Source organism: Aquimarina sp. MMG015 (assembly GCF_018100855.1).
GTDB lineage: Bacteria > Bacteroidota > Bacteroidia > Flavobacteriales > Flavobacteriaceae > Aquimarina > Aquimarina latercula.
This window is the reverse complement of the sequence record NZ_JAGJEB010000013.1, coordinates 1-57,671: the sequence shown is the minus strand read 5'-3', so window position 1 is coordinate 57,671 and position 57,671 is coordinate 1. Positions and strand designations below refer to the sequence as shown.

Here is a 57,671-nt window from a genome sequence, read left to right as displayed (position 1 = left end):
TTGTGGGATCAACTATTGATTTAGAGTATAACCAGTTTGCAGGGACAGATGATGATAGAAGGCAGGATTTTCAAAGAATGTTAGATAATAATGAAATAAAAGCTATATGGTGTGCTCGAGGCGGTTACGGTACAATAAGAATTATAGACCTATTAGATTTTTCTATATTTATGAAACATCCAAAATGGATTGTTGGCTACTCTGATATTACAGTATTACACGCACATATTCACAATTTAGGAATTTCTACAATTCATGCCGCAATGCCGATAGATATTCATAAAGGTAGCGAAGAATCAAGACAATCACTATATGATTCTTTATTTGGAAAAAAGATTAAGTATAATATTCCTTCTTTTGAAAAGAATAAAACAGGAAATTGTAAAGGAAAGATTATTGGAGGTAATTTATCTATCTTATATTCTATTTGTGGTTCTAAATCATCTATTGATTGTAAAGGAAAAATACTTTGTATTGAGGATTTAGACGAATATTTATATCATGTTGATAGAATGCTCCAGAATTTAAAACGTAATGGATATTTTGATGGATTGTCCGGTTTAATTGTTGGGGGGATGACTAAGATGCACGATAATAATATTTCTTTTGGAAAAAATGCTAAAGAAATTATTTTAGAAATTGTACGAGATTATAGTTTTCCTGTGGTATTTGATTTTCCGATGGGGCATATTGAAGATAATAGAGCATTAATTATGGGGGCAGAAATTTCTTTGGAAGTACAAAAGGAATCTGTAACCTTAAAGTATATGTAGGGGTGGCAGAGCATAATTTACTTGGTAAGGAAGGAGAAACATTAGCTGTTAAGTTTTTAGAAAAAAAGGGATATGAAATTTTAGAACAAAATTATAGATATCTAAAGGCTGAAATTGATATTATAGCCAAGAAAAGTGATACAATAGTGGTTGTCGAAGTAAAAACCAGAAGCACACCAGAGTTTGGTGATCCACAGGATTTTGTAAAACAGAAACAAATACAATTATTGATCAAAGCGATAAATCACTACGTAGAGGAAAATGATTTCGATGAAGAGATACGTTTTGATATTATAGCAATAATTAAAAATAAGTTGCGAACGGAAATTGAGCATCTTGAAGATGCTTTTTATCATTTTTAATAATTAGTCTTAATACAAAAGAATAAATGAAATATCGCAGACTTGGTAATTCGGATGTGGAGATTAGTGAAATATCTTTTGGTTGTATGTCTCTTGAAGAAGATTTTGAAAAAACAAAAGAACTAATCCATTTGGCTTTCGATAAAGGGATTAATTATTTTGATACAGCTGATTTATATCAAAATGGTAACAACGAAGAAATGCTAGGTAAGGCCGTTAAAAGTTTTAGAAACAAGATTATTATAGGCACAAAAGTTGGGAATCAACCTAGAGAAAATGGAGAAGGCTGGGATTGGAATCCAAGTAAAAAATATATTATAAATTCTGTAGAAAAGAGTTTAACTCGCTTAAAGACTGATTATATAGATCTTTATCAATTACATGGAGGAACTATTGATGATCCTATTGAAGAAACTATAGATGCTTTCGAAACATTAAAAGCAGAAGGTAAAATAAGATACTATGGTATTTCGTCTATTCGACCTAATGTAATAAGAGAATATATAAAACACTCTAGAATTTCTAGTGTAATGATGCAATATAGTCTTTTGGATAGGAGACCAGAAGAATCCTGTTTAGAATTATTACAGAAAAATAACATAGCTGTTTTATCGAGAGGATCGATAGCAAAGGGATTGTTAGCAGGGAAAAAGGCAAAAGAGTACTTAGAATATATTTCTTCTGATGTTGATATTGTTATTAAAAAGTTAAAACAATTATCTAATGAGGATAGGACTATCGGACAAATAGCAATTCAGTTTGTTTTAAATCATAAATCTATTACTTCTTCTGTTGTTGGTTTTAGAACTGAACATCAGTTACAAGAATGTATAAAAGCTTTAGAAATACAGCAGTTGTCCGATGAAGAACTTAACTATCTTCAAAACATTATTCAGCCATTATTATATAAAAATCACAGATAGATTGATATAAAAAGTACGAGTGTACCCAAACGGTCTTTCTAATTTTTAAATTTGATTAGATTTGAAAAAGAGAATATTTAAACTTCTATATGGATTCATTCGGAATTGTTGATTTATTATTATTCTTAGGAATTAGTCAAGGAGTTTTTCTTGCGATTACTCTTTCATTGCTTCATAATAAAAATAAACCAGCTAATAGGATCTTATCCTTTATACTATTAATAGCCTGTTTGATGCTTGTAGGCAGGGTGTTTTATCCGAGATTTTCTGGAGTTTTATTTTTCCGAATAGCAGGATTTGTGGATACATTGATTTTTATTTTTGGACCTTTGCTATATACGTACATAAGAAGATTGACTTTTAATGAATCTCCGGGTTATAAAACTCCTTGGTATCATTTTATTCCTGCTTTTCTTCATGTAGTATTTTTTAGTTGGACGTTATTTTATACTAGAGAAGAATTACAAATTATAATCAGTGAAGGTGGCTTTAATTTTGTTTATTTTATTGTAGAGACTGTAGGTTTAATAAGTAATGTAGTATATGTTGCTAAATCATATCATTTGCTCAGTATCTATAAAACTGCAGAAAAAACAAACCTTTCTTATTCGCAGAAAGTACAAATCTTCCTAAGGTTTTTTTTATTTGGAATTTCAGTTTTTATGATTTTATGGATCATAAGTTATGCTAATTATTTTATGAGATTTAAGGAGTTGTATTTTATAAGTTATCATCTAATTTGGATGTCAATTCCCGTATTTATTTATATTGTTGGATTTTTTAGTTTAAAGCAACCCGAAATATTTAGGGTTCCACTTAGTAAGAAAAAAACTGTTTCAAAAGAAAGGTTGAATGGAGAAGAATTGGAAATATTAAAAAAGAATTTAGAGGATCTTATGGTTAATAAAAAGATATATTTAAATAATGAACTTACTTTAAAGGATCTTTCTAAAGAACTCAATACTTCTACTAACAATATATCTTGGTTACTCAATAATATACATCAATGTAATTTTTATGATTATGTAAATACATATAGAGTTCAAGAATTTATCTCCAAAATCCAAAAAGGAGAGCATTTTAATCATACTATTTTAGCATTGTCGTTAGATTCAGGTTTTAATTCGAAATCAACTTTTAATAAGGCTTTTAAAATGATTAAGAATGACACTCCAAGTAATTATATAAAAACATTACAAACCTCTTAAAGAAGTTTCAGCGTATACATTAGGTCGATTTTTAAAGTTTTTTGACTCAGTTTTGAGTATAACTTTAAAATTATATCAAATGAAACGAACAGTTAATTTTTTTTCAGCAATAAAGAAAGCGATATGCTCATATGTTACCCCTTCTATTTTTGTTTTATCGCTATTGGTTACTTCTTGTAGACCGGGCGAAGTTCCCAATATAGTAACCACGGTAGATACAGTGACAGATGGTTCATTTCACGATGGACTGGCAATAGATCGTAAAGGGAATTTATATGGATCTGATTTTGTCGGAAATACGGTTTATAAAATGACTCCTTCCAGAGAAGTAACAGTTTTTGTAGATAGTCTGGTTTCTCCAAATGGGATTGGTATTAATAAAAATGATGAAATTTATGTTTGCGATCATTTTGGCAATACTATTTATAAGTACTCAGAAGAAGGTGCACAATTGGATAGTATTCCGGCAATTTCTCCAGCAGGTATAAAAAGAATACCAGGGACCAATGATATGTTGTTCGTCGAATATAATACGAATACGATTAATTTATTATCAGAAAATAATACAATCACTAAGTTATATGAAGGATCACCAATTAATGGACCAGCTGGAATTGCATTCGATAGGAGAGGTGATTCATATATAGGTAACTTTAATGATAGAAAAATTTATAAATTTAAAGACGGTGAACTTACTTTTATTGCTGAGTTACCCGCAGAAGCACCTAATGCTAATTTTTTAGGGTTTTTGACGTATGCTAGAGGTTTTCTTTTTGCTACTCAAATAGGGGAACATAAGATATATAAGATCAATCCAAACAAAGAAAATGATTTTGAAGTATTTGCAGGAAGTGTATTGGGTAACGAAGATGGAGATGTTTCTGAAGCGACATTTAATTTTCCAAATGGAATATTAGCTAGTAAGAATCAGAAAATCCTATATATTTCTGATGCTGGGACCAAAAATTTGAGAATCATAGAAAGTGGTATTGAACATTAATTTATAATTATTAAATAGAAACAGGGAAATTTTCTCTTTTTTATTTTGTAACTTATACCCACAATACAAATTAATCTTAAAATAAATTCATCATGTTAAAATCGATTTTGACTCAGCAAGGAGTAAAACAATTAAACAAAGAACAACAACAAACAATCAATGGAGGAGGAGGATTAAACTCCGAATGTCATTCTGATAGCGAGTGTGATTATCCGTTAATCTGTGCTGGATGCTTATGTAGACCTGTTGGAGGACCATTTTAGTCCGCAGTAGGTATTTAATTAAGGCTAATTCAAATATAAAAAAGGTCAGAATTCTAAATTCTGACCTTTTTTATATTTTTCATCTTGTTAGATTTTTTTGATTAATAAAAATTTTTGCAATTGCATATACATTTTCGAATAAATCCGATGATGAGCCATTTTTATTAGCTAGCATTGATATTGATAAGTTATACTCAGGAAATAGTGCTAATAAGGAGATGGATCCATTAGCAATACCTCCATGATGCCAAACCCGGATTGTAGTACCGTTGTTAAATATATCTTTGGCATCATTCCTCCAACCAATAGCATAATTCTGTTCGTTAACTTTAGAATTATTGAGCATTACTGGTGCAGTTAGTAGATCAGTAGTGTTTTTATCGAATAATTCATTATTTAAAAAAGCATTTCCTAGTTTGATGAGGTCGGTTGGAGATGCTAAAAAACCTCCTCCAGCCCATTTATTACTGTTGTTAACGGGGTATACCTTTTTATATTTTTGATTAGTTACATCATAAAACTCTGCGGCATCCTTTATAGTTTCCGAAGTTTCCTCAACAATGAATGTAGCACGTAATGGTTCGAATACAGATTCTTTCATGAATTCAGGAAATGGTTTTCCTGAAGCTTCTTCAATCATTGCACTAAGAAGTGTATAATTATAACTGCTATAACTAAAATTATTCCCAGGGGTAAATAATAATTCATCATTATTAAATAATGAAACGCTTTCTTCTACACTAGAATAAGAATCGTTATTGTAATATTCCCAAATAGGAAAACAAAGACAAGTTCCATAATTTCTTATCCCAGAAGTATGCGATCCTAATTGTTTTAAAGTCAAATCTTTAAGAGGTTCGTCTACATATGAGACGAACTGTTTTACCTGATGGTCTAAATTAAGCTTATTGTTTTGAAGTAAAACACCTATTCCTAAAGAAGTGACTGCTTTTGAGGTGCTTCCTATTCTAAATTTAGTGGTAAGATCTGCTAAGGTTTTATCCTCAATATCTTGATATCCGATAACATTAGACCATATGACTTTATTGTTTTGACCAACTGCAATTGATACAGCTGGTGCATCTAATTTTGTGTAGATTGCCTTAAGAATACTATCTGCCTTCTTTAATATGAGGTCATTGTGTATTTGAACCGGTTGGATATTGGAAGTGTTAGGCTTGTTTTTCCAACCGATGGTATAGACAAATATCGGTTCAAAAAGATAATATGCTAAGACTAAAGCTAGAATAGAAATAGAACAAATTTTAATGTATTTTTTCATGTTTTTTAATTGAGATTAGACATAGAATTCCTTGTCATAGAAAGTTAATTCAATGATTTTGATGAGTATTTTTAAAATGAAGAAGGGATTACGCTAAGTCTGTTTCTTGTTGCTTAGCTTTTATCATTTCAGAGATCCTATACAAAAGGATTATTTCAAGAATAATGGTAGGAGTAAGTAAGAAATACCCAAGAAACCCTAATATAACTGTGGCCATACATCCATAAGCAATAATTTCGAAGATACCCGTAGTTTTTGCTAACATTCCTAATGCATTTTGAAGCCTAATCACAGAGATTCCTAAAAGAATACCAATAACTCCAAAAGTGACAGCTTGAGCGCCAATTATGTAGGTAAAATCTAACTCACCTATGTGTAAGGATATTAAATCATAGGTATAGAAAATAATTGTCATAGATGTAAATATAAAAGCAGTTATTCTCAATAAGTAGTTTTTAAAAATTTTGCCAGAAAGTATGAAACCTCTCATAAAAAGTATAATTGCTACAAGAATTACCAATTTTAATACGCTATAAAGTGCAGTGGAGACTAACATTTCGTTACTAAAATATCTTGAATAGTCCAACGCAAATTCTCCAAATCCAAGAATAAAATATATAATACCACTAATCCAAGATATGGTTAGTTGTCTAGTTAAAAAACTAGCTTCTTTACTGTCATCAATATCAAGAAGAAAAAGTTTTTTAAATTCTTTAGCTACTTTAGAATTTTCGGTTTGTATTTTTTCTAAGTCATAATCCAGTGCCGATAAGATTGTTTTTATTGTGTAGCTTCTTGGAGTTACTTCTCCCGCCTCAATGCGTTGTATAGTTCGTACACTAATATTGCATTGTTCTACGAGCTCTTCCTGTGTAAGTCCTTTAGATTTTCTTAATTCGGATATTTTAATACCTAATGCTGGTTGTTCCATGATTTTTAAGTTTTTCGTTTCTTGTGAAGTAGTATTCCCTGCAGTAGAATTACTAGAACTTGTTTTCATTTGATACAGCAATATTAGTTGTAAGAGATAAAATCTCAAATTTTTTGACTTGACTTTGACCCGTCATTAACCTGACATTTCAAGTATAATACCGTTTTGAAGGGTTTTTAATAAATTCCTTTGGAGATGAAATATAGGAATTATTCTAATGTAAAAACCTATGTTTTTGGAATAAGATGTATTCTTTATATAAGATAATTAATTAGGATAGTAGAGATTTTATTGTTGCAACTGTAGTTTTTAGTTTTAAGCGCACATTCTTAGATTTTGCAGATAACTCTTAACCTCTATAAACATAGCTTCTTTACTATGAAGGTCATCAATATCATTACTGTAATGGTAACCAAACGAATAGTTCATAGAAAATTCTTCTATATCGATAAGTTCAGGGTGATTTTTGTAGTTTTCTAATTCTTCAGCAAACCTTCTTTCTACATTTGAATAATTGATAGCATAAAGTTTATTGTTATTCTTAGTATCCATATTTACCTTTCTCGATAAAGATCCTTTTAAAAAACTAAATTCTTCTTTTCGTCTCATAATTTAAGTTGGTTTGGTACTTATAATCTGAAATGAAATTAGAAATTTAAAATAGTATAAATCGTTTTTTGTAGTTAAATATAGTTAAAATGACGTTGAAATGCATTTTTATATCGATGAACGGTTATTTTTCGTTTTATAGTATTTAAAGTTAATTTTAACGCTTATATTTTAATGAGTATTTAAGAATCTTAAGATTTATTAACTGCAAATTTTAATGGTTGCAATACTTTAAGACCAGTATTAACAGAGTCAATATTTTCGAAAGTCAGTAATAGTCTTAATCCATTCCTTGTATTTTTTTCTTTCATTTTGCAGACATTTGGGTTCTTTTGTACAAATTGAAGTACTTTTGAAAATGCAGGACTTTGGTAAAAACTAGATTGTTGATCACTAATAAAATATCCAATAAGTTTATTTTGTTTCATGATTATTTTCTCAATACCTATTGATGTAGCAATCCATTTGATGCGTACAGAGTTTAAAAGATCAATTGCTTGATCGGGTAATTCTCCAAATCGGTCGATTAATCGCTTTTCATATTCCTGTAATCCGGTTTCATCTTTAATACCATTAAGTTCTGTGTATAAGTTAAGTCGCTCAGTAATATTGTTGATGTAACCATCAGGGAATAATAATTCAAAATCGGTATCAATTTGTGTATCTTTTAAATATGCTTTTTCTTTTTTATCATCTTCATATAATTCTGCAAACTCATTTTCTTTTAATTCTTCTATAGCTTCATTTAATATTTTTTGATAAGTATCGAAACCAATCTCGTTAATAAATCCACTTTGTTCTCCTCCTAATAAATCACCTGCTCCACGAATTTCTAGATCTTTCATAGCTATATTAAATCCGCTACCTAAATCAGAATGCATTTCTAAAGCGGTAATACGTTTTCTTGCATCTTCTGTCATTGCAGAATAGGGTGGTGTAATAAAATAACAGAATGCTTTTTTATTACTTCTACCAACACGACCTCTCATTTGATGTAAGTCTGATAGCCCAAAGTTATTAGCATTATTGATAAAAATAGTATTTGCATTGGGTACATCCAATCCACTTTCTACTATAGTAGTAGACACAAGTACATCAAACTCTCCATTCATAAAAGAGAGCATCAAGCTTTCTAATTTTTTACCATCCATTTGACCATGCCCAATACCTACTTTAGCATCAGGAACTAGACGTTGTATCATCCCAGCTACTTCTTTAATGTTTTCTATTCTGTTGTGAATAAAATATACCTGTCCACCACGTTGAATTTCATAACTCACCGCATCTCTAATCGTTTCTTCAGTAAATCTAATAACATTGGTTTCAATCGGATATCGATTTGGTGGAGGTGTAGTTATTGTAGATAAATCCCTTGCCGCCATTAAGCTAAATTGTAATGTTCTTGGGATAGGTGTAGCTGTTAATGTAAGCGTATCAACATTTTCCTTGATTGTTTTTAATTTGTCTTTTACGGAGACACCAAATTTTTGTTCTTCATCGATTACTAATAATCCAAGATCCTTAAATTTGACATTCTTATTTACCAATTGATGGGTTCCTATGATGATATCAACTTTTCCAGAAGCTAAATCTTCCAGTGTTTCTCTTTTTTGTTTGGCAGTACGGAAACGATTTACATAATCTACTACTACCGGAAAATCTTTTAGTCTTTCTCTAAATGTTTTAGCATGCTGAAAAGCAAGAATAGTGGTTGGGACTAATATGGCTACTTGTTTTCCGTTATCTACAGCTTTAAATGCAGCTCTTATGGCAACTTCAGTTTTACCAAAACCAACATCACCACAAATTAATCGATCCATCGGCCTTTCACTTTCCATATCGGCTTTTACAGCTTCTGTTGCAGTACTTTGGTCAGGTGTATCCTCATATATAAAAGATGCTTCTAATTCATGTTGTAAATAACTGTCAGGGTTATACTGAAATCCCTTTTGAAGTTTTCTTTTTGCGTATAACTGAATTAAGTTAAAAGCAATATGTTTTACTCTTGCTTTTGTTTTTTGTTTTAACGTTTTCCAAGCCTTAGAACCTAGCTTATATATTTGTGGTGGTTTACCATCTTTACCATTAAACTTAGAGATTTTATGAAGAGAATGAATACTTAGGTATAATACATCACGTTCTCCATAAATCAATTTGATAGCTTCCTGCTTTTTACCTTCTACATCTATTTTTTGGAGTCCGCCGAATTTTCCGATTCCATGATCAATATGAGTTACATAATCACCAACTTCTAAATTAGTAAGCTCTTTTAATGTAATAGCTTGTTTTTTAGCATATCCACTTTTTAGACTAAACTTATGGTAGCGCTCAAAAATTTGATGATCTGTATAACAAGCAATTTTACGATTATGATCTATAAACCCTTGAAATGCAGAAAATACAATTGTTTCGTATTGTTTTACATCAAGATCAGCATCATCAAAAATATCATGGAAACGTTTAGCTTGTTGTTCACTTACACAGAAAATATAATTCTTATATTCTTTTTCGTGGTTTTCATTAAGGTTCTTAATCAATAAATCAAACTGCTTGTTAAAGGAAGGCTGAGGTTTTGTATCAAACTTTATGGCATAATCAGCTTTAGTTAGAGGTCTGTTTCCTATTTCTACTAATGTAAAATTTAGTAGTTGTTTTTTGATTAATTCTGAAGAAGCAAATAGTTCTTCAGGTGTACCATGCTTGATATCTTCAGAAAGTGTTTTGAAGGCTTCTTTGGCTTTTTCAAAATTTTTATCAATTCTTGAAGAAAGAAGATCAATGTCTTTTGCAAAAATGATGGTTTTGGAAGCAATGTATTTTAAGAAACTCTCACGAGTTTCTTGCATGGCTTTATTCTCGACATTGGGAATGATAGTGATCTTTTTAATTTGTTCTGTCGATAATTGAGTTTCTACATCAAAGGTTCTGATGCTATCTACTTCATCACCAAAAAATTCTATGCGATAAGGCTCGTCATTACTAAAAGAGAATACATCTACTATACCACCACGTACAGAAAATTCACCAGGTTCAGTGACAAAATCTACTCTTTGAAACTGATACTCGAATAATACTTCATTTACAAAATCTAATGATAAAGTATCCCCAATAGATATTTTTAAGGTGTTTTTTTCTAATTCTTTCCGAGTAACTACCTTTTCGAATAACGCATCAGGATAGGTAACGATCAGAGCAGGTTTTTTACGCGAGTTAATTCTATTTAATACTTCTGCTCTTAATAAAACATTGGCATTGTCAGTTTCTTCAATTTGATAAGGTCTTCGGTAACTACCAGGGTAAAAAAGCACATTTTTATCACCCAATAATTGTTCTAAATCATTTAGGTAATAGGCTGCTTCTTCTTTATCACTAAAAATACATAAAAAAGGTTTTTCTGCTTGTAGAAAAGCATTTTCAATTGCAAAGGATAATGAAGATCCAATGAGACCTTGTAAATGAATTTTACTTTCGGATTGGGCAATAGCATTTCCCAGTTTCTGCAATTGCTGAGACTGTGCAAAAGTTTGCGTGATTAAGATTTGACTCACGTAGCGAAGATTTTGTAGCAAATATAACAGCTATATAAACGTATCCAAAAAAGAACGTCTGATTTATTAAGAGAATTGAAGTAGTAGTCTTTCAAAATCTTTTTCAGAGTTATATACATTGCAAGAAACTCGTATGGCATTCCCTCTAAATGAAACAAATATTTGCTCTCTTTTTAATCGAACCTTTAGTTCGTCTAAATTGATTTGATTAGGAAGGTAGATGCCAAAAAGATGATGTGCTCTGAAAGAGTCATTCTCAATAAAGCAACCTAATTCTCTAAGCTTTTGTATGGTATCTTTAGAGATATTTTTTGCATACTCCTGAATGTTTTTTGGTTGCCAAGCAATCAATTGCTCTATAGCATTTATCAACATGGGCGTTAATATAAAATTGCTAGATTCTCCTACAGAATATCTAGCTGCTTTTTCTTTGTAACGATCTTCATAATTAGTAAGTCCAGAAAAATCCTCACTATTGTGTCTATTCATCCAATTATGTTCAATAGGTGTTCCATCGTTAAAAGCATCACTGTAATAAGCCATTCCGATAGAGTAGGGACCTAATAACCATTTATAACCTCCACAAACTAAAGCATCAGGTTCAATATCTTGAACAGAAAATGGCAATGCGCCAACACTTTGTGTACCATCTATGACTAACATAGCTTTTACCATGTTAGTTTTTTCACGGATAGCTTTTAGATCGAATAAAGTTCCATCTGCCCAATGTATATGAGGCAAAGCAATAACCGCAGTATTTGGAGATATAGCATCTAAAATATGTTGATTCCATAACATACCACGATCTTTAAAATCTTTTGGAGGATATACAACTTTGATAATGGCATTGTTTTTTTTGGCTACCTCTTGCCAGATATATACGTTACTAGGAAATTGTTCATCAACTAAGATGATTTCATCACCACTTTGTAAAGGAATATTATTTGCAGCATTGGCAATACCATATGAAACGGAAGGAATAATAGCTGTATTTCTATAATCTGGAGCATCAATTAATGTTGCGAAACGCTGTTTTAAAATTTCTTTATCATTAAAAAAATCTTCAGGTAAGATTTCATTAGGATGTGATTTCTTTTGTAAAGATTGCATACCAATTTCGGTAACTGATTTTAATTGTGGAGCCATATAGGCTCCATTTAAATAGGTAATTTCTTGGGATAGATCAAAAAGGTGTTTTTGGTTTTGCATTAGTAAGTGATTTATACTTTTGGTTTGTATTAGGTTTAAGCAAATTAGAATATTAAATTGATTCATACTCAGCTACTAAGAATTCTTTAACTTTTATAAGAAATAAATGTTTGTAACAAAATTTAATACGTAGAGTCAAATACTAAAAACATAATATATGTACAGAATAGTAATTTGGTGCTTTTTATTAGTTGGGAGTTCTATTTTTTCTCAAAAATCTTTAAAAGGAAAAGTGCTTGATTTTAATACAAAAGAGCCACTAGCGTTTTCTACTATCGTTTTTAATAACAACAAAACATTAGGTACTATTACCGATATTGACGGAAATTTTGTTTTTAATTCTGAGATAGATGTTAATAGTTTGGTATGTAGTTATTTGGGGTACGATAAAAAAAATATAGATGTAATAGATACTACTTATATAGTTATTGAATTAATACCGAAAGAAAATCAACTAGATCAAGTTGTTATTTCATCAGCCGAGAATCCAGCAAATAGAATTATAAGAAACGCGATTAAAAATAGGGAAATAAATGATCCAGAGAAGTTGCAGTCTTTTACATATAACTCTTATAATAAAATCATTTTTGATGTCCGTTCAAAAAAAAATAAAGATTCGGTGTCGTTGGTAAAAAGACTTAAAGGTGGGCATATGATGATCATGGAGAGTATTACTAAAAGAAAATTTTTAGAACCGGATTTAAGTAATGAAATAGTTGTCGGAACTAAAGTTTCAGGTTTTAGAAATCCTCAATTTGCATCACTAGCTACAGATATTCAACCTTTTTCTTTTTATACTGATATGATAAATTTGTTCGAGGTTAATTACTTAAACCCGATATCTAAAGGAAGCTTAAAAAAGTATAAATTTTTTCTTGAAGAGAGTATACCAGTAAAAAAGGATACAATACATGTGATTTCTTTTCAGCCAAAGGCAAATAAAAACTTTGAAGGGTTAAAGGGAATAATCCATATAAACACTAATAAATTTGCAATACAGAATGTTACAGCTTCTCCATATCAAAAAGGAAAAATTGATTTAAAAATTCAACAAAAGTACACGTTGTTAAGAGATTCTATATGGTTTCCTGAACAATTGAATTATAAATTGTCTATGCCAGAGTATCCAAGTAAAGAAAATAATTTAGTGATGAATGGTAAAAGTTATATTACCAATATTTCTTTAGATACCTTGTTACAAAAAAGAGATTTTCCAATAGAGGTTGTTAGTATTGCAGAAGGTGCTACTAAAAAGGATAGTGTATTCTGGAACCTAAATCGAAATACAGTTTTAAATCCAAAAGAAAAGATTACGTATAGAGTTTTAGATAGTATTGGAGAAAAGGTGGATTTAGATAAATTTTTAACCTTATCAGAGAGTCTTTTTAGAGGTAAAATTCCAGTTGGTATTGTAGATATTGATATAAATAAAACAATAATCATGAATCAATTTGAAGGTTTTCGATTAGGAACAGGCTTGTATACAAATGATAAGTTTGATGATCGATTAAGTTTAGGTGGTTTTGTGGGATATGGATTTGATGATAAAGATTGGAAATATGGTGGAGAAGTAAATTACTCAGTGTCAAAAAAGAACGAAGTATCCATAGGATATCAGTATCAGGTAAACTTAAGAGAAGTTGGTAATTACAATAGGCAACAACAAGATTTAGAGTTTTTAAATTTCAGAAGTTATTTAGGATTTAACTTTGATAAGATAAGAGAGCATTCGGTAAATGTTCATTTCAGAAGTTTAAAATATTTAACAGCTGATTTATCCTTTAATCATACTTCAGTTAATCCTAAGTACGAATATGAATTCATTAGTGAAACAACAAACTTGAGAGAATATACCAATAGCAGCTTATCTCTTAATCTTAGATACGCATATAAGGAAAAAATGATTAATTCGTTTAACCAAAGATTCACATCGGGAACAGATTACCCGGTTATTGGTTTTTCGTTTTCCAAAGGATTTGATGATATTCTTGATGGAGATATGGATTATAATAAAATCGAAGTATCTCTAGATCATTCTTTTTACACTAAAAGCTTTGGAAAGACTAGTTATAGGATGGAGGGTGGCTATATAGATAATGCAGTTCCTTATGGATTGTCGTTTACAGGAAAAGGTAATTACGATACTGACTACCCTTTTTTTAGTAAAAATCTTTTTCAGACAATGACTCCATACGAATTCGTGTCTGATAGATACGCTAACCTTTTTATTGCTCACAATTTCGAGGGATTGTTGTTTAAAATTGGAAAATTTCAACCTGATATCGTAATGCATCAAAATATAGGTTGGGGTAATCTTATTAATAACAATAACGCTCTTGTTCCTTTTAACACAATGGACGAGGTGTTTTTAGAAAGTGGTTTAGAGTTAAAGAGTTTATTTAAAGTGAATTACCTCAATTTAGGTTATTTAGGATTTGGTTTAGGCGGGTTTTATAGATATGGTTTTTATTCCAATGAAGATTTTGAAGATAATTTAGCAATTAAATTTAATATAAGTTTTAAGATCAAATAACTAATGAGGCCCAATTTTTTAGAGAAAAGATTTAGGATCGATGGGCTTTGATTCTTGTTATTTAAGTAATCAATTTATTAAAATAACTTCCTTTTTTGTGATAGCATATATTTTAACTTTTTTTGTAGATTCCAGTATATGATTACCAGTAAACTCTCCAAAAGCAGGGAGGATAAGTTGATTTTCTTTTTGGTAAAAACAAGGCAAGCGTAAACGTTGTTTGCCTAAGCCTTCTAAAAGTACGCCAGGATGAATATGTCCACAAAAATTAAATAGACCTTCTCTTTCTTCAGGATGATGACTAAGTAAAAAATTATCTAAAATTAATTCTAAACCTAGTTTTATTCCTATTTCTTCATATTTAATAGGAGAGATGATATCATGATTTCCTACGATTAAAAGAAGCTCTACTTTAGTTTTAGATACCCATTCTGAAAACAATATCCATTCATTATTAATGAAACTATGAAAAAGATCTCCCAAAAAACAAACTTTAGATGGGGTAAAGGTTTCGAGAACTGCGTCTAATTGTTCAAAATTTTTGAGAATTGCTTCTTGAGGTACCGCGCTACCGTGTTTTCTAAAATGGGATATTTTTCCTAGATGTAAATCCGCTATCAAAAGGATGTTTTTTTCTTTCCAAAACATTGCGCCTGTAGGATGCAGAAGAAAAGTTTGATTTTGTATTTGTACGGTTTGGAATTTCAAGGATTCATTATTTAGACAACAAAGCTACCATCTTTTTAATACGATCTTCAAGTTTTTCGCTGGATAATTTTTCTCGTAATCGATCTGTTATAATAGGGAATGAAAAAGGAGTCGCTTTTTTACAGGATTTCCAAACAATAGATTGATTTTCTATTCTTTCCAAGGCCTTTTGTAATCTTCCTTCTTCTAATTGATGTTCAAATGTTTCAATAAAAGATTGTTGGTATAAGAGGTTTTTAGACTCAAAATCTCTAAAAACATTGAATAATAATTGCGAACTAGATTGCAAATGTTTGCTTTTTAATATTTTATCGGGATATCCCGTAAACACCATTCCTGATATTACGGCTATATCTCTAAATTTGCGCCTTGCCATTTCTGTAGCATTTAGGCTTTTTTGAAGATCATTGTGCATATGATCTGTAGCAAAAAGATTGTTGTCAATTACCTGTTGCATATCAATTTCTTGGTCTGATAACAGTTCAAAACCGTAATCATTAAATGCTAAGGAAAAAGAGATAGGAAATAAAAGACTAATTCTATAGGCCAACAAGCTTCCTAAAGCTTCGTGGACAAATCTACCTTCAAAAGGATAAAAAATCGCGTGATATCCTTCTCTAGTTTTAAAGGTTTCTATTAAGAATTCATCGGACCCTGGAACGATACTTTCCTCTTGTTGTTTCTGAAATATGTGTGATAGTGCTTTTAATTCCAAAGATTTTTTTTCGTCAGTTTTGGATGAAGCTTTATATAATTCCTTCCGAAGTAATTCAGACATTTGGGATGTTAGTGTCAATCGACCACCCATCCAACTAGGAACTTTGGAGGTTTTTTTTGAAGATTTTCTTACCAAAACTTTCATTTCTTTTATCCTAACAAGTTCCAGGTTTCGTCCTGCAAAAGTAAAAACATCTCCAGGTTTCAATTTTGAAATAAACCATTCTTCAATGCTTCCAATATATCCACCTTTAAGGTATTTGACCGTTAACACAGCATCACTAACAATGGTACCTATCTGTAAGCGGTGACGCATTGCAATACCACGATTATTTACTTTGAATAATCCATCTTCTAGAATTTCTACTTTTTTATATTCATCATAACTTTGTAAACTTTGACTACCAATAGTTATAAAATTTAGGATCCATCTCCAATCATCTTCAGAAATAGCTTGGTAACAAAAAGTGCTTTTAATTTCGTGATAAATCTCTTTTGGATAGAATCCATCAGAAACCGCTAGTGTGGTAAGATACTGAATCAGTACATCATAACTATTTAGGTACGGAATTCGATCTTCTACGGTATTATGTTTTACAGCTTGCTGTAAAGCAGATGCTTCAATTAATTCTATAGCATGTGTTGGCAAAAAATAGATTACACTGGTTTTACCAGGTTGATGTCCGCTACGACCTGCTCGCTGTAAGAATCGTGCCACTCCTTTTGGCCCTCCAATCTGAATAATAGTTTCTACTGGAGCAAAATCAACACCTAGATCAAGACTAGAAGTGCAGACTACTGCTTTTAAAGATTCATTACGTATTGCTTGTTCTACCCAAAGCCTTGTTTCTTTGTTAATACTACCGTGATGCATAGCCATTTCTCCTGCGAATTCAGGATATTTTTGTAGTATTTTCTGAAACCAGATTTCGCATTGGCTACGAGTATTAGTGAAAAGTAATGTTGTTTTACTTCTTTTGATAATAGGTACAACCTCGTCTAATAAATGAATTCCCAAGTGACCCCGCCAAGGAAAGGTTTCCATTTCTTTGGGAATAATACTTTTTACCTTAATTTTCTTTTTGATGTTAGCTTTGATTAATACCGAGTTTTGTAAAGCATCTGATTGATATCCTAATAAAACTTCACGTGCCTGCTCTAAGTTTCCGATGGTAGCTGATATTCCCCAAATTCTAAGTTTAGAAGAAACTGTTTTTAATCGAGATAGTGCTAATTCAATTTGAACTCCTCTCTTGGTTCCTAATAGTTCGTGCCATTCATCAATTATAATGGCAGTGCAATCTTTAAAAGTTTTATCATATCCTTTTGAAGCAAGTAGTAATTGTAAACTTTCTGGAGTGGTAATGAGCAAATCTGGCATAGAACGTTTTTGTGCTGCTCTTTCTTTTTGAGAAGTATCTCCTGTTCTTATTCCTATTGTAAATTGTGTATCTAGATCTTTAGAAAATCTTTCTGTAGCTTGTTTAATCTCTTGTGAAAGTGCTCGTAGAGGTGTGATCCATATTGCTTTCAATCCTTTTTTATGTTTGGTTTGATAGTCAGGATTATCTTTTATATAGTTCAGAACAATTGGAACCCATAAAGAATACGTTTTTCCACTTCCTGTTGGTGCATTTAGTAATCCATGTTTACCCTGTAAGAATGCTTTCCAACTTTGTTTTTGAAAAGGGAAAGATTTCCATTGTTGTTGTTGAAACCAAGATTCTGCTATGGTAAAAAGTTCTTTCTGGGTCATGATTCCTTCGTTAGGCTGGGGATCAATGTTTTTAAATCCTCTAATGTATTTGCTTCTTGAATTTTTTTATCCTGTCGCCATCTTAAGATGCGAGGGAATCGAGTTGCTACACCACTTTTGTGTCTTTTGGATAAAGCAATTCCCTCAAAAGCTATTTCAAAAACAAGTTGAGGAGTTACACTTCTCACTGGGCCAAAACGTTCTAAGGTATTTCCCTTTATAAATTTATCAACCTCCTTAAACTCTGCGTCGGTAAGACCAGAATATGCCTTTGCAAAAGTGACTAATTCAGTTTTATCATGGTTCCAAAGTCCAAAAGTATAATCTGTAAATAAATTAGACCTACGCCCATGTCCTCGCATAGCATATGTTAAAACTGCATCGATAGTTAGTGGGTCTACTTTCCATTTCCACCAATCTCCTTTTTTGCGACCGACTAAATAAGGTGAATCTTTCTTTTTTAACATTAAACCTTCTGATCTAACGTCTCGCGATCGTTCGCGCTCATCAGCAACTGCTGACCAGGAATTGAAAGTCATTTTTTCAGATAGATGTAATGGTGTTTCTTGTTTTATATAAAGTTCAGAATCACAGACGTTCAGAAATAGTTTTTCTAATAATTCACGACGTTCAGAAAACGGATAGTTTCTGATGTCATTTCCTTTCCATTCTAGCATATCGTATGCTTTTAGAATAACAGGAGTTTTTTGTAATAAGTTTTTAGAAACTGTTTTTCTCCCTATTCTGGTTTGTAGATCATTAAAAGTTCCTATTGTTCCATTTGGGAATGGTAGAATTTCACCGTCTAAAACGGTTCCGTTGGGTATGATTTTTAAGAGTTCTTGAAATTCTGGATATTTATCTGTTACCAATTCTTCTCCACGACTCCAGACAAAAATTTCGTTGTTTCTAATAATAACTTGAGCTCTGATTCCGTCCCATTTATGCTCGGCATACCAATTTGTTATATTTCCTAGATTCGAAACTTCATTTTCTACTGCATATGCTAGGTAGAAAGGATAGGGTTTTGAAAGAAAATCAGATTCTTTTTCCTCTAGTACTAAATCTTGGAATGAAATAGTATTGGGATCCCAGTTCCCCATCAATTTATATGCTAATATATCTTCATCTATTTCAGTAGCTTTGGATAAAGAGCGTGTCATTAATTTTTGACTTACTCCAATTCGGAAACCTCCAGTGATCAGTTTTGTAAACACAAAACGTTCGTAGTAGTTTAATACTCCCCAATTTTTTTGAAGATATGCACGTTTATGTTCTTCGGATTGCTTTTTAAGAGCGATCATTTCTTGTAGATATTCCGTTAGGGTTTTTGTGGAACTTTCTTTTGAAGTAGGGACTACAAGCGCTATGGTTTCTGCTAAATCTCCAACAATATGATATGATTCTTCAAATAACCAAAGCGGAATGTTCGCTAATTCTGAAGCCCAGGTTCTAAGTAATGTGGTATTTACAGGTCTTGGTGGTCTTCGATGAGAGAGTATAGCAATAGTCCATACTTTATCATTTTCTGGGGCATTTTTAAAATAAGAAGCCAATGCGCTTACTTTTACATTGGTTTTATTGGTGCTATCTAAAGTTTTGATGAGGTTTGCAAACTGTTTCATTCTATAACCTCACTTTCTTTTTTAGTTTCTATTTCTGCAAGTTCACCTTCATATTGTGTTTTTTCTGTACGAGCATCATACCCAAGTTCCCTAAGATATCGCGAGAATATTTCAGTATATCCGTGGGTACTTATAACTTTAGTAGCTCCAGTTTCTTTAACGGCCGTTAATAAACCATCCCAGTCACAATGATCAGAGAGTACAAACCCTTTGTCAATTGCTCTTCGTCTTCGAGCTCCTCTAAATGTCATCCATCCACTAGCCGAGGCTGTTACATACGGCACCATTTTCCGTATCCAAGTACTACCATGAGCACTAGGCGGTGCTATTACAATATTCCCGATAAAATCTTCTTTTTTAGTTTCTCTCCTTACCAAAGTAGTTTTAGGGAAGTCGATCATTGGTCTAATAACATTGGTCATGTTTTCTATGGCTCCATGTGTATAAATCCTTCCAATTTCAGGATTTAAATATTTCAAAAGACGTTGTGCTTTTCCAAGAGAATATCCGAAGAGTATAGAAGTTTTTCCTTCTGATTTATTTTCTGCCCACCATTGGTTAATATCTCTAAAAACTTCGTTTTGAGGTGTCCATTTAAATGCGGGTAACCCAAAAGTGCATTCCGTAATAAATGTATGACATTTTACAGGCTCATAAGGAGTAGAAATACCATCATTTTCTATTTTATAATCTCCTGTGAAAACCCAAACTTCTCCATTATGTTCTACTCTGATTTGAGAACTTCCAATGATATGACCTGCGGGATGTAGACTAAATTTTACATTGTTTATTATAAAAGTTTCTCCGTATTCTTTCCCGTTAACGTTAATATTTCCTAATCTATGTTTGATAATTGGGATATTCGTGTGATGCGTAATATATTGTTTATGTCCCCATCGACTATGATCAGCGTGTCCGTGTGTAATAATTGCTTTATCTACCGGTTTCCAAGGATCAAGATATACTTTGGCAACATCACAATAGATTCCCTTTTCTGTGAATTCTAAAAGCGGTCGATATGACATAAATGGTAATTATAACTTAATTTATTGAAATTACGGAATACTATGTGGACGAGAAAGTGTTTATAGAAATATTAGGAGTTGTTGATGGTCGTTTTTAGAATTGAATTAGTGTATTTTTATTCTGAATTGGATCGATAAAAAAATCTCGCTTATTAAATTTTAAAAGGAGTATAGTTTGGTTATATTTGCGGAAAATAAATAAAAATACATGATGTCAATATCTGATTTATTTGATAGTGGATTTCAGAAGAGAAATCAAGATCATTTTGCTGCAATTGTTAGAGTAGCAATGAGTGATGGAGTGATAACTGATGAAGAGAGCGCTTTCTTAGATCGATTAGCTAGAAATCTCAGTATCTCTGAAAATGATTATAAAGAAATATTAAAAGATTATGCTTCTCGTCCTATTAATCCTCCTACAAGTTATGACGCTAGATTAGAAAGATTGTTTGATTTAGCAAGAATGGTATATGCTGATAATATAAAAGGAGATGATCAGGTTGTGTTATTAGAGAAGTTATGTATCGGATTAGGTTTTAGATCAGACAATGCTAAATATGTAGTTGATAAAGCACTTTTTTTAGTTGATCAAAATGTGGATGGAGATACATTTGCAGATGAAATTAAAAATATGAATCGATAATCAAATTTTGATAATCAATATTATAAAAAAAGCCGTTTCTATGAAGCGGCTTTTTTAGCTATTTGTTTTACTATTTTATAGATTAAATCTTCTTGTTCAAAAGGTTTCGCTATGAAATCATCCATTCCAGAACGTAAGCATTTGTCTCTTTCAGCTTCAGTTGCTTTTGCAGTAAAACCTATGATTGGAACTTCGGATATCATTTTGTCTCCATAATTATTTCTGATCATATGGGTTGCCTTATAACCATCTACTTTTGATAGTTTTAAATCCATTAAAACAAGATCATAGTTTCTTCTTTCTAGATAATTAATTGCCTCCTGACCGTTAATAGCAACATCTACAAAGAAACTTCCGTGACTAATTAATATTTTCATTAATAAGAATTGAGTAGCTTCTTCATCTTCGACCACTAATATTCTAAATTTCTTTTTAGTTTCTGGAAGGCTGTATTTTTTCTTTTTCTTCGTTGGGATAGATTTTGTAACATCAAACTTGAAGGGTAACTTAATATCAAAGGTTGTCCCTTTATCTGGTTCACTAGTAACTTTGATCTCTCCATTTAGGAGATCTACCAAGTCTTTTACTATAGCTAATCCTAATCCTGTGCCTGAAATTTGTTTATCCCCATTAAAACGCGTAAATCTGTTAAAAATGTTTTTAAGATTTTCTTCTTGAATTCCTAAACCAGTGTCTTCAATCTTGAAACCAATACTTATTTTATTGGTACGTTGATAGTTTTTAGTAACTGATAGAGTTACTTTGCCTTCTTCGGTAAACTTGAAAGCATTGTTAAGAATGTTATTTAAAATTTGAAATACTCTGGTTCTGTCTCCAATAAGATATTCCTGAATATTTGGATCAATATAAGTTTCGAACTCGATGCCTTTTTCTTCGGCAAGTTTGGCGTATGTTTCTTCGAAACCTTCTAATAGGTTAATAAATAGAAACCTTTCGTCTATAATTTTTATTTTTCCAGATTCTATTTTAGAAATATCTACCATATCCTCTATAAGAGCATTGAGGTGTATGCTTTGTCTCTTAATAATTCGAGCTAATTCTTCTTGTTCAAAATTTAAATTTGTTTTTTCTAATACCTCGATAAAACCTAAAATACCTGTCAAAGGTGTTCTAATTTCATGATTAATGTTGGCTATAAAACTATTTTTGAACTGTTCTTTATCAAGTAAATACTGATTTTTAAGCTCTAACTCTTTTGCCCTTAAAATAGACTCATTTTTTTGTTGTGCTATTTTATTTAGTTCGTAGTACTTGGTAGAGTAATCAAACAAGAGAATAACAACTTCTTCAGAATTTATTTTAATTGTGATATCACATATTTTATCAAGTTTCCCTTCTTCTAAGTGAATACAAGGGAAATTATAGGTAGTTTCTTCTTTTTCAAAAACCGCAATAAAACCTTCTATAATCTCGAAAAACGGATGTGCATCATAGATAGATGTTCCTATTTTCCATGTGAAAATATTGCCGTCGGTTTCTTTAATCGTTCCATCGTGTTGAACAATCGTACACTGCGTTTTTTGATTAAATAGTAACTTTTCTTCTTGATATGTCATGGTACTATGCAGTTATTTCCTTAGCAAGATCTGTAAAGAAATCTTGTACGTTTTTATTGGTTTTTGCACTGGTCAAACAATCAACAGTTATATTTAGTTCTTCGAATTTTTTTGTTACATCTTTTTCATTAACCAGATCTAATTTATTGCCAATAACCTTTACTTTTACCTTAGGATGATTTTTAGAAAGATATTCTAAATCTTGGTTGAGATCTTTATAGGTGTCGATACGAGTAAGATCAAATACATAAATAAAGGCGTTGGACCCTAGAAGGTATGACTTTCTGGTGTCTTCTATGTCTGTATGCCCTTCGGTATCCCAAATGATCATAGAAAGTTCTCGACCATCTGGCATTTCGATTACTTTCTTTTTAATTTGAACACCTAAGGTAACTTTATAATCTTCAGAAAATTCGTTATCAATAAAACGTCTGAATAAAGACGTTTTTCCTACACCAAAGTGTCCTAAAAGCACTACTTTTTTAGACAATTTCATCTTCAAAATGTTTTTTTAATTTTTTAGTAAAAAGTTCACTGTTTTCTAAGTCTCTTTTAGAAATGTGATGCTGTGCAAAGTTAATAATTTGATCTTCTAATACTTCTTTAAACATCATATTATATGCGCCAGAAATTACAGCGGCAATATAATAAGAATAAAAATTTTGCACGTGTATAGTGTATAATTCGTATTCTATAGTTTCCAGATTTTGGTTTCCTCCCCGAAAAGCATCTTCTACAAAACTTTTGATAGCAGTTAACATACCTGCAACCATATCTTTATCAACAGTATTATCTGACAACGGGCTGTAATCTGTTATTAGTAAACCAGAATCTTTTTCAATAACAAACATCTGTATTAATCTAGGTTTTGCATAATCTGTAATAGCCAGATCGCCATCACTAATTCCTTGCGCCCTTGCCTTAGTTCTTCTAAATAAGTTTTTGAATGAGAATGCTTGCCTAGTTTTTCGATTAATGTTTTCACTTAACAGTTTCATCTCATGAGCAATATATTTCTTAATCATTTTACCGATTATCGGAAATAATGCTTCTACCACGGCGTCCTGAGAGTTTTTAATCTCTTCCTTTAAAGTTTCTGTAATTGTGGGTCCTAAAGTTTTCGGTATATCCTCAACAAATTGTTTTAATTTATCATCTATAATAGGATCTACCTTATACGATAATTGCTGCTTTTGATGAACAATTTTACTTAATTCATCAACTTTTTTGGCAATGGATTCCGCATACTCCTTCTCTTCTGTAAGAAGTAGTTCTTTGAGAATTTTTAATTTATCCTGTTCTTCCATATTGTTGGATAAACAGATTACTACTTATTAATTTTTTCTCCCATAGCGATTAAAAGATCACCTAATGTTTTTCTATCAACCTTTTTATCATCTAGTGTATCTATTTTATCAGCGAGATTGTCTTCTAATTCAGTGATTCTAATATTTATATCAGTGCTAAGATTGTCAATTGCCTGATTTAATTCTTTTCGAGTATCTTCAATAAAATCTTCAAGCTCCTTTTTCTTAGAAGAAATATCTTTTTTAACTGAGTCAAATTCAGAATTATAAGCAGCAATGTTTTCTCCAAATATTAGATTCTTTATTGCTTCTATTTTTGAAGAAGGATCATTTACTACCTGTTCTTGCGCAGCTTTATTTTCTTTGGCCATTTTTGGTAATTTATATTGTTGTTCTATGAGCTTCAGGTAAATTTAACATAAAAAACATTAAAAATAAGAGTTCACAGAACAATAATGTTAAAGTTACTTGCTTTTACAACAAATGTAATACGTTTAATTTATAGAGTTTTAATAGTTGGTTGGAGGGAGAAACTCTTTTATTTTTATCGTTTGATTGCAAGATTAGTGAAAATTAATTGCAATCAATGTATTCATAAGCCTTTTTTTATAAATACACCATTATCTAACTACTCGCTTGATAGTTAAATAAATTATATCATAAGTAAAACTGATGTATTTATGATTCGGAACTTTTCATAAATGATTCTACTTTTGAAACCATATTTTTACTACCGCATATAAATGGAGTGCGTTCGTGTAATTCTGTCGGTTTTATCTCTAAAATCCTTTTAAATCCATCACTTGCTGATCCACCTGCTTGTTCTGCAATAAAGGCCATTGGGTTACATTCGTAAAGTAAACGAAGTTTTCCGTTTGGAGATTTAGAAGTGCTTGGATACATATAAATTCCGCCTTTTATCATATTACGATGTATATCACTAACCAACGAACCTATGTACCTTGATGTATATGGGCGATCTTGTTTTTCTTCTTGACAGTACTTAATGTAGTCCTTTATACCTTGTGGAAAATGAATATAGTTTCCTTCGTTTACAGAGTAGATGTTTCCATCTTCTGGAAAAGTCATGTTTGGGTGTGATAGGTAATATGTACCCAAAGCTGGGTTTAATGTAAATCCATTAACACCGTGACCAGTAGTATATACCAACATAGTAGATGTTCCATAAATAATATATCCAGCAGCAACTTGTAGATTACCAGGTTGTAAGAAATCTTCCATGGTAACAGGTGTTCCTGTCGGGGTAACTCGTCTATAAATCGAAAAAATTGTTCCTACAGAAACATTCACATCTATGTTAGAGCTACCATCTAATGGATCCATAAGTACCACATAATTGTTTCTATGATCACTTTTTTGTCCTTTAATTGTAATGAAGTCATCATTTTCTTCGGAAGCAATACCACAAACAATTTCTCGATTTGTTAGTGTGTTGATAAAGGTCTCATTTGCTAGTACATCAAGTTTTTGTTGATCTTCTCCTTGTATATTAGTTTCACCTATAGCTCCAGTGATATCAACCAAACCTGCTTTGTTAACTTCATGGTTCACCATCTTTGCAGCTAATCGAATTGAATTGATCAATCGAGAAAGTTCTCCGCTAGCATACGGAAAGTCTTTTTGGTTTTCGATAATAAATTCTCCTAAGGTTTGGTTTTTTCTAGCCATTTTGGTTATGTTGAATTTCTGCAAAAATATTATTTTTTAAATAACTAAAACGTTTTCGTAACCGTAATTTGTGAAACTTTTTTAAGAATTAGTAAAACCAAAATTAGATCAGTATAAGATTACAAAATTGTCTGGTTTCTAATACATATTTTATAGTTTTGATAAACTTTTGACTTATGGACTATATAATAAGAGATGCTGTAGCAGAGGATATGCCTCAAGTACTTACATTAATTGAAGAATTAGCTCTTTTTGAAAAAGAACCTGATGCCGTAGAAGTGACGGTAGAAGATCTGATTAATGAAGGTTTTGGAGAAAAGCCATTGTTTCATTGTTTTGTGGCAGAAATTAATAATGAGTTAGTAGGTTTAGCACTGGTGTATTTTAGGTTTTCTACGTGGAAAGGAAGAACTGTGCATCTAGAAGACTTAATTGTTAGAGAGTCTATGAGAGGTTCTGGTATTGGAATGGGATTATATAAAAGAGTTATGCAGTACGGAATTGAGAAAGGAGTTAAAAGAGTAGAGTGGAATGTTCTGGACTGGAATAAGCCCGCAGTTAATTTTTATCTAAAGAGTGGTGCTAAAATTTTAGAAGGTTGGCAGGTTGTGCAGATGGATGAATCTGGATTAAATGCATTTGTTTCAAAGATGTAATATGGAGATGAATACATTCGTTTATGAACGAAATTATTGTAACTGATGAGGGTTTTTAAATTTGGAGGCGCATCTGTAAAAGATGCAAAAGCGGTAAAAAACGTAGTTCGTGTATTACAAACAGTTGGGCATTCTGATATTGTAATTATAGTATCTGCTATGGGGAAAATAACCAACGCTCTAGAAACAGTTGTAGAACATTATCTTAACAAGAGTGACCAATTTAAAGATGCCATAGACTTTATAAAAAAATATCATCACGAAGTACTTACAGATCTTTTTGTAAATAAACATCATCCAATCTTTGATAAGATAGATTCCCTTATTTTGGATATGGAAACTATGCTTAATAGAAATAAATCCAATCAATACGATTATGTATATGATCAAACGGTTTGTTATGGAGAATTAATATCTACTACAATTATTAGTGAGTATTTGTCAGAAAATGGATACAAAAATGAATTATTAGATGCCAGAGATGTTATAAAGACAAATGATGTTTATCGCGACGCTATTGTAGATTGGGAAATCACTCAAAAAAGTATTGATGCTACAGTAAATAAAAAAGGTCTGACAATAACACAAGGTTTTATAGCTTCTGATTCTAATAATTTTACAACGACACTTGGTAGAGAAGGAAGTGATTATACAGCAGGAATTTTTGCGTATTGTACAAACGCCATAAGTGTAACAATATGGAAGGATGTACCCGGCGTACTAAATGGAGATCCAAGAGTTTTTGAAAACACTAAATTATTATCGCAAATCTCTTATGAAGAAGCTATAGAATTAGCATTTTACGGAGCTTCAGTAATTCATCCTAAAACCTTGCAGCCATTGCAAAGAAAAGAGATCCCATTATATGTGAAATCATTTTTCAACCCCGAAAATGAAGGAACTTCGGTTAAAAAAGGACAAAGATTGGTTCCATATTTGCCTTGTTATATCATAAAAAAGGATCAAATACTTTTATCCCTTTCTTCTTTAGATTTTTCATTTATTGTAGAGGAGAACGTAAGTGAAGTTTTTGCACTTTTTCATAAGTTTCACCTAAAAGTAGATCTTATACAGAACTCCGCAATTAGTTTTTCTGTTTGTTTAGATGATAAATTCAATAATTTTGATGAATTATTAATACACTTAAAAGCAAAATTTAGTGTCACGTACCAAAAGAACGTGTCTTTATTTACCATTAGACATTTCAACAAGGAAGCAATTCTTTTTTTAGAAGAAAATAAGGATATATTGCTTAAACAAAGCACAAAAGAAACGTATCAAATGGTTGCAAAACAATAAGATGCCCTATTCAATGATTTTGCTATATTTGTAGTTAGCACAAAATGTATTTAATGGCGGTAGTCACCTCTAAAGAAGTAGCCAAAGGGCTTAAATTGGATAAACTTGGTTTTATTGGCACTTTTGTTGGCTGGATGATTCTTAAAATCACACGGTTATCAAAAATAAATCGTCAATACGATAGTATTAGTCACTTAGAGGGTGAGGAGTTTGTAAAGAGTGTATTAGATATGTATGGTGTTACTTTTGAGATTCCACCTGAAGATCTAAAAAGATTGCCTAAACAAGGAGCTTTTATTACACTATCTAATCATCCACTGGGCGGGCTTGACGGGATATTGTTGCTTAAGTTAATGTTTGAACACCGCTCGGATTACAAGATAATAGCTAATTTTCTTTTGCATAATTTCACTCCTTTGAAACGATATATTATGCCTGTTAATCCTTTCGAAAATAGAAAGGAAGTAAAATCTAGTCTTGTAGGAATTAGAGGAGCAATTTCGCATCTTAAGGAAGGGAAACCATTGGGAATATTTCCTGCAGGAGAAGTGTCTACAATGAAGGAGGGTAAGCATTATGTGGATAAACCTTGGGAGCCAGGAGCAATGAGATTAGTTAAGAAAGCTAAGGTACCTGTAATTCCGGTATATTTTCATGCAAGAAATAGTAGGCTTTTTTATCAATTGGCGTCTATTAATGATACGCTAAGAACAGCTAAATTACCAAGCGAACTTTTTTCTCAAGAAAATAAAGTCATTAAAGTAAGGATAGGTAACCCTGTTTCAGTAAAAGATCAAGAAGAATATGGTAACATAGAAGATTTTACAAATTTTTTGCGTAAAAAAACTTATATGTTAGCTAATCCATATGAGAAGAAAACATTGATGGAATCTATTCCTCAGAATTTAAAAATACCAAAGTCTCCGAAAGAAATCGCGGTAGAAGGAAGTATTAATTCTATAGAGTCGGAACTTACATTTTGTCGTGATAATGATATGCGTTTATTAGCGAGTAAAAATTATGAAGTTTTTCTTGCTAAAAAAGAGTGTATTCCGAATGTTGTGCACGAAATTGGTCGATTACGCGAAATCACATTTAGAGAGATTGGAGAAGGAACAAATCAATCTATCGATTTAGATCCTTTTGATGATTACTATCATCATATGTTTTTATGGGATACGAAGGCTAAAAAACTAGCTGGAGCGTATAGAATGGGGATGGGGAATGAAATTTATTCGAATTTTGGAATTGATGGATTTTATTTACAAGATCTATTTAGGTTCGAACCAGAATTACATAAAATGATGAGTGAATCTATTGAAATGGGTAGAGCATTTATCATAAAAGAATATCAACAACGTCCGATGCCGTTATTTTTACTTTGGAAAGGGATTGTGCACTGTACACTTCGTTTTCCAGATCATAAATATTTAATCGGTGGTGTAAGTATAAGTAATAAGTTTAGTAATTTTTCTAAATCATTGATGATCGAGTTTATGAAATCTCATTATTACGATCCTTATGTGGCACAATATGTTAGACCTAAAAAAGAATTTAAGGTTAAACTTAAGGATGCGGATAAGGATTTTGTGTTTGATGAGAGTAGAAGTGATCTTAATAAATTTGATAAAATTATTGATGAAATTGAACCTGGAAGTCTTCGTATACCGGTTTTGATAAAAAAATACATTAAACAAAACGCTAAGGTTGTAGCGTTTAATGTTGATCCATTATTTAATAATGCCGTTGATGGATTGATGTATATAAGAATAGCAGACTTGCCTGATAGCACGGTTAAACCGGTAATGGAAGAGTTTCAGGCGGAATTAGAACAGAAGTATTTTAAAAACGCCGACAAATAATCGGTAATTGGTAGTTTTTTTGTGTAGTTAATCGTAAAATTCCCATTTTTTCTTACTCTATTCTTTTAGAATACTGATATATTTCACTAATTTGAAGATTAAAATATCTTGAAGTGGTTGTACAATATATTTACTTTGCTATTGCGTTATTAGGCGTTATATTATTTCTTTTTCTTAATAAAAGACTTTTTAAGTGGTTACAAAGCAAAATAAGTAAACTAGAAAACAATATTTTTTTTGGAAGAACTAAATTCTCTCAGTTCTTTAGATTTATAACTCCTAGAAGAGAAAGACATATTCTTACGTTCATTATAAGGCTTTTAAAGATAACTGTAATCTTTATTTTTTTCATATTCTATCTTCCTTTTCTATTTAGTCTGGTTCCACAAACGAAGGAGTATGCTGATGTTGTTTTAGGGTATATAAAGAAACCTTTAGTGTTTTTATATGAAGGGTTAGTGGGTTTTATACCCAACTTATTTTTTATTATTGTTATCTTTTTTGTGACTAAATATCTAATAAGGTTTTTAAAATATGTAACAGCAGAATTAGAAAAAGAAGCAGTGCGTCTAGATGGTTTTCATGCAGATTGGGCAAGACCGACTTTTAACTTATTGCGTGTTTTTATAATTGCTTTTGCACTCATAATTGTCTTTCCATACATACCAGGTTCTGATTCTCCTGCTTTTAAAGGCTTATCAATTTTCTTTGGTATTTTATTTTCTTTGGGATCTACCTCTGCGATATCTAATATTGTAGCAGGTGTTGTGATAACCTATATGCGACCTTTTAAAGTAGGTGATAGGGTTGAGATAGGAAATACTATTGGAGATGTTACAGAAAGAAGTCTTTTAGTAACACGAATCCGTACAATAAAAAACTTGGATGTGACAATTCCTAACTCTTCAATTTTAGGAAATCATATTATCAATTTTACTAAGAACGCTTCAGAAGATGTAGGTGTTATTCTGCATACTTCGGTTACCATTGGATATGATGTGTCTAGTAATGACGTTATAGAGGCATTAAAAAAAGGAGCAAAGAATACGGATCAGGTTTTAAGCGAACCCGTACCCTTTGTTTTGATTAAAAGTTTGGATGATTTTTACGTAAATTATGAATTAAATGTTTACACCAAAAATCCAGAAAAGTCAGCTGCTATTTATTCGATACTACATGAGAATATTAAAAATGAATTACATCAATCGGGAATAGAAATTCTATCCCCACACTATCATGCCGTAAGAGATGGAAACAATCTGGCAGTTCCGCCTTCGAACATTCCTGAAAACTATGCTAAACCAGGGTTTAAGATTGACAAGTAATTTGATTAAAATCTATGTAGTTTGTAAAACGCTTTTATTTACAAAATCGTGGCAATATTCTTTAATTTGATTTCTTGTTTTGGTAAAAGCTGCATGAATTTCTTCTTCAGTTCCTTCTACTTTTGAAGGATCAAAAAAGTTGTAATGCAAGCGTTCTGCTTTTCCTGGAAAAAAAGGGCACCTTTCTTTTGCATTATCACAAACTGTGAGAATATAATCGAATTTTAGATCTAAATATTCTTCTAGGTTGTTAGATGTATGATTAGAGATATCAATTCCATCTTCTTTCATAATGGCGATAGCTCTAGGGTTTACACCATGAGTTTCTACTCCGGCACTATAAACCGTTGCACTATCGTTTGCAAAATGTTTTAAATAGCCTTCTGCCATTTGACTTCTACAGGAATTTCCTGTGCATAATACTAAAATGTTCATTATTGTGGTGTTTTTTGTGGTTACATTATTGTTTTACTTCTACGTTCTAAAATGGTATTGTCATACCATATGTTAGACAACTTGCCTATTTTTTCTCTATATCCAATGACTCTAAATCCTAGGGATGTGTGTAGATGAATGCTAGCTTTGTTATTACTAAATATTCCTGCTTGTAGGGTCCAAAATCCTTTTTTTTCGCTTTCTTCAATTAATTTAGTCAAAAGTAACTTGCCGACCCCCAAATTCCTACGATTTGATGTTATGTAAATACTAATTTCTGCAACGCCTCTATAAACATCTCTTGTAGAGACAGGAGCTAAAGCTGCCCAACCAATAATTTCATTATTTAGAACAGCTTTTAATCTGCAGGATCTAATATGAACTTGATTCCATTGTTCCCATTTTGGGATCTTGGTTTCGAAAGTTGCCATACCAGTATCTATTCCTTCTTTGTAGATTTTAGCAATATCTTGCCAATCTTCTTCACTAAAAGTTAGTATTTCTATTTTGGATTTCATCTAGCAACATCCACTTCCTGGAGCGCAAGAATTAGCTTCAATAGAAGCAGTTTCTGGAACGCCACAAAGCTCTTTTGCTTTACAATCGGTAGGGTTTACCGCAAGCTTTACGATTAATTGTCCATCATTTACATTAAATCCTGTGATATGTAAATGTGCGGTGTGAAACATAGCATTTCCGTATTCTATCTTTACCGGAGCATCCATTTCATAGGCTGTCATTGTTCCTACCTTTCTAAGAATACCTAATGCCTTATAAGAACTTAAATAATCTCGTTTCCCTAATTCATTTGGACTTTCCCATAACTGAATGATTGTTTCTTTCCAAGAATCTGTTCCTGCTCCACAATCAACAGAGTCTATGGTTACATGTTTTACTTCTGTAATATGATAATTAGCACCTACCAGCATTCCAGGCGCATATTCAAACAGTAAAGGTTTGTCTTGATGTTCTCCTAATAATGAAATAAATTCTGATGTATTCATAATATAAATAATTTATTTTTTTGTTTAACAACAGTTCTGTTTCGTGGTATTAAAAAATGAATTGAGATTTTGTTGTAATTCATTCCATTTGTCAATATTGATACAATAACACATACTTTTTCCTTCGACTTCTCCTTTTAGGAGGCCAATACTTTTTAATTCCTTGAGATGTTGTGATATAGTAGCTTGTGCTAAACCTATTTCTTCTACCAAATCATTACATATACAAGCATCTTGTTTACTTATATATTGAAGTATGGCGATACGCGCAGGATGCCCAAGTATTTTAAAAGTTTGAGCTAGTTCATTTTGTTGTTGATCGAATATTTGAGTTTTGGTAATACCCATAATGTTATTTTAATATCGCAATATTACGATATTAAAATGAAATAAAAAAGCCAGAATAATATTTTCTGGCTTTTTTGTTTTTTTTAGAACCAAGGTTTTTTACCTACTTGATAGGTTTGATAGAATTCTTCATCAGATTTGGTCAAGTAAATAATCCCCTCAATTAATCCTACAATACCACCTGCACCACAGGTAACTACTGATATAATTAATTGGATAATACCTTCTTTATTGTACCCTAAAACAAATTTATGAATCCCTAATGATCCAAAAAGTATTCCTAAGATACCTGCAAGAACTTTTTTGTTATCACCTGTTACTTCGTTAAATGTTTCTTTGGCCCCTTCGGCAAACTCACTAGCTGTTTCTTTTGCTGCATCAAGCGCTTCTTCAGCTCCTTTTTTCAGATCGTCTCCCAAATTGTTGTTTTCTTCACTCATAATTTTGTTATATACAATTGATTAGTGTGTAGAAAGTTACAAAAAAATATGATTATATAGAATCATTATAAAAAAGGTAACACAATGAAAATCTTCAAATATGATCTGTTAAAACCTTTTTTAAAGCTGTAATTAGATTGTAAGCTTATAAAAATGCTTTATCTATAGGTTCCCAAAGCTCAATTTTATTGCCTTCGGGATCTACAATCCACCCAAATTTACCATATTCATATTCTTCTATTTCACCAACTATTTTTACCCCTTCTTCTTTTAGAACTTTTAAGAGTTCTACTAGGTTTTCTACTCTAAAATTCATCATGAATTCTTTTTTGCTAGGAGAAAAATAGTTGGTGTCTTCTTTAAAAGGGCTCCATTGCGTAGAACAATCATTGCCATCTTTGTCTTTCCACCAAAAAGTACATCCATAATCATCTACATGTAACCCTAAATGTTTGCCGTACCATTCTTTTGTTGTTTTTGGATCTTTTGTTTTGAAAAAAAAACCTCCTAGCCCTGTTACTCGTTTCATATATAAAATCTTTATTACTTATTTTTTGATATTCGTCTCGTATATTTCAATCCATTTTTCTGGAGTCATCTTTGTAGCTAGCTCGCCTATCAATTGCAGAGGAATTTGATCAATTTTCTTAAAACGAATACAACTTTTTCCCATGTCTAATTTTGTTTTTACATATTTTGGATATTCTCCTACAAACCAATCCATTAATTCTTTATCCGCATAAATCCCCATATGATATAAGGCAATAAAGTTTTTCTGAGATGCAATATTCATAAATGGTAACGGTAATTTTGGATCGCAATGATATCCGTTGGGATATGTTTCGTGAGGGATCACATATCCTATTAACCCATAATTCATTACTTCAGAGAATCCTTCTGGCAGATTATCCAAAATCACCTTTCTTAGATTTTGCATTACCTCTTTGCGTTCTTCAGGTATGGCTTCAATATATTCATCTGGTGTGTTTGCTTTGTATTGCATACTGTTTATGTTTTAATTATTGAGATGGCTTTCTTTGTAGTATAAGTCCCGAAATCAGCGAGATAATAAAACCAATGATTAGAACAGTGGCAGACATCAATAAAAAGTTCATTAAAGGACTTGAGAATAATTCTTTTTGGGTCTCTAATTCTGAAAGCTTTATTTTAAATTCTTCTTCAGAAAGAGTAGTACGCATTTCTTCTATAATGTGACCATAATATTCTGCAGAAAAATCGGGGTTGATATACTTTATATAAATTACATCTAATAATCCAAATGCGATTGCGGCAAATAAAGAAATCAATAATCCAATTATCAATGCTTTTCCGAAAGATACTGCACCATTATTTTCTGTATCTCTGTAATGCTTTATGCCAAAGTATACGAAAATAAGGGATACTACCATACTGGCATATCCAATTACTTCTTGTAGAGAATAGGATAAGTTTTTTCCAAGAGTCAATGCTAAAGTAAATAGTATGCATATGGTTATCGAACCATATATTCCATAACGTACAACTGTATTTTTCATGTCTATTATAATTTATGATTTAAGTCAAAAGTAGTTTTGATAATCAAAAAATCACTCATACTAAAGTATGAATTGTATAGCACTTTTGTGCTAAAAGCCTTTAAAATTGGATAATTTGAAGCTCTTTGGCGATTTGTATAGCCTGTGTACGGCGTTTAGCATTTAACTTGACTAAGATGTTTGACACATGTGTTTTGATGGTACTTTCTGACACAAAAAGTTTTTTTGCTATTTCTTTATTAGACAAACCTGAAGCTATTTCGCATAACACCTCATATTCCCGTTTGCTTAAACCTAATGTTTTGATTTTTTCGTGATCTATTTCTTTTGAATTACTTTTTTCTCTGTGAAGTACTTTTTTATTAATTATGATTCCAATAACAAAAAAAACGATGGCTATTCCTGCAATAATAAATTCTATAGAGGTGTTGCCAGATACAAGACTGTATTTACTTAACTGAAAAAGTATAAGTAGTGCTAAAACTAGTGCTCCGAAGATGAATATGGTTTTCTTCACATTATAAATTTACTAAAACAAGATGTAATCACTTATTATTGCTGTGCTAAATAAATTATTTAGAAAACAAGTCAATCTCTTTTTGAAGATTTTGTTTAGCTTGTTTTTCTAGTGTATTATAAAAATGCCCTGTTTTATAAATTTTAGGCATTTCAATGAAGTGTTCTAGTACTTTGATTCTTCCTTTATTGTACATAAAATCTGGGTAGTATTTATATTCTTTTCTAACTTGTTTAAAGTACATTTCATAATCGGCCCAACTACTTCCTAGAATTGAAAGATCAGCATCCGTAAAATAATTAACATCGTTGTTTTTAGAAATTTGATGGCCTTTGGTTGCTAAAATTATTTCTTTACAAAGCTCAACTCTTTCTGAACTAATAAATAATGAGGATAATACTTCTTCAGCTTTTTGTGCACTTCGTTCTTCATTATCTTGTTTTAAAACGTTGTAAATGCAATCATGATAGAACAATGAAAATAACACAATATCCCAGTCTACAATTTCTTCTTGTACCGAAAGTAAATTTTGATACAAATTTTCTAGATGCGATAGATTATGGTAATATCGACTTTTTTTACTGTGATTTTTGATTACATAATCCCATAGAGAACTGGAAATTTTTTGATTTTCAGAATATTTGGTAATCAGTTGTATGAATATTTCTTCTAGCAAAATTCAGCTTTGATTTTATCTACAATTGTTTGAGCAAGCTTTTCTTTAGATTCAATAGTCCAACCAGCAATGTGAGGACTAAGAATTACATTGTCCATTTTTATTAAGTCTTTTAGTGGTTCGGGCATTTCAGCTTCTGAAGAAAATAATTGTTCAAAAGAAGATTTTTCGTATTCGAGTACGTCTAATCCCGCTCCTAAAATTTTCCCTGATTGTAAACCATCTACCAAGTCTTTGGTAACTATACTTTTTCCTCTAGCAGTATTGATGAGCCAAAATGGTTTTTTGAATTTATCGATAAACTTAGCGTCTATCATTTTGTTGGTTAAAGGAGTCCAAGGTGTATGCAAACTTAAAACATCTGTTTTTTCAAAAAGTTCTTCTAGGCTAACTTGAGTAGCATCGCTATTTTCAACATCTTCTTTGATATCGTAGCAAATTACTTCTACATCGAAACCTCTCAATTTACGCGCAAAAGCTCTTCCCATATTACCATATCCAATGATACCAATAGTTTTTAAATCTAGTTCGATACCACGATTTGCTTCACGGTTCCAATGACCATTCTTTACCTGACGATCTGCTGTGTTTAATTTATTGAATAGTGATAAAATCATTCCTAAAGCGTGTTCTCCTACAGCATTACGATTTCCTTCGGGAGCAGAAAAGAGTTTAATGCCTTTTTTTTCTGCATAATCAGTGTCAATACTTTCTAGGCCTGCACCAACCCGACCAATAAACTTTAGGTTTGTAGCTTTATTTAAAAATTCTTTATCAATTTTAATACGGGATCTGATTATGATTCCATCATATTCTTTTATTATTGATTCGATTTCAGGCTTTGTAGACGTATAATTTTCTTTGTTTTCAAACCCTAAATCATTTAATTGATTTATTAAGAGAGGATGATTAGCATCTATATGCAGTATTTTCATGAACGATATTATTAGTATTTCAAAAATAACTAATAAAAGGTAAAATAATTTTAATGAACATATAATTATATCTTATATAGTTTTTTAAACTCTTCTAACAAATGCTGGCGATTTTGTAAGCCATTATATCCTCCATTAATAAGCTTAGTTACCATATGAATATCATCTTCATCTGCGTACTTATTAATATTTCGTTTTTGCCAGTACCAACAGGCAGAAGTTAATGCCCACTTGGGATTAGAAACAATACTAGGATTGGATGTAAAATCCTGAGCAGTATTCTTAGAAAGTTCACTGTAATTGGATTTTCCTGTCAATTGAATTAATCCCCTTCCTTTATATTTCCATCCATCTCCACTGGATTCAGGTCCATTACCCATCCTATTGGCATATACTTTATTAGCGATTTTTTCTGGTTTTCGAGCATATGCACTTGCTGTGTCTAAGGAGGGAAAATATTTTCTGAAAACTCCATAGAGTGCCTTAGCAGAGTAATTAAGGTTTTCTGTTACAAATTTAAATCCACCACTTTCGTGAGTTACCTGAGATAGAAAATATGCTTTTCGAAGAGGAGTGTCTATCTCGTATTTTGGTAAAACAATATCAAATAAAGGAATATATTTGTTAGCATAATGCCAGTTTACATCTGGGATTAGTGTTTTAAAATTTTCTTCTGTGATCATGTTATTGAATTTGAAGGGATGAAAATAGTTTTGATTCTATCGATAATTCCTTGTAGAATGCTAAAGATTGCATCAGAAGAAAAACCACCAATAAGTGCCATTAGTCCTTTGTTGAATAGATTAATTTGCTGAGCATCTTTTTGATAAAAAGAAATAATCTCCGAAGAAATTAGCCCAGCAATAACTCCCAAGATAATTAATGCGACGTAGTAGATCGTATCTTCTGGAACCAAAGTGCCATTTTTTACTGCCGTACTTACATTTTTTAGTAAATAAAAAAGTACTCCTAAACCTGATATAGCAGTTAGAAAACCTAAATTTAGGAGTAATGAAAGACCTTGGTTATCCATAATACCTTTGTCCAATGAATCGTTATTTACTTCTGGAGAAAGTCCAGTAATGATAAATGCGATTAGAAAAATTATAGATAATATGATTAAGTTTCTTACCAAAGGTAATTTGCTGAACAATGTCTTTCCTTTTTCTTCTTCTCTAAGTTTTTTAGTGTACTCAATAGATTTTGGTGTAGCAGGTGAAATATTTTTGCATAATATGTTATGAGAATTGATAAGATCATCTACCGTACTATTTTGAATAAGCGTATTCACCTCTGTATTTATAGTTATACCATTAAAAATAGCATAAGAGAGCATATTATTTATTTCATTACTAAGCTTATGAATGATTTCTTTAGAAATTCCAGGAACTATTTCAGGTTTTGGAGAGATAGTTTTTACTGTTTTATCGGTAGCTTTACTGATGTTAGTTGCAGTTGCCATGGTGTTAAGAATTTATCGATAGTTATTTAGTACTTTAAAATTATAAAATTATAATCGGTAAAAAGCATAGTATTTATACCTGTTTTTGGGTTTTATACTATCATTTGTTATTAGATGGAGCGCATATACTAGTTTACTATTTTGACCGTCACTTTCAAAACTTTATTAGTATGTTTGTATATCATGAATCGTCTCTTTGCCTCTTTTTTTTTCTTTACATTTCTATGTGCTTTTGGTCAGGACTTAGATACTACTTTAGTCCGATTGCAGAAAGAGGTGTCCTTTGCTACTTCAGATTCTGCAAAAGTAAATGCATTGTTATCTCTTGCAGAATTACAATATGATCGTGATTTTATTTTAGCAAAGCAGTTGATTGAGGAAGCCATGCAATTGATTAACTCAAATCCATCCTACATAAACAAACAACAATTAGCAAAGGGTTACGTGGTAAAAGGAGTAATTAACCGAAGAGAAGGAAACTATCCTGTAGCTTTGGAGTTTTATTTGAAAGCCAAAGAGATTTATGAGTTAGAGAATGATACTTGGCACGTCTCTGATGTATATCATAATATGGCAATGTTATATAGATATGAAAAAAATCATGATAAGGCGATTACCTTATATAAAAAGTCTATAGAGATTAAGAAACCTCTAAAAGACACTCATGGCATAGCAGCGGGATATAATATGATGGGTGTTTCCTATCGTCAAACTAAAAAAATTGACTCTGCTTTGATTTATTATAGTAAAGCAAAAGAACTATTCACATCTATTAATAGTCCCGATGATGTACAGAGAGTTAATAATAATATGGTTTCGGTGTATATAGACCAGAATTACTATGATGATGCAAAAAAATTGATCATCGATAATATCTCTTACGCAAAAAGAAACGATAAAAGATATTCTTTGTGTTTAGCTTATTATCTTATGTCTACGATCTACAAAAAAAGCAAACAATTTGATATAGGAATTAAATATGCGGATTCTTCTCTAGCTGTTTCGTTAAAAGAAGGTTTTAAACAGCACATCTCAAAGGCTTACCTGCGTAAAAGCTATTTACAGCATCTTAAAGGGAATTATAAGGAAGCATACTTTGATTACAGGAAGTTTAATAGATATTCTGATTCCGTTTTTAACGTCGAAAATGCAAGAAAAATTCAAGCGCTAGAATTAAATCATAAGTTCAAAAAAGAAAAATATGCAGATAGCTTGGCTTTTTCACAAGAGAAAAGGGAAGTAGCATTGTTAGCGGAAGCGGAAAAATCCAAGAAGTCTTTATATATGATGCTCTTCTTTTTGACGGTATTAGGAGCCACTATTATTGGATTTCTTGTGCGTCGTAATTATAGAAATAAAGCACAAATTATCTCTGAAAAACTGGATAAAGAAAAAGTACAAAAAGAATTACTGGATCAAAAAGTTATAATCAAAGAGCAGGAGATAAAGCGTTTAGTAGCAGACAATACAATGCGATTGAATTTTAAAGAAGAAATGCTGGATCAACTTAAAAAAGAAATTGCGGAGAAAACCCCCGAAGAGTTAAAGGCTTCATTATCTTCATTAACCAAAGAATTAAAATCACAGATTAATACAGAAGGGAAACTTTCTACGATACAACAAAAAATAAACGAAGTTAATCAGGGGTTTAATGCTAAACTTAGTGAACTATACCCGGAACTTACCAAAACGGAAAGAGAGGTATGTGCTTTACTTCGATTAAATCTATCGATTAAAGAAATCATGACTATTCGCGGAGCATCACAAGACGCTATAAAATCAATACGGTATAGGATCCGAAAAAAGATAGGTTTGGCTCCCAAAGAAGAATTAGAACAATTTATACAGTCACTTTAAGTATATAATACGGTAGATGTAAGTGTTTAAAAATCAATTTATTTAGTGTTTTGCCACTTTTTGACACCGTTGTTTTTTTTGATTAAAATAGGATAATTGCTATTATGGAGAACTAAAGTTTTATCTTTAAAATAAGAATGTTTTACAATTCTTATTTTACCTCTTAAATCCCCTTATAATGAAACGACAGATTCTGTTACTAGTACTTATTTTTAGTATTACTGAAGTGAGCATTTCTCAGACCAAAATAGATACTTTACAGCAAGTTTTACAACAAACTCCTTCAGAAAAGGTGCAGTTAAGAATTCTTGACACCCTAACAAAAGAAATGATACAAGCTAACCATCCTGATCAAAGTATCTATTTAGATCAAGTGATTACATTAGCAAAAAAACAAGGAGATTATGATCTAGCAGCGGCAAAAACGCGATTTGTTGCTCAAAACCATATTTATGGTCGTCAACCTGACTCAGCTATTTATGTAGTAGAGGAGATGCTAAAGGAAAAACCTAAATTTACTACTACAAAATCTGAAGCTCATTTATTACTAAAACGAGGCGGTGCATATTTTAATAAGGAATTATTAGAAAAAGCTGTTAAAGATTATGACACTTCTGCTGAGTTGTTTTTAGCATCTGGTGATTCCATTTTTGCGGCAGATGCGCGTTTTTTTGCAGGACAAGTATATACGAATCTAAAGGATTTTTTAACATCTATCAAGCGGTTTGAAGAAGCCTATGTTTTATATGATAAACTTAATGACATACAATATGCAAGCTATGTGTTAGGAGAGCTAGCCGGCTTGTATGGAAGGAATAAGTTTTATGATAAGGCTATTTTTGAAAGAAAAAAGGCGCTTAGAGACTTATTAAAAATTAAAGATTATAAAGGAATTGGATTTTTATATACACAATTAGCAGGAAATTTCCACAGTAAAAATGAGTTAGAAACTTCAAAAAAATATGCTGATTCTGCAGTGCAGTGTACAGATAGTATTTCCAATAAAACATCAAAAGCATTAATTAGAATGCAAGCAGAAAGAGTTAATACTGATTATTATTTACAAAAAAAGGATATAGAAAAGGCTAAAGAACATCTGGAGATGGCTGAGAATCAAAGAATATTAACGGAAGCACCAGAATATTATAATACACATTTATTGTTACATAAAGCTAGGTATTATAAAGAAATAAGAGAATATGATAAGGCAAAAATTGCTTTGAAGAAACTATTGGAGAAAAAGGAAAAAATTAATGATGTGGATCGATACATAAGAGCAGAGAAACAAATATCCGATGTATATGGAATTCAGGAGAATTATAAAGATGCGTATACACATTTGTTGAATCACGTAACTTCTAAAGATTCAGTTACTTCTGAAATAAATACCAATACTTTTCTATATTATCAATCACAGTTTGAAACTGAAAGAAAAGACAATGAAATTTTTAAGAAAAAAGCGGAGATTGAGATTTTAGAAAAAGACAAACAAATTGCTGAAGGAAAACGAAATATACTATGGCTTGTATTGTGTTCTAGTATTCTAATTGCTATAGGAATTACCCTGTATATATGGCAAGCAGGAAAGCGAAAACGAAAGTTATTATCAGATAAAATCGAGCAAAACAAAAGAGAACTGGACGAGTTTACTGCACAGTTGCTTGATAAAAGTAGGATGCAGGAAACGCTGACTAATGAATTAGAAGCGTTAAAAAATGAATTGGGAGAAAAAGAGACCTTACAAAAGCTTCAAGATTTAACAAATCTCAAAATTCTTACTCCGGATGATTGGTATACCTTTAAACATAAGTTTATGATGGTATACCCCACTTTTTTTTCGAATCTAAAAAACAAAAACTACGATCTTACGAAATCGGAAGAGCGATTGCTAGTTATGGAAAAATTGGATCTTAGTACTAGCGAAATAGCAAATATGTTGGCTATTTCTCAAGATAGTGTAACCAGGAGCCGTTCGCGTTTACGTAAAAAAATCAATGCACCAAAAGGATCTTCTATCCTAGAATATTTAGAAGCTTCTTAAGTCTTTTCTGTTAAAAGACAGTTTTGCCACTTTTTGTCACTGGTGTTTTTTTATGTTAGGAAAACTTTAACATAGGTTTGCGCTACTTTATAGTAAGTACAATAAACCTAAATACATGCCCTATGATAAAAAAATACTTCTTCACCATTTTACATTTTAAAAGTTTTGTTGATCTAGTTTCAATATAATTTTCCTGCGTTAAGAATACTCTTTCTTTAGAAAAGAAATGAGAATAGATGTTCGAACGTAAATGTTTGATTGATAGCTAATTTTTCAAACTGTCCGGTTTTTGTCCGGTACTTTTTACCTTAATTTTTTACATAAATTAATTTATTTGCTGAAACCTTTTCAAAACCCCTTAATATGAAAACAAAATTACTTTGGAGTATTGCTGCCTTATTCTTTTTTGGTAGTGTTTTTTTACACGCGCAAACAGAAAACTATTCAACAGGTGGTACTGCAACACCAGATCAATCCACTACTAGTCATACACCAGCTCCTTATGATGGTTCGCAGACTTTTGCACCAGGATCATCAATAACTAATGCAGATTGGAATGTTTTTCTTGGACCTGGATCTGGCTCATCTGTTACAATGTCAAGTCAAAATGTTTTTATTGGTGCCATGGCCGGTGCTTTACATGACCGTGGTTCCGGTACGATCAACAATTTTGGAGATAACGTTGTGATTGGCGCTTTTGCTGCAGATCAAATGACTGATGGTTATGATAATGTTTATATAGGTAAATATGTAGCCCGAACAGCTATTGGAAATGATAATGTGGTTATCGGTACAGAAGCAGGATTATCTATGACCACAGGATATGATAATACCTTTGTTGGAGAAGAAGCAGGAGAAGACATGACTACTGGTTATGAAAATACCTTTATCGGTGAAGATGCTGGTCAAAAAATTACAACCGGTTATGAGAATACTTTTATAGGACATTTTGCGGGTTATGGTGACGGTTGGGGGTCCTCCGTTCTTGCAGGTCCAGGATATAAAAACACAGGAATTGGAGACGAATCACTTTCAGGTATTACTGAAGGACATCATAACACTGCCGTCGGAGATTCATCAGCGGTTGATATTGGTACAGGGATTTACAATACGATGATCGGTGCAGCAGCAGGAGCTTCCACAGAACATGCTAATTTTAATACGTTTATAGGAGCCAATGCAGGATGGGATAATAATCGAACGAATGGTACAACTAATGCCAATAGAAATACCTATGTAGGCGTAGCTACTGGATCAAGTAATAGAGAAGGAGAAGATAACGTAGGTATGGGAGCTTTTGCAAGTTTTGGATCATCTGGTCCTTATGTTGTTGGAAACGGATACGATAGGGTTGGTAACAGAACCAATACCAACAGGACTACTTTTATAGGAGCCAATGCAGATGCTGGAAACAATGATGTGACTTTAATAGGATATAATACCAGGGTAGATGGTCAATATGGTATTGCGGTAGGAGCAGAAGTGGCTATAGATAATGCACCCGCAGCGATTGGTATTGGATATCAGGCTACCATAACTGGCGGTGGAGATAACTCTATATTAATCGGTAGGCAAAGCAGGATGACAGATGAATTATCTATTGGAATTGGCTATCAAACGAATGTAAGTGGAAATCAGGCAATCGCCATAGGAGGTAATACAATGGCAGAAAATCAAGGTGCTATTGTGATTGGAGAGGGAGCACAGTCAAATGATGCAGTTAGTAGCACTTATCCAGAGGACAAAGCTACTAATAATATTGCAATAGGGTATAACGCATTGGTAAGTGGAGACAATGCTATCGCTATAGGAAATGGTGCCCAGGCTGCCGAAGATGATACGATGATATTAGGGGGAGCTACCAACCCGGTAAGAGCTGGAATTGGTACCAATACACCTAATCAATACGCAATATTGGATTTAACATCAAGTAATAAAGGGTTGTTTCTTCCAAGGTTAACGACTGCACAACGTACAGCGCTAGAACCTGCTGCTCCAGAATATCCTTCTTCAAAAGGGATTCGTGAGACCGAAGAAGGGTTGACAGTGTATGATACCGATGAAAAAGCTTTATACTTTTGGAATGGTACCGAATGGAGTAGTGCTGTCAAAGATAATCTAGGAGATCATACTGCAACAACCATGCTTAATATGATGGATAATGTAATTCGTTTTGATAGAGGTGAAGAGAATGGAATTGAGTTTAATGGTCGTGAACAATATAAAATTTCGTATGGAGGAAGTACAAATTATGATTATGGTCCAGTTACAGGAGTAAGTATCAATACGTCGATGACTGCAACTGCCAATAATGGTTGGACATGGGGACCTTTTGATGGTGCTCCAGTTGCGGCAATTAGCGTAGCTGGAAAAATGCAAATTGCAAATAGTCTTAATATTGCAGGCAATTATGAATTTCCTATTGTAGATGGCACTGCAAGTCAAGTTTTAGTTACTGATGGATCAGGTGTATTAACCTGGTCTACGCAAATTGATAATCAAGATTTAAGTTTGTCATCAAATACACTTAGTTTAACTAATGATACATCTACTGTTGATTTATCTGGATACTTAGATAACACAGATGAGCAAGCAATATCTTTGTCGACGAATACATTAAGTATCACAGGTAATGCAGCTACAGTAGATCTTTCAGGTTATCTAGATAATACAGATGAACAAGCCATTTCATTAGTAACAAATACATTAAGTATTACAGGTAATTCCTCTACAGTTGATCTTTCAGGATATTTGGATAATACCGATAATCAAGATTTGCAATTTTCAAATAATACATTGAGTTTAACGAATGATGGAACTACGGTTGATTTGTCTGGATATTTAGATAATACTGATGCACAATCATTATCATTAGCGACAAACACATTGAGTATTTCAGGGAATGCAGCTACAGTTGATCTATCAGTATATTTGGACAATACAGATAATCAAGATTTGCAATTTTCAAATAATACATTGAGTTTAACCAATGATGCATCTACAGTTGATTTATCTGGATACCTAGATAACACAGATGCCCAAGGAATATCATTAGCTACAAACACATTGAGTATTTCGGGGAATGAAGCTACAGTTGATCTATCAGGATATTTGGACAATACAGACAATCAAGATTTGCAATTCTCAAATAATACATTGAGTTTAACCAATGATGCATCTACAGTTGATTTATCTGGATACCTAGATAATACAGATGCACAAGGAATATCATTAACCACAAATACATTGAGTATTACAGGTAATTCCTCTACAGTAGATCTTTCAGGATATTTGGATAATACGGATGATCAAGATTTACAGTTTTCGAATAACACATTAAGTCTAACGAATGATACAACTAGTATTGATTTATCTGGATACTTAGATAATACCGATGCTCAGGATTTAGATCTTTCTGCTAACACATTAAGTTTAACAAATGATGCTTCTTCAGTTGATTTATCTGGATATCTAGATAATACAGATTCGCAAGGGATATCACTTACTACAAATACGCTAAGTATTTCGGGTAATACTTCTACAGTGGATCTTTCTGGATATTTAGATAATACAGATAGTCAGGAACTGTCATTAAACGGTGCTACACTAAGTATCTCAGGAGGAACAAATACAATTGACCTTTCTGCTTTGCAAGATGGTTCAGGAACAGACAATCAAACTTTAGAGTTAAGTAGTAACAGTCTTAGTATAAGTAATGGAAATACAGTTGATCTTTCTACTTATGTGAATAGTGATAACCAAAACCTTACTGAAGCTACTTTAACAGGGACTGATCTTACTATAGAAATTCAAAACGGAACTTCGGTATCTGTAGATTTAGCTCCTATTGTATCGAATTTGCAAGCGGATCTAACTATAGCTCAAAATCAAGTTGCAACCTTGCAAGATCAGATGACTGATATTTTAGAAAGATTACAAACACTAGAAGATTGTGCTTGTGAAGCTCTTGGAGTAGAAGATGTGCCAGAAGGAAAGACAAATACCCCTAAACTATATCAAAACATACCAAATCCATTTAACAGTACTTCTTCTATCAAGTATTATATACCATTAGGTGTGAGTAGAGCAGTAATGGTCTTTAGTGATGGTGGTGGGAAAATAATTTCTAATGTATCACTTGATGATCGAGGAGATGCGGAATTGGATATCAATAGCGATGGTCTTGCCGCAGCAGTATATTATTATACCTTATATGTAGACGATCAAAAAGTAGCTACCAAACGGATGGTCATTGAATAATTGCATTCAGACTTTTAACTTGTTGTTTTAAGATCAGACAAACACTGAACAATCTATATTTTTTTTGATTTTACCACTTTTTGTCACCATCAAAATTCTTAAAGAAACCTTAAAAAAATTATTATTGCACCATAAAATACAAATAGCTGATTGACAAATGTTTTAATCATGGTTTTGAAGAATTGTCCGGTTTTTGTCCGGTAATATATCAGTGATTATTAATGATGATGTATGTTATTTGCATCAGCTGTTTAACAAAAAGCCCCTTATATGAAAAGAAAACTACCCTTTGTTTTTTTACTATTCGCTAATTTTATTGTTTTTGCACAAGAAACCTATGTTCCTGATGACAATTTTGAAGCTTTTCTAGAAGCTAATGGGATGGGAAATGGTATTGCGAATGATGATTATGTAACAACAGCAAACATTTCTGGAGTTACTTCTTTGAATATTGCTATTAAACAAATTGCAGACTTAACAGGAATTGAGGATTTCACCGCTCTTGAAACATTAGATTTTACATTTAACGGTGTTGGCAGTTTTGATGCTTCGAGTAATACAAACCTTCGGGTTTTAAGCTGTGCCTTTAATGGGATGTCTAGTCTTAATGTTTCAGGGAATACAAATCTCGAAACACTAACCTGCAGTACAAATGGTATTTCAACATTAGATCTAAGTACTAACATTAAACTAAAATCCTTAAATGCCGCTAGTAATGGATTAACAAGTATTAATTTAGGGTCGATTGATGCTTTGGAAACAGTAAATGTTCTTGGCAATAACCTAAGCACTATAGACTTAAGTAACTTATCCAACTTAACAGATTTGAATTGTGCTAATAATTCCGATTTAGATATCGCCGATTTTAGCGGGGCTACTAGTTTAGTGAATCTGAATTGTGATAGTACCGATTTAACGAGTTTGGATCTATCTGATAATGTATTATTAGAAACATTGACCATTGATTTCTTATCAGGTTTAGATGTAGATCTTTCCAACAACACAGCACTGACTAGTTTTTCTGGTCAAACAAGTTTAACAAGTTTGAATATCAAAAACGGTAATAATGCTAATATCACATCATTTGATGCTAGAGGTGGTGATATGAGTTGCATCCAGGTTGATGATGTCGATGCTGCTTATTTAAGTACATGGCAAAAAGATAATACCACTTCTTTTGAAAAAGATTGTAGTCAAACGAGTATTCCTGATATAGATTTCGAATATTACTTAGAAACGCACGATGCCAATGGAAATGTAGTTTCTATAGGGAGTCCTAACAGTATGGGGAATGGTTTGGAGGATGATGGATATGTAATTACATCAAGAATTGTAGACGTAACTACCTTAGATATTTCAGGAAATAGTATTGGTGAACTCGATGGTTTAGAGGCTTTTGAGTCTCTTGAAATCTTAGATTGTTCAGAAAATAATTTTAATGAATTTGATTTTTCACAATTACCAGAGCTAAAAGAATTGTATTTACACGATGTGTTTTTTGCTGTTTTAGACGTGTCTAGTAATTTGAAACTGGAAAAATTAATTTATAATGATGCAAACAGTACTACATTAATATTAGGAGATAATGATGTAATAACAGAATTAAATATTGGTGGGAACGATATAAGTGCATTAGACATTTCATCATATACCACAATAGCCATTTTAAATATTGAAGGTAATAATCAATTATCTTCAATAAATGATCATATCCCTCTTTTAACAAATTTAAAAAACCTTAATGCAAAAGGAGTTTACCTGTCTAATACGGATTTTAGTAAGAACCTTTTATTAGAAACCTTAGTTATCGATGAAGCGGCAGGTTTTTATTTAGATCTTTCGGCTAATACAGCATTAACAAGTCTTTCTGCATACGATGCTAATCTTACAGGAATCAATATCCAAAATGGAAACAATGCGAACATAACCTATTTTAATGCTGAGGATAATTCAACAATGAAGTGTGTTCAAGTGGATGATCCAGACGCGTCATATTTAAATTCTTGGGACGTAGATAGCAACATTATATTTAGTCTCGATTGTAGAGAAACCAATGTGCCAGATGATAACTTCGAGAATTATTTAGAAACTCATAATGCCAGTGGAGGAACCGTTTCTGTTGGAGATGCAACGAGTATGGGTAATGGTATTGCGAATGATAATAAAGTGTATACATCAGGAATAGCCTCTGTTGAAAATTTAAGCATCTCTAGATTAAACATTTCAGATATAACAGGAATTGAAGCTTTTACGGCCTTAAAAGCTTTTACATGTTCAAATAATAATATTATTACTTTGAATGTTTCTCAAAATACAGAATTAACTTCTTTATTGTGTTCTAGAAATCAGATCACCAATTTAGACCTTTCTCAGAATATTAAATTGGATAAACTATCTTGTTTTAATAATCCCTTAGGAAGTTTAGACGTAACAATGCTTACTTTATTAGAAGACTTAGACTGTGTTGAAAGTCAACTAACAAGTATCGATCTTTCCCAAAATCCAGAATTAAAATATTTACAGATTTATGATAATTCATTGGCAAGTTTAGATATCAGTAATAACTTAAAATTAGTTGAGTTCTATGCTGAAGGGAATAGTATTGAAAGTTTAGATTTATCTAAACATACACTCTTAGAAGATGTGTCATTGGCGTATAATCAATTGACTTATTTAAATTTAAGAAATGGTAATAATACCAATTTTGATAACAGCGATTTTGATATTACTAATAACCCAAATCTTACTTGTGTAGTTGTCGATGATATTTCTTATGCGAATACCAATTTTACGGATAAAGATGTTCAAACACTATACAATACTTTTTGTAGCACGACTTATGTTCCTGATGATAATTTTGAAAATTATTTAGAAACACATACTAGTATGGGACAGGTTGTACCTGTAGGAGATCCAGCCAGTATGGGTAATGGCATTGCCAATGATGATTTGGTGGGAACAGAGAAAGTTCAGGTGCTTAGAAATCTGAGTGTTGAAGGTCGAGGAATTACAGACTTTACAGGACTAGAGGCGTTTATAGGCTTAGAAATATTTAGAGGTTCTAGAAATACCATTTCTAATCCAGACTTAAGTTTAACTGCAAATGTAAACTTAAAAGAGATTGATTGTCAGGACATGGGACTTACAAGTGTGAATCTTTCTAGATTAATTTCTCTAGAAATAATAAGAGCTAGAAACAATAATTTAAGTACTATTGATGTAAGTTCAAGCACAGCATTACATACCTTAAACTTAGATCAAAATAATTTTAGTAGCATAGATTTAAGTGTAAATACCGGGTTGATTGATTTTAGAATAAGAGAAAACTCGGTAAGTACTTTAGATATTTCAAACAATACCAATCTAACCCAATTATATATTGATGATAATTCAATAGCAACGTTAAATGTCGCAAATAATTCACTTTTAGAGACCCTAAGTTGTGGAGGAAATGAGTTCGTGACTATTGATTTGAGTATGCTTGCAAATTTGGATGATTTAGCTATAGGTGATACACCAACACTTACTTTTTTGGATGTTTCAAGTAACTTAAATCTTGAAGATATATTCGTTGATAATAATACTTTGTTAACTACTTTAGATTTATCAAATCATACGAAGTTAGACGAAGTATATACCAATAATACTGCTATAGTTGCCTTAGATTTTAGTAATAGCCCAGATATAGAATATGTAGAATGTCAAAACGGTCAGTTAACTTCGTTAAACTTTAAAAATGGGAATAATAACAGTGGTATGGAAGTATATGCTACTGGAAACCCGAACTTAAGTTGTATCACAGTAGATGACCCAAATGCAAGTTACTTAAGTAGTAACTGGGAAAAAGATGCTACCACGAGTTTTGGTGAGTATTGTCGATTAACCTACGTGCCGGATGATGAATTCGAAGCATTCTTAGAAAGCCAAGGTTATGGTAATGGAATTGACAATGATGATTATGTGTATACAGCACTGGTAGAAGTTTCTGAGGGAATTATTTTCCAAAATAAAATGGTTACTGATATGACAGGTATCGAAGATTTTAGAGATATGTGGTATTTAATATGTCGTAACAATAATAATTTAACAAGTATTAACTTAAGTAATAATTCGAAACTGAGTGTTATCACTTTAGCGAATAATAACTTGACGAGTTTAGATCTAACCAATAATACGTTATTAGAACAAGTATATCTCGAGGATAATGCTAATTTGGGAGATGTAGATATTTCTACACTTACCGCATTAACCAATTTAAGCGTATCTAATACAGGAATTAATTCCATAGATATTTCTAACAATCCGTTGTTAAGACAGCTAATCTTAAATGATAATAATTTTACGAACTTAGATTTATCTCCATATCCTAGTATTATACAATTAAGAATTGCAAACAACCAATTAACTTCCTTAAATGTTGCTAATGGAAATAATGATAATTTTACATGGTTTGACGCTTTAGGAAATCCTGATTTAACGTGTATTAAAGCTGATAAAGTAGTTCAGTTATATCCAGATATTTGGCAAAAAGATGATACGGCTAGTTTTGCATTATATTGTGATCTAACCTATATCGCAGATGCTAATTTTGAAAATTACTTAGAAACACACGATGCAGATGGAAATATAGTTGCTGTTGGAGATGCTATAAGTATGGGTAATGGAATTGCGAATGATAATCAAGTAGCTACAGAAAAAATAGAAACGGTAGTTAATCTAGATTTGAATCGTTTAAATATTGCAGATTTAACAGGAATTGAAGCGTTTGCAGCTCTTGAGTCTTTAAATATTGACTATAACGATTTAACAACTTTGGATGTAAGTAGTAATCTTAATTTGAAAGTGCTAGATGCTGCAGAAAATGATCTTACTTCGCTTAATTTTACAGGGCACCCGGCCTTAGAAGAAATAGTGTTGAGGTCAAATTTCATTACTAGTGTACTAGTTGATAATAACCCAACCTTAAAAGTGTTAAGTGTTTATAAAAATCCTATAACTAGTTTAAATGTAAGTTCTTGTGTTCGACTTGAAGATCTTGTCGTTTCCGAAACTCTATTAGAATTCTTAAATGTTAAGAATGGTAATAATAGCATTATTACAAATTTTGAAGGGTCATATAACCCTAATTTATATTGTATCCTGGTAGATAATCCTTCAGCTGCTTATCTGGTAGATTGGGATAAAGATGATACGGCTGTTTTTAATGAAGACTGTACAGCACCAGTAATTACGTTGACAGGAGACAACCCACAAGAAATAGAGTTGGGAGCTGGATATACTGAGTTAGGAGCAAGTACAGATGATGGCGGTGATGTAGTAATAAATTCTTCAGATTATATAGATGCTGTTGGTAGTTATACCATTAGCTATAATGCTACAGATGCTTTTGGTAATGCTGCTACAGAAGTTAGCAGAACAGTAAATGTAGTAGATACTACAGCACCGGTAATTTCCTTATTAGGAGCTAATCCACAAGAAATAGAGTTTGGAGATGGGTATACAGAATTAGGAGCTACGACTGATGATGGAACTAGTGTGGTTATTCATTCTTCTGATTTTGTGGATGCTGTTGGTCAGTATACGATTACTTATAATGCTACAGATGCATCTGGTAATATGGCAATAGAAGTTATCAGAACAGTAAATGTAGTGGATACTACAGCACCAGTAATTACCTTAACAGGAGCGAACCCACAAGAGATAGAATTAGGATCAGGATATATAGAATTAGGAGCTACTACAGATGATGGAAGTATGGTTAGTATTGATAGTTCTGATTTTGTGGATGCTGTTGGTCAGTATACGATTACTTATAATGCTACAAATGCATCTGGTAATATGGCAATAGAAGTTATCAGAACAGTAAATGTAGTGGATACTAAAGCACCAGTAATTACCTTAACAGGAGCGAACCCACAAGAGATTGAATTAGGATCAGAATATACAGAATTAGGAGCTACTACAGATGATGGAAGTATGGTTAGTATTGATAGTTCTGATTTTGTAGATGCTGTTGGTCAGTATACGATTATTTATAATGCTACAGACGCATCCGGTAATATGGCGATAGAAGTTACCAGAACGGTAAATGTAGTTGATACAGATTTACCAGACGTTGTATGTCAAAATATTACAGTGTTGTTAGATGAAACAGGTAATGTGAGTATTACGGCAGATCAAGTAGATAATGGTAGCAATGATATTTCAGGAATAGCATCCTTGAGTTTAGATATTACTTCATTTGATTGTAGTACCACCGGAAATAACATGGTAGTGTTAACCGCAATTGATAATAATGGCAATAGTAATTCTTGTAATGCTATAATTACAGTAGTTGATGAGATAGTTCCAGTTTTTGATCCGTCAACAATACCAAATAATATTGAGGTTGGTTTTGATAGTGGAGGCCAATATTCCTTAGCAAATTTCATCTCTAATGTAATTGTTAGTGATAATTGTACCGGTTTGAATACTAATATTGTTCAAGATCCTGCCCCCGGAACATTATTAGGCATCGGAGACCATTTAATTACAGTGTACGCAGAGGATACTAGTAGTAATGTTTCAACTACGACTTTTACTGTTAGTGTGATAGCAACACTTGGTACAGAAGAAAATCAACAAACTAATTTTGAATTGTATCCAAATCCAGCAAAGGACTATTTTCAGATATCAGGATTATTAGACCAGACCGAAGTATCCATTTATACTATAAACGGAATTGAAGTAAATAGAGCTATAATTGATAGTAGCGGATTGATTGATATACAAGATCTATCGAATGGAGTTTATTTAATTAGAATAGAAAAGAAAAACACTCACCAGATTATAAAGTTAATTAAAAATGAATAGATGTATTATCTAATTTTGAGTAAGCTAGGTGGTACATTGATCTCAATAGTACATATATCAATCTAGAATCTTTTTTCTAAAGAAAATCAAAGCGAGTTTACTATTAAACAAACTCGAATTTAATTATATAATATTAGCCCTTAATAATTAAAACCTTAACCTTTTATACTATGATAAAAAAAATACACACTCTTTTGTTTTTTTTGAGTATTTCTGTGGTTGGTTATGGCCAACAGTGTGGAATATTAATGAAGCCTGTTTCATTACAGGATCGAATAGATGAATCTACCTTGGTGGTAGAAGGAGAAGTAAAAGCGTTCCAAAGTTATTGGGATACCTCCAGATCTAATATTTATACCGTTTTTGAAATTGAAGTGTATAAAGTAGCTAAAGGATCTTCCTCAACAACCGTTAAAATTGCGGTTCTTGGTGGGCAAGTTGATAACGAGATACAAATGACCTCGAGCTCAGTTTCATTATATAATAGAGATTTGGGTATTTTTATGTTAAAAGCATCCAAGGCAACTCTTCCATTAAAAGGAACGATATATGATATGGTTGCAGCTGCACAGGGATTTGTGCGGTACGATAAAGTTACTAATAAAGCTTCGGATGTTTTTTATACGTATCCTTCTGTAAAAAATGAATTGTATTCTAAAATACAGAAGACGACCAGAGCTGCTATGAAAGTATTACAACAAAGGCCCGTTGTGTTAGAAAATAGGAGAAAAGCTCTTTTAGCAACCCCTTCTATTTCAGGGATATCTCCTTCCTCAATATCTGCAGGTACACTGGAAGTTCTGACCATAAATGGCTCTAATTTTGGAACTGTACAGGGCACGGTTAGTTTTCAGAATGCCAATACGGGAGGGACTACTTATTTTGATGCATTTGATTCGCAAGTGTTAAGTTGGACGGATACTGAGATTCAGGTTCAGGTACCTTCGGGAGCAGGTACCGGTAATATTCGCGTTACCAATTCTGATCCAGCAACTGTTACAAGTAGCCAAACCTTAACCGTACGATACAATCATTTAAACGCAACTGGAGGAGGTAATGCGTTTCCAACCACTTTGATAGATGATAATGCAAACGGAGGCTTTACTTTTGAGTACCATATCGATTTTGATACAAGTAGTGCTAAACCCTTTTTTGAAGACGCTTTTGAGCTTTGGAATTGCGAAACTGCCGTAAATTTCGTGTTTGGAACTACTACTACTACAGATGTAACTAGTGATGATGGTATTAATATTATTCGTTTTGACAATGGATCCGAATTAGCTTCTGGTGTATTAGGGCAGGTAACAACCCGATTGTTAGGTAGCTGTAGTGTAACAGGTCGTGCGATCGTAGATGAGTTAGATATCACTTGGAATGACTCTACGAATTGGTATTATGGTTCGGGGACTCCTCCTTCCGGTCAAGTGGATTTTAAAAGTGTAGCATTACATGAATTAGGTCATGCCCATCAATTGGGTCATGTAATTGACTCTAATGTTATTATGCACTATAATCTTGGTGCTGGAGTGGAGAAATACGCATTGAATAGTAATGATATTGAAGGGGCAAATTTTACCATGGGCATTTTTACACAAAGTGTTGGTTGCTCTAATATTGGAGCAATGACAGAATATTCTCAATGTTGTAGTGCCTTAGCCATCACATCAAGTCCATCAAATCATGATGATTGTGAGGGTGAATCAGCCTCATTTAGTATTTCTGGCACTGAAATTTCTATGTATCAATGGCAGGTAAATACAGGAAGTAGTTGGAGTAATATTTCGGATAATAGCAACTATTCAAATTCAGATACAGCCACCTTAATGGTAAATAATCCAACTTTTTCTTTTAATGGCTATCAGTACCGATGCATTGCAGAAAATACGTGTGGAGATCAATTGACATCAAATGCCGCTACGATGACTATTGATGAGCTCCCTAGCGCAACGGTTGGAACGAGTAACGCTAGTTGCACGGATAATGATGGTGAAATTACGTTTACTTTTCCGGATAATGCTGCAAGAACAGACATTGAGTTCAGTATTGACAATGGAGGATCATATCCTTATAGCTATAGCGATAATGTAGGTTCCGCAACAATAAATAATATCGCAGCTGGATCTTATGATGTATGGGTGCGTTGGGATAATGATGAGTGCCCAGTAGATTTAGGGGAAATAACTATTGATCAAGAAGTAAGTCCAAATGCTACGGTAGTAGCCGTTGAAACGAGTTGTGGTGCAGATAATGGGGCATTAAATTTTACGTTTTCAGATGTAGGTACAAGAACTGTAATCCAGTTTAGTATTAATAATGGGACATCATATGATTATACCTTTAATGATAATGCTGGCTCTGGTTCCGTACCAGGTCTTGCTGCCGGAAATTATGATGTATGGGTTAGTTATGATAATGATGATTGTCCTGTAGATTTGGGACAGTTTACCATTGATGCTTCCTTAGCTTCTTCTGCTTCTATAACAACAAGTACAAATGAAACGGTTTGTGATGCTAATGATGGTACTATTGAACTTCTCCTAGTAGACAATCCTTCACAGACTACAGTCGAAGTAAGTTTAAACGGCGGTACTAGTTATGATTATACTTTTAATGATAATTCAGGTTCAGTAATTCTCAATAACCTTACGCCAGGAAGCTATGAAATCTGGTCCCGTTGGGGAGATGATTCTTGTGCAGAACTTGTAGGTACTGTAGAAATTATGGAAGCTCAAGGAATACTAACAACGATATCAGCTATACATGCTGAGGTTGGTCAATCGGATGGTAGATTACTACTTACATTTTCAGATGATGCCAGTCAAAGTCAAATTAAATTTAGTATCGACGGAGGAAATACATATCCTTATACCTTTGACGATAGTGTAGGTGCTGCAGAAATTTCAGATTTAGCTGCCAATACGTATAACGTTTGGGCTTCATATGGAGATGATACTTGCCCAACGGATCAAGGAGACACAATCATTTCTGAAATAGTGTATTCGAATATTCCAGATAACAATTTTGAAAATGAATTAAATCTGCTAGGATATGATAATTATGTTGGGGACAATCGGGTACCTACTTCTTTAATTAATACGATAACGAACCTTACGTTAACAGCAAAGAATATCTCTGATTTCACTGGAATTCAGGATTTTGTGGAATTGACCGAATTAAAAATAAATAGTAACGCACATACAACTTTGGATGTTACGAATCTCACAAAATTGAGAAGATTAGAAACTCATAGTAATTCTAATTTGACTTCAATAAATGTAGGAGGACTTACCGCTTTAGAAATTTTAAGATTTAATAATACAGGAGTTGCTTCCTATGATGTAAGTACGAATACGGCGTTGCAACAACTATGGGCATTTTCATTACCCAATGTTACTACTGTAGATGTTAGTAATAATAATTTGCTATGGAGATTACTGATTCAAAAATGTGATATAAATCAAGATATTGATCTTAGTCATTTATCTAATTTGACTTGGTTATCAGCATTTGATAATGATCTAACTGGATTGAATGTTCAGAATGGAAATAATGTGAATGTTACTAATTTTGAGTTAAGTAATAATCCAAATCTTAATTGTATTCAGGTAGATAATGTATCCTTTTCAGAAACTGCCTGGACGGATATAGATGCTCAAACTAATTTTGCTGTAGATTGTAGTGTTGTCCCTGTTATTTCTTTAACTGGTAATAACCCGCAAACTATTGAGTTAGGTGATGGCTATACAGAATTGGGAGCAACTACGGATGATGGTTCTGTAGTAAGAATTAATGCTACGGAATTTATGGATGCTGTAGGAGCTTACACCATTTTTTATGATGCTATTAATAATTTAGGCAATAGTGCTGTGCAGGTAACACGTACTGTGAACGTGGTAGATACAACAGCACCCGTAATTACTTTAATAGGTGATAACCCTCAGGAAATAGAACTAGGAGCAGGGTATTCGGAATTGGGAGCAACTACTGATGATGGTAGTCTAATTGGAATTAATACCTTAAACTTTATCGATGCCATAGGAAGTTATGTGATCAGATATAATGCAACTGATCTTTACGGTAATATGGCGGTAGAAGTGATTAGAACGGTGAATGTAGTGGATACCACGGCACCCGTAATTACTTTAATAGGTGATAATCCACAGATCGTAGAATTAGGAACTGGTTATACAGAATTAGGTGCGACTGCAGATGATGGAACTAATGTTGTGATTAACAGTTCAGATTTTGTAGATGCGGTAGGTAGCTATACGATTACATATAATGCAACTGATATTTTTGGTAACACTGCTGAAGAAGTAAGCAGAACAGTTAATGTAGTAGATACTACAACACCACCAGTGATCACTTTATTAGGTGATAATCCACAAGAAATAGAATTAGGAGCCGGATATACAGAGTTGGGAGCTACTACAGATGATGGGACTAATGTTGTGATTAACAGTTCAGATTTTGTGGATG

At 32.3% G+C, this 57,671-nt stretch carries 44 protein-coding genes (1 of these 44 running past the window's edge); 17 read left to right on the top strand and 27 right to left on the bottom strand.

Going from position 1 to position 57,671, the window contains the following annotated elements; translation table 11 throughout:
• The 6 genes from J8L88_RS20120 to J8L88_RS20095 form a co-directional block, all read left to right on the top strand.
• On the top strand, positions 1-773 hold the 3' portion of the coding sequence (locus J8L88_RS20120) for an LD-carboxypeptidase (protein WP_211061666.1). Its footprint begins 124 nt before the window's first position; the window shows 773 of its 897 coding nt (coding positions 125-897); its start codon lies off the left edge, out of view; it ends in the stop codon at positions 771-773.
• Positions 774-775: 2 nt separating this feature from the next.
• The gene (locus J8L88_RS20115; protein WP_211061665.1) at positions 776-1,135 is read left to right on the top strand and encodes a YraN family protein; all 360 of its coding nucleotides are present in this window, start codon (positions 776-778) and stop codon (positions 1,133-1,135) included.
• Positions 1,136-1,161: 26 nt separating this feature from the next.
• On the top strand, positions 1,162-2,058 hold the full coding sequence (locus tag J8L88_RS20110) for an aldo/keto reductase (protein WP_211061664.1): 897 nt from the start codon (positions 1,162-1,164) through the stop codon (positions 2,056-2,058).
• A gap of 89 nt (positions 2,059-2,147) precedes the next feature.
• Positions 2,148-3,266: an AraC family transcriptional regulator gene (locus tag J8L88_RS20105; RefSeq protein ID WP_027393293.1), complete on the top strand. Its 1,119-nt coding sequence runs from the start codon at positions 2,148-2,150 to the stop codon at positions 3,264-3,266.
• A gap of 79 nt (positions 3,267-3,345) precedes the next feature.
• A complete protein-coding gene (locus tag J8L88_RS20100) occupies positions 3,346-4,266 on the top strand; it encodes a hypothetical protein (RefSeq protein ID WP_027393294.1) in 921 nt (306 codons plus the stop codon).
• Positions 4,267-4,358: 92 nt separating this feature from the next.
• Positions 4,359-4,529, top strand: coding sequence for a hypothetical protein (locus J8L88_RS20095; protein ID WP_155839683.1), 171 nt, complete (start codon positions 4,359-4,361; stop codon positions 4,527-4,529).
• A gap of 79 nt (positions 4,530-4,608) precedes the next feature.
• Here the strand turns inward: J8L88_RS20095 and J8L88_RS20090 are convergent, their stop codons facing one another.
• The 5 genes from J8L88_RS20090 to J8L88_RS20070 all read right to left on the bottom strand — a co-directional run bounded on the left by J8L88_RS20090 (position 4,609) and on the right by J8L88_RS20070 (position 12,108).
• A complete protein-coding gene (locus tag J8L88_RS20090) occupies positions 4,609-5,811 on the bottom strand; it encodes a serine hydrolase (RefSeq protein WP_211061663.1) in 1,203 nt (400 codons plus the stop codon).
• 88 nt (positions 5,812-5,899) lie between these two features.
• Positions 5,900-6,811: a helix-turn-helix domain-containing protein gene (locus tag J8L88_RS20085; protein WP_211061662.1), complete on the bottom strand. Its 912-nt coding sequence runs from the start codon at positions 6,809-6,811 to the stop codon at positions 5,900-5,902.
• A gap of 246 nt (positions 6,812-7,057) precedes the next feature.
• Positions 7,058-7,351 carry a hypothetical protein gene (locus tag J8L88_RS20080; protein ID WP_211061661.1) on the bottom strand — a complete coding sequence of 98 codons (294 nt, stop codon included), beginning with the start codon at positions 7,349-7,351 and terminating at the stop codon, positions 7,058-7,060.
• Positions 7,352-7,542: 191 nt separating this feature from the next.
• Positions 7,543-10,899 (bottom strand): transcription-repair coupling factor, encoded by a 3,357-nt coding sequence (gene mfd, locus J8L88_RS20075; protein WP_211061660.1) that lies wholly within the window; start codon positions 10,897-10,899, stop codon positions 7,543-7,545.
• 66 nt (positions 10,900-10,965) lie between these two features.
• Positions 10,966-12,108, bottom strand: coding sequence for an aminotransferase class V-fold PLP-dependent enzyme (locus J8L88_RS20070; RefSeq protein ID WP_118388771.1), 1,143 nt, complete (start codon positions 12,106-12,108; stop codon positions 10,966-10,968).
• A 157-nt stretch (positions 12,109-12,265) separates the two neighbouring features.
• Here J8L88_RS20070 and J8L88_RS20065 point away from each other — a divergent pair, with 157 nt between their 5' ends.
• On the top strand, positions 12,266-14,641 hold the full coding sequence (locus J8L88_RS20065; protein WP_211061659.1) for a DUF5686 family protein: 2,376 nt from the start codon (positions 12,266-12,268) through the stop codon (positions 14,639-14,641).
• A gap of 69 nt (positions 14,642-14,710) precedes the next feature.
• Here J8L88_RS20065 and pdeM read toward each other — a convergent pair whose 3' ends face one another.
• Genes pdeM through J8L88_RS20045 form a run of 4 tightly spaced genes read right to left on the bottom strand, consistent with a single transcriptional unit; the run spans position 14,711 to position 20,472 of the window.
• On the bottom strand, positions 14,711-15,349 hold the full coding sequence (pdeM, locus tag J8L88_RS20060) for a ligase-associated DNA damage response endonuclease PdeM (RefSeq protein ID WP_027393300.1): 639 nt from the start codon (positions 15,347-15,349) through the stop codon (positions 14,711-14,713).
• Between the two features lie 7 nt (positions 15,350-15,356).
• Positions 15,357-17,822, bottom strand: coding sequence for a ligase-associated DNA damage response DEXH box helicase (locus tag J8L88_RS20055; RefSeq protein ID WP_211061658.1), 2,466 nt, complete (start codon positions 17,820-17,822; stop codon positions 15,357-15,359).
• Positions 17,819-19,447 carry an ATP-dependent DNA ligase gene (locus tag J8L88_RS20050; protein ID WP_211061657.1) on the bottom strand — a complete coding sequence of 543 codons (1,629 nt, stop codon included), beginning with the start codon at positions 19,445-19,447 and terminating at the stop codon, positions 17,819-17,821. Before J8L88_RS20050 ends, J8L88_RS20055 begins: the two co-directional genes overlap by 4 nt.
• Positions 19,444-20,472, bottom strand: coding sequence for a ligase-associated DNA damage response exonuclease (locus J8L88_RS20045; RefSeq protein ID WP_211061656.1), 1,029 nt, complete (start codon positions 20,470-20,472; stop codon positions 19,444-19,446). The genes J8L88_RS20050 and J8L88_RS20045 overlap by 4 nt, the downstream gene beginning before the upstream one ends.
• Before the next feature lie 211 nt (positions 20,473-20,683).
• Between J8L88_RS20045 and J8L88_RS20040 the strand changes: the two genes are divergently transcribed.
• Positions 20,684-21,115, top strand: a complete 432-nt coding sequence (locus J8L88_RS20040; protein WP_027393304.1) for a TerB family tellurite resistance protein — start codon at positions 20,684-20,686, stop codon at positions 21,113-21,115.
• Between the two features lie 38 nt (positions 21,116-21,153).
• Here the strand turns inward: J8L88_RS20040 and J8L88_RS20035 are convergent, their stop codons facing one another.
• From J8L88_RS20035 to fbp, 5 genes are all read right to left on the bottom strand, one after another.
• On the bottom strand, positions 21,154-22,692 hold the full coding sequence (locus J8L88_RS20035) for an ATP-binding protein (RefSeq protein WP_118388781.1): 1,539 nt from the start codon (positions 22,690-22,692) through the stop codon (positions 21,154-21,156).
• A 4-nt stretch (positions 22,693-22,696) separates the two neighbouring features.
• Positions 22,697-23,188, bottom strand: coding sequence for a Rab family GTPase (locus J8L88_RS20030; RefSeq protein WP_118388783.1), 492 nt, complete (start codon positions 23,186-23,188; stop codon positions 22,697-22,699).
• Positions 23,175-23,999 carry a hypothetical protein gene (locus tag J8L88_RS20025; RefSeq protein WP_027393307.1) on the bottom strand — a complete coding sequence of 275 codons (825 nt, stop codon included), beginning with the start codon at positions 23,997-23,999 and terminating at the stop codon, positions 23,175-23,177. The genes J8L88_RS20030 and J8L88_RS20025 overlap by 14 nt, the downstream gene beginning before the upstream one ends.
• Before the next feature lie 20 nt (positions 24,000-24,019).
• Positions 24,020-24,370, bottom strand: a complete 351-nt coding sequence (locus J8L88_RS20020; RefSeq protein WP_027393308.1) for a hypothetical protein — start codon at positions 24,368-24,370, stop codon at positions 24,020-24,022.
• Between the two features lie 307 nt (positions 24,371-24,677).
• Positions 24,678-25,688, bottom strand: coding sequence for a class 1 fructose-bisphosphatase (fbp, locus tag J8L88_RS20015; RefSeq protein ID WP_027393309.1), 1,011 nt, complete (start codon positions 25,686-25,688; stop codon positions 24,678-24,680).
• Between the two features lie 176 nt (positions 25,689-25,864).
• Here fbp and J8L88_RS20010 point away from each other — a divergent pair, with 176 nt between their 5' ends.
• The 4 genes from J8L88_RS20010 to J8L88_RS23810 all read left to right on the top strand — a co-directional run bounded on the left by J8L88_RS20010 (position 25,865) and on the right by J8L88_RS23810 (position 30,830).
• On the top strand, positions 25,865-26,344 hold the full coding sequence (locus J8L88_RS20010) for a GNAT family N-acetyltransferase (RefSeq protein WP_027393310.1): 480 nt from the start codon (positions 25,865-25,867) through the stop codon (positions 26,342-26,344).
• 45 nt (positions 26,345-26,389) lie between these two features.
• Complete coding sequence (locus J8L88_RS20005; protein WP_118388789.1) at positions 26,390-27,643, top strand: aspartate kinase; 1,254 nt, start codon at positions 26,390-26,392, stop codon at positions 27,641-27,643.
• A gap of 53 nt (positions 27,644-27,696) precedes the next feature.
• Positions 27,697-29,505 (top strand): lysophospholipid acyltransferase family protein, encoded by a 1,809-nt coding sequence (locus J8L88_RS20000; protein ID WP_118388791.1) that lies wholly within the window; start codon positions 27,697-27,699, stop codon positions 29,503-29,505.
• A 113-nt stretch (positions 29,506-29,618) separates the two neighbouring features.
• Positions 29,619-30,830: a mechanosensitive ion channel family protein gene (locus J8L88_RS23810; RefSeq protein ID WP_051336138.1), complete on the top strand. Its 1,212-nt coding sequence runs from the start codon at positions 29,619-29,621 to the stop codon at positions 30,828-30,830.
• Between the two features lie 12 nt (positions 30,831-30,842).
• Here the strand turns inward: J8L88_RS23810 and J8L88_RS19990 are convergent, their stop codons facing one another.
• From J8L88_RS19990 to J8L88_RS19930, 13 genes are all read right to left on the bottom strand, one after another.
• Complete coding sequence (locus tag J8L88_RS19990) at positions 30,843-31,265, bottom strand: arsenate reductase ArsC (protein WP_247666520.1); 423 nt, start codon at positions 31,263-31,265, stop codon at positions 30,843-30,845.
• Between the two features lie 20 nt (positions 31,266-31,285).
• Positions 31,286-31,783 (bottom strand): GNAT family N-acetyltransferase, encoded by a 498-nt coding sequence (locus tag J8L88_RS19985; protein WP_211061655.1) that lies wholly within the window; start codon positions 31,781-31,783, stop codon positions 31,286-31,288.
• The gene (locus tag J8L88_RS19980) at positions 31,784-32,269 is read right to left on the bottom strand and encodes a DUF6428 family protein (RefSeq protein ID WP_118388797.1); all 486 of its coding nucleotides are present in this window, start codon (positions 32,267-32,269) and stop codon (positions 31,784-31,786) included.
• Positions 32,270-32,293: 24 nt separating this feature from the next.
• Entirely contained in the window at positions 32,294-32,617 is a 324-nt protein-coding gene (locus J8L88_RS19975; protein ID WP_027393316.1) for a helix-turn-helix transcriptional regulator, read from the bottom strand.
• An 83-nt stretch (positions 32,618-32,700) separates the two neighbouring features.
• Positions 32,701-33,057: a TM2 domain-containing protein gene (locus J8L88_RS19970; protein ID WP_027393317.1), complete on the bottom strand. Its 357-nt coding sequence runs from the start codon at positions 33,055-33,057 to the stop codon at positions 32,701-32,703.
• 145 nt (positions 33,058-33,202) lie between these two features.
• On the bottom strand, positions 33,203-33,586 hold the full coding sequence (locus J8L88_RS19965) for a VOC family protein (RefSeq protein ID WP_211061654.1): 384 nt from the start codon (positions 33,584-33,586) through the stop codon (positions 33,203-33,205).
• An 18-nt stretch (positions 33,587-33,604) separates the two neighbouring features.
• Entirely contained in the window at positions 33,605-34,060 is a 456-nt protein-coding gene (locus tag J8L88_RS19960) for a DUF1801 domain-containing protein (RefSeq protein ID WP_118388799.1), read from the bottom strand.
• A gap of 16 nt (positions 34,061-34,076) precedes the next feature.
• Positions 34,077-34,592, bottom strand: coding sequence for a DUF4199 domain-containing protein (locus J8L88_RS19955; protein ID WP_118388801.1), 516 nt, complete (start codon positions 34,590-34,592; stop codon positions 34,077-34,079).
• A gap of 100 nt (positions 34,593-34,692) precedes the next feature.
• Positions 34,693-35,109: a response regulator transcription factor gene (locus tag J8L88_RS23805; RefSeq protein WP_118388803.1), complete on the bottom strand. Its 417-nt coding sequence runs from the start codon at positions 35,107-35,109 to the stop codon at positions 34,693-34,695.
• 55 nt (positions 35,110-35,164) lie between these two features.
• Positions 35,165-35,785 carry a hypothetical protein gene (locus tag J8L88_RS19945; RefSeq protein ID WP_247666519.1) on the bottom strand — a complete coding sequence of 207 codons (621 nt, stop codon included), beginning with the start codon at positions 35,783-35,785 and terminating at the stop codon, positions 35,165-35,167.
• On the bottom strand, positions 35,779-36,720 hold the full coding sequence (locus J8L88_RS19940) for a 2-hydroxyacid dehydrogenase (RefSeq protein ID WP_211061653.1): 942 nt from the start codon (positions 36,718-36,720) through the stop codon (positions 35,779-35,781). The genes J8L88_RS19945 and J8L88_RS19940 overlap by 7 nt, the downstream gene beginning before the upstream one ends.
• A gap of 65 nt (positions 36,721-36,785) precedes the next feature.
• Positions 36,786-37,403, bottom strand: a complete 618-nt coding sequence (locus J8L88_RS19935) for a glycoside hydrolase family 19 protein (protein WP_211061652.1) — start codon at positions 37,401-37,403, stop codon at positions 36,786-36,788.
• A complete protein-coding gene (locus J8L88_RS19930; protein WP_211061651.1) occupies positions 37,400-38,182 on the bottom strand; it encodes a hypothetical protein in 783 nt (260 codons plus the stop codon). The genes J8L88_RS19935 and J8L88_RS19930 overlap by 4 nt, the downstream gene beginning before the upstream one ends.
• Before the next feature lie 183 nt (positions 38,183-38,365).
• Between J8L88_RS19930 and J8L88_RS19925 the strand changes: the two genes are divergently transcribed.
• The 5 genes from J8L88_RS19925 to J8L88_RS19905 all read left to right on the top strand — a co-directional run.
• Complete coding sequence (locus J8L88_RS19925; RefSeq protein ID WP_211061650.1) at positions 38,366-40,039, top strand: tetratricopeptide repeat protein; 1,674 nt, start codon at positions 38,366-38,368, stop codon at positions 40,037-40,039.
• A 178-nt stretch (positions 40,040-40,217) separates the two neighbouring features.
• The gene (locus J8L88_RS19920) at positions 40,218-42,080 is read left to right on the top strand and encodes a hypothetical protein (RefSeq protein WP_211061649.1); all 1,863 of its coding nucleotides are present in this window, start codon (positions 40,218-40,220) and stop codon (positions 42,078-42,080) included.
• Between the two features lie 363 nt (positions 42,081-42,443).
• On the top strand, positions 42,444-46,340 hold the full coding sequence (locus tag J8L88_RS19915) for a hypothetical protein (protein WP_211061648.1): 3,897 nt from the start codon (positions 42,444-42,446) through the stop codon (positions 46,338-46,340).
• Positions 46,341-46,610: 270 nt separating this feature from the next.
• Positions 46,611-53,192, top strand: a complete 6,582-nt coding sequence (locus J8L88_RS19910) for an immunoglobulin-like domain-containing protein (RefSeq protein WP_211061647.1) — start codon at positions 46,611-46,613, stop codon at positions 53,190-53,192.
• 170 nt (positions 53,193-53,362) lie between these two features.
• The coding region (locus J8L88_RS19905; RefSeq protein ID WP_211061646.1) for an immunoglobulin-like domain-containing protein at positions 53,363-57,671 on the top strand (4,309 nt) is incomplete at its 3' end.

Bases quoted from the DNA above. Each gene is read 5' to 3' on its own strand.
- J8L88_RS20110 (WP_211061664.1), top strand. From the start codon at position 1,162: ATGAAATATCGCAGACTTGGTAATTCGGATGTGGAGATTAGTGAAATA.
- J8L88_RS20105 (WP_027393293.1), top strand. From the start codon at position 2,148: ATGGATTCATTCGGAATTGTTGATTTATTATTATTCTTAGGAATTAGT.
- J8L88_RS20100 (WP_027393294.1), top strand. From the start codon at position 3,346: ATGAAACGAACAGTTAATTTTTTTTCAGCAATAAAGAAAGCGATATGC.
- J8L88_RS20095 (WP_155839683.1), top strand. From the start codon at position 4,359: ATGTTAAAATCGATTTTGACTCAGCAAGGAGTAAAACAATTAAACAAA.
- J8L88_RS20090 (WP_211061663.1), bottom strand. From the start codon at position 5,811: ATGAAAAAATACATTAAAATTTGTTCTATTTCTATTCTAGCTTTAGTC.
- J8L88_RS20085 (WP_211061662.1), bottom strand. From the start codon at position 6,811: ATGAAAACAAGTTCTAGTAATTCTACTGCAGGGAATACTACTTCACAA.
- J8L88_RS20080 (WP_211061661.1), bottom strand. From the start codon at position 7,351: ATGAGACGAAAAGAAGAATTTAGTTTTTTAAAAGGATCTTTATCGAGA.
- J8L88_RS20070 (WP_118388771.1), bottom strand. From the start codon at position 12,108: ATGCAAAACCAAAAACACCTTTTTGATCTATCCCAAGAAATTACCTAT.
- J8L88_RS20065 (WP_211061659.1), top strand. From the start codon at position 12,266: ATGTACAGAATAGTAATTTGGTGCTTTTTATTAGTTGGGAGTTCTATT.
- J8L88_RS20055 (WP_211061658.1), bottom strand. From the start codon at position 17,822: ATGACCCAGAAAGAACTTTTTACCATAGCAGAATCTTGGTTTCAACAA.
- J8L88_RS20050 (WP_211061657.1), bottom strand. From the start codon at position 19,447: ATGAAACAGTTTGCAAACCTCATCAAAACTTTAGATAGCACCAATAAA.
- J8L88_RS20045 (WP_211061656.1), bottom strand. From the start codon at position 20,472: ATGTCATATCGACCGCTTTTAGAATTCACAGAAAAGGGAATCTATTGT.
- J8L88_RS20040 (WP_027393304.1), top strand. From the start codon at position 20,684: ATGTCAATATCTGATTTATTTGATAGTGGATTTCAGAAGAGAAATCAA.
- J8L88_RS20035 (WP_118388781.1), bottom strand. From the start codon at position 22,692: ATGACATATCAAGAAGAAAAGTTACTATTTAATCAAAAAACGCAGTGT.
- J8L88_RS20030 (WP_118388783.1), bottom strand. From the start codon at position 23,188: ATGAAATTGTCTAAAAAAGTAGTGCTTTTAGGACACTTTGGTGTAGGA.
- J8L88_RS20025 (WP_027393307.1), bottom strand. From the start codon at position 23,999: ATGGAAGAACAGGATAAATTAAAAATTCTCAAAGAACTACTTCTTACA.
- J8L88_RS20020 (WP_027393308.1), bottom strand. From the start codon at position 24,370: ATGGCCAAAGAAAATAAAGCTGCGCAAGAACAGGTAGTAAATGATCCT.
- fbp (WP_027393309.1), bottom strand. From the start codon at position 25,688: ATGGCTAGAAAAAACCAAACCTTAGGAGAATTTATTATCGAAAACCAA.
- J8L88_RS20010 (WP_027393310.1), top strand. From the start codon at position 25,865: ATGGACTATATAATAAGAGATGCTGTAGCAGAGGATATGCCTCAAGTA.
- J8L88_RS20005 (WP_118388789.1), top strand. From the start codon at position 26,390: ATGAGGGTTTTTAAATTTGGAGGCGCATCTGTAAAAGATGCAAAAGCG.
- J8L88_RS20000 (WP_118388791.1), top strand. From the start codon at position 27,697: ATGGCGGTAGTCACCTCTAAAGAAGTAGCCAAAGGGCTTAAATTGGAT.
- J8L88_RS19990 (WP_247666520.1), bottom strand. From the start codon at position 31,265: ATGAACATTTTAGTATTATGCACAGGAAATTCCTGTAGAAGTCAAATG.
- J8L88_RS19985 (WP_211061655.1), bottom strand. From the start codon at position 31,783: ATGAAATCCAAAATAGAAATACTAACTTTTAGTGAAGAAGATTGGCAA.
- J8L88_RS19980 (WP_118388797.1), bottom strand. From the start codon at position 32,269: ATGAATACATCAGAATTTATTTCATTATTAGGAGAACATCAAGACAAA.
- J8L88_RS19975 (WP_027393316.1), bottom strand. From the start codon at position 32,617: ATGGGTATTACCAAAACTCAAATATTCGATCAACAACAAAATGAACTA.
- J8L88_RS19970 (WP_027393317.1), bottom strand. From the start codon at position 33,057: ATGAGTGAAGAAAACAACAATTTGGGAGACGATCTGAAAAAAGGAGCT.
- J8L88_RS19965 (WP_211061654.1), bottom strand. From the start codon at position 33,586: ATGAAACGAGTAACAGGGCTAGGAGGTTTTTTTTTCAAAACAAAAGAT.
- J8L88_RS19960 (WP_118388799.1), bottom strand. From the start codon at position 34,060: ATGCAATACAAAGCAAACACACCAGATGAATATATTGAAGCCATACCT.
- J8L88_RS19955 (WP_118388801.1), bottom strand. From the start codon at position 34,592: ATGAAAAATACAGTTGTACGTTATGGAATATATGGTTCGATAACCATA.
- J8L88_RS19940 (WP_211061653.1), bottom strand. From the start codon at position 36,720: ATGAAAATACTGCATATAGATGCTAATCATCCTCTCTTAATAAATCAA.
- J8L88_RS19935 (WP_211061652.1), bottom strand. From the start codon at position 37,403: ATGATCACAGAAGAAAATTTTAAAACACTAATCCCAGATGTAAACTGG.
- J8L88_RS19930 (WP_211061651.1), bottom strand. From the start codon at position 38,182: ATGGCAACTGCAACTAACATCAGTAAAGCTACCGATAAAACAGTAAAA.
- J8L88_RS19925 (WP_211061650.1), top strand. From the start codon at position 38,366: ATGAATCGTCTCTTTGCCTCTTTTTTTTTCTTTACATTTCTATGTGCT.
- J8L88_RS19920 (WP_211061649.1), top strand. From the start codon at position 40,218: ATGAAACGACAGATTCTGTTACTAGTACTTATTTTTAGTATTACTGAA.
- J8L88_RS19915 (WP_211061648.1), top strand. From the start codon at position 42,444: ATGAAAACAAAATTACTTTGGAGTATTGCTGCCTTATTCTTTTTTGGT.
- J8L88_RS19910 (WP_211061647.1), top strand. From the start codon at position 46,611: ATGAAAAGAAAACTACCCTTTGTTTTTTTACTATTCGCTAATTTTATT.